Below are 57,671 nucleotides of genomic sequence, written 5' to 3'. Positions count from 1 at the left end.
TTATCAGGAAACGATCATTTCCACTCCATGCTTGCAATGCCATTCCTACCGCCGTCAACAACAGGTCATTAATTTCTGTACGGTAGGCACGATTGGCCTGCTTGAGCAGCTGCTCTGTCTCTGCATGTGTCCACAAAGCAGTAACCGACTCACTATCGCCAATCAATGGCTTTTCGTGCTCGTTATGCCCATAATCCTGCGGCAAAGAAGCCAGTTCCGCTTGTGCAAGTTTCCCCCAATACGCTCGCTCATGTTCCATAGCTGGACTGTTGGCATAAGCGTGCAGCTGCTCGGCCCATGTTTGGAACGAATCTGTTTTATGAGGCAGCTGAATCACCTGTTCACCCTTGGAGGCTTGATCATAAGCAGTCGCCAAATCCTCGAATAAAATGCGCCAGGATACCCCGTCTACAACCAAATGATGAATCACGACCAGCAGATGATCTCCATCTGGGCAACGGAACAGCCCCAGTCTCATCAGCGGACCTTCGCTTAGGGAAATACCAGATTGAATTTCATTACATTTCGCTTCAATTATCTTCGCCAAATCTTGCTTGTTTACATCGCTGTCATTATAGTCAAAGCATTCCAGATGGTACGGTTCGCCTTCCTCTACATTGCGGTTCCATGCTGTACATCCGTTCTCCGACAAACTAAAAACCATACGCAATGCATCATGGTGCGAAGTAATCTGATGGAGCGCCCGCCGTAGTGCCTGTTCGTCATAGCCTTCCTGACGATAGAGCATGACAGATTGGTTAAAATAGTGTGGTTCTTCCGTTGGCTGTTCAAAAAACCAGCGCTGAATCGGTGTAAGCACTACATTTCCTGTAACCTCGCCCTGCTCGGCTATTCGGTTAACAGGCTGAATATATGTGCTTAGTCCCGCAATTGTCGGGTATTTGAACAAGTCCTTCATTTCCAGCTTGTATCCGACCTGAAACAAGCGGGACGATACTTGGATGGCCTTGATGGAGTCACCACCCAAATGGAAAAAGTTATCCTGTATTCCGACTTTCGGGATACCAAGAATGGCTCCCCAAGCCGTAGCCAGTGCCTGTTGGACATCCGTCTCGGGTGCCACATAATCCATACCTGTATCGAGATTGTGCTCAGGTGCGGGCAGTGCCCTGCGGTCTACTTTGCCATTCAGCGTCAAAGGCAGTCTGGAGAGCTGCACAAAGTAGGACGGCACCATATAGCCAGGCAGATCCTGCGACAAAATGCTACGTAAGTCGCTGGCGCTCAATTCACTGTCTGTTGCAAAATAGGCACACAGCTGTTTTTGTCCGTGATCGTCCTGCCGCACGGTAACAACCGATTCCTTCACACCTGGAATCGTGGACAAACGGGTTTCAATTTCACCCAGTTCGATGCGGTAGCCGCGAATTTTGACCTGTTCATCCATTCTTCCCTTGTACTCCAGTACACCATCAGCACGCCAACGCACTAAGTCTCCTGTACGATAGCAATATTCTCCAGACCGGAATGGACTTTCAATAAATTTTTCCGCCGTAAGCTCGGGCCGATTCAGATATCCTCGCCCAACACCGTCGCCACCGACGATCAGCTCTCCCCAGGCCCCGATAGGTTGCAGCTTCAACGAACGATTGACCACATAAGCGGTCGAGTGATCAATTGGACGTCCAATGGGAATAGCCTGGGTTTGCGGTTCTGTAATGTCATAGATGGTGGAAAAGGTGGTGTTCTCCGTCGGACCATAAATATTGGCCAGGCGAAGCTGCGGGTACTCCTTCAACACACGATTGACGTGTGGTACAGACAACACATCACCACCCACGAGCAACTCCTTCAAGGACGCAAACACTCCGATTTCTTGCTGCGAATACTGATTGAATAAAGCCGTAGTCATGAACATCGTGTTAACACGATACTTGTCAATTGCCTGTTTGAGCTTGGAGGCATCCAGAATAGTGTCATGGCTTACCACATACAGTTGTCCCCCGTTCAGCAGCGTTCCCCAGATTTCATATGTGGAGGCATCGAACACAACTGCGCCCAATTGCAGCATACGTGTATTTTCATCAAGCATGGCATAGCTTTTGTTTTTCACTAGGCGCACGACATTACGGTGCTCAATCATCACGCCTTTCGGCTTGCCTGTCGTACCAGAGGTGTAGATCACGTACGCAAGATCGGAGGAAGATCCCCCTGTTGTAATCGCAATTGTTCCATCCGTCTGAGCGTCACATTCAGATTTGCTATTGCATCGCTGTACATCACTCAAATCGATGACCGGAATGCCGGGTTCAAAAGGAATCTGCTCACGTCGCTGTAACAGTAACAGCCCCGCACTGGAATCCTCCAGTAAATAACGGATACGCTCTTCAGGATAATCAGGATCAATGGGAACGTAAGCCCCTCCGACCTTCAAAATCGCCAGCATACCGACGACCATTTCAATGGAGCGTTCAGCCATAATCCCTACTCGCTGTGTCTCTGGCTCGGACCCGCGCTGTATCCCATGGGAAGCGAGTATGCGTGCCAGACGGTCGGCACGTTCATTCAGCTCGCGGTAGGTAAGCTGCATGTCCGCAAAGGTGATGGCCAGCCGATCTGGTGATTGCGCTACCTGTTCCTCGAACAGCACATGCAGTGCTTGATCTCGTGGATACGGATAGTCTGCTACCGTATCATTGAATCTCTGCACAAGCAGCTCTTTTTCTTGGGCCGAAACCATTTCTATAGCCGAAAGAGCGATATCCGGCTGTTTTATAACCGCATTGATAAGCTGCTGCAAATGTTCAGTCAGTCGTTCAATGGTTTCCCGTTTGTACAGCCGAGTTCCGTATTGAAGAGCGCAGGAAATTTGTTCTTCATCCTCCACTGCGAACAGACTCAAATCAAATTTGGCCGTCGTTTGCTCACTTGGATAAGATGCCAATTGCAGCCCCGCCAGCTGCTGCTCTTTTTGCTCTATGTTTTGTAGTGCAAACATGGTATCAAATAACGGATTACGGCTTAAATCTCGATCTACGCCCAGCTTCTCCACCAGCTCTTCAAACGGATAATCCTGATGTTCAAAAGCCTTTAACGCGTTTTCCTTGACCTCCAACACATAATCGCGGAACGTTTTCCCGCCTTCTGGATAATTACGGATTGCCAGTGTATTCACGAACATCCCGATCAGACTGCCAAGATCCGCATGAGGCCGCCCTGCAATTGGCGAACCGACAATAATATCCTCCTGCCCGCTATAGTGGCTAAGCAAAGCCGAATAGGCAGCCAACAGCACCATATATAATGTCGATTCCGTCTGCACCGCAATGCTTTTTAAGCCTTTGCTTTGTCGTTGGTCAAGCGTAAATTCCAGCACATCTCCTTCAAAGCTTCTCACCGCTGGGCGTGGATAATCAGTCGGTAGATCAAGCACAGGTAGCTCTCCTGCGAAGGTATTGAGCCAGTAGTTTTCCTGTTCCCGGTAGCGTTCACTTTGCTGCTGCTTCTGTTGCCAAGCGGCGTAGTCTTTATACTGAATGCGTAGCGATGGCAGCGTGTCGCCTGCATATAAATGAATAAAGTCCTGAATTAGTACATTTATAGAGGTGCCGTCCGAAATGATATGATGCATGTCCATCAGCAAAATATAATGCTCTGGGTCTGTTTCAATCAAACCAACTCGGAATAACGGGGCCTGCCCCAGATCGAATGGTTGGACAAAGTTACGTACCAGCTCATCCGTTTCCTTTGGGGCAGCTCCGTGAGCATAGGTCAATTCCATGCAAAAAGGAACCTCGTCATGTACTCGCTGGACAGGTTCACCGTTCATGGTCTCAAAACTTGTGCGCAATGTTTCATGGCGGTCAATAAGCTGACGGAACGCGTTATCCAGTGCCTTGTGATCAAGTGAACCGGTCAGAGTCAGGGCACCAGGTATGTTATAGCTAATTCCCGCTCCATCAAGCTGATTGAGGATATACATCCGTTTCTGGGCTGAAGAAACCGCATAAAATGGCTTATTCTCCGTAACAGGGATGGATTCATAGGTGGTTTGCTCCAGTGCTTCAATAACCTGCGCCAGCTGTTCAATTGTTGGATGCTGGAACAGATCCTTTAGCTGCACATTTTTATGCAATTCCTTATAGATGAGTGATATGACATGTGTCGCCCGCAGGGAATGTCCTCCTGCCTCAAAAAAGTTATCCTTAATCCCAATGCGCTCAAGCTCCAGCACATCTTTCCAGATGCTAGCCAGTTGTGCTTGTAATTGATTTTGAGGAGGTACATATTCTGCGCCTGAGCTTACACCTCCCTCTGGTTGTGGCAACGCTCGGCGATCCACCTTGCCATTGGGCGTCAGTGGCAATTGCTCCAGCTGCACAAAATACGACGGTACCATGTAGCCCGGTAGCTCCTGGCTCAAAGCACTACGCAGCTCACTTGTCGCTACTTCCGCATGGGTGACCACATATGCGCAGAGCAGCTTTTGCCCCTGCTCATCTTCATGTGCAATTACAACAGCTTCTCGGACTGCCTCCAGCTTCAACAGCTGTGCTTCCACCTCGCCCAGCTCAATCCGGTAACCTCGAATTTTCACCTGCGCGTCGATTCGTCCCTTATATTCCAGCGTCCCGTCCGCATTCCAACGCACCAGGTCCCCTGTTCGATAGCAGCGTTCGCCGCCACGGAACGGACTGTCAATGAACTTTTCGGTCGTCAGTTCTGGGCGGTTGCGGTATCCGCGAGCCACCCCGTCACCGCCGACAATCAGTTCTCCCCACGCTCCAACAGGCTGGAGCTGCATCGAACCGTCCACGACATATGCCGTCGAGTTATGGATCGGGCTACCAATGGGCACAGATGCCGATTGAACGCCGGTAATGGCATGTGTGGTGGAAAAGGTCGTATTTTCCGTCGGACCGTAGCCGTTAATGATATGTAGATTCGGATGGGCCTCCAATACCCGGTTAATATGCGGTACGGACAGCACATCACCACCAACCAATAGCTCCCGCATCCCCTCAAATAGTTCCAAATCCTGCTGGGATAGCTGATTAAAGAGTGGTGCGGTCAGCCACATCGTGGTAATGCCGTGATTGCGAACAACTTCCTTGAGCTTGGGCGCGTCCAAAATAACATCCTGACTCACCAGCACCAGCTGTCCACCGTTCAATAACGCACCCCAAATTTCGAAGGTGGACGCGTCAAAGACAACAGACCCGGTCTGCAAAATGCGCGTGTCGGCATTCAAGCGTGCATAATTTGTGTTTGTCACCAAACGCACGACATTACGGTGCTCCACCATAACCCCTTTGGGCTGGCCTGTAGTCCCTGAGGTGTACATAATATAGGCCAAGCGACCAGCTGCGCTCGCTTTCGGTTGTTCTTCAGCTGCATAAGCGTGCTGTATTTGTTTTGCTTGTTCTGATTGCGTAGCTTTGGGTTGCATGTTTTCTGGTTGTATGGTTGTCGTAGAAGCAAGTTCGGGACTGGCGGAAATGGAGTAGAACGGATCTAGGCAGTCCACGTATCCCGGATCAGTATTCGTTCCGTGATCATTCGGCAAAATGGGATCATAACGATCAGCATCATCCGTTCCATAAATTGCAGCATCGCTAAGGTCAAGCACCCTTCCCTTAAAATCAGTGGGCCGATGTTCCATTCGCTGCACGAGCAGTATGTCCGCACCGGAATCCTTCAGCAAATAGCGTACACGCTCATCCGGGTAATCAGAATCAATGGGTACATATGCTCCACCTGCTTTGAGAATTCCGAGCATACCGACAATCATCTCAATCGAGCGTTCAGCTACAATGCCGACCGTCTGCTCGGTGCGGATTCCCTGCTTACGTAAAGAATGAGCCAGTCGGTTGGCCTTTTCATTCAATTCTGCATAGGTTAGGCTATCTTGCCCACACACTACCGCCACCTGCTGTGGTGCCTGCTTCGCCTGTTTCTCGAACAATTCATGAATAGACGCATGACGTGGATAATCCACATTTGTATCGTTGAAGGTATGGACCAGCTGCTCTACTTCTTGCTCTGACAGCACTTGTGTTGTGGAAATTGCCAACTCTGGCTGCTGCAAAACAATAGTGTACAGCCGCAGAAGCTGCTCAACAAAGTGCTCAATCGTCGTCTCGCTATAACGGTTGCTATTATACTTTACGTTCAGGGAGACCGCTTCATGTTCCCATTGAAACTGGAGATCTAGTTCAGATTGTACGTGATTCAAAAAATCAGAAATATGAATATTTTGCAAGGATACTGTGGTGTGAATAAGAGGCTTTCCATCCTCATTACGTTGAATGTCAAGTAATTCAGAATAGTTCCAAAAAGGAATGTTTTGATGTTCAATAGCTTCGCCGACAGAGGTTTTGATTTGAGACAGCAAGGCTTTGAAGGTTGTGCTGGAATCCAGCGTATTTTTCAATAAAAGCAGATGGTTGATCGGCTTTGTAGCACCGTTGCTAGACTTGGCTACCGGAATGCCCAGCAGCACACGTTCCTCACATGTGTATTTATGCAATAAGCTCTCTACTCCAGCAAGCAGGACCATAAACACGGCCCATGGAGCGCCACCTGTTATAGATGATATTCTTTGGGAAATTTCAGATGGAAATGTGAGTGTGTACGTATGGGAATTTAAACTTGTTGCAGTTGTACTTCCGGACACCTGGTTGGTGTAGGGTAGGCAGATGATATGATCCTCAGATTCCAGTTTATGACTCCAGTAATTTTTTTCCTTCTCAAATAAGGCTTTCAATGACATCCCTCCTGCTTCTCGGGGCCTGTTCCCCCGGTTGGATGGTGCGTTGTTACGTACATGAGCGTTGTGTCAGAAAAAGAATACTTTGCAGGCAAGGGCAGTCGGACAAGCCGCCGCCCTCTGCACACGCAAAGTGAATTCATTGCATTTAGAAAACGGATTTAGAAAACAAAGTCGATGGAATCCGGCGAGAAGCCTTCCGGTTGCTCGTCCGAGTTCACCTGAATATCGCTTAATAGCAAATCTGGATTGATCCCAACCTGGGATAGGATCGCTATCAAATCTCTGGTTAATCTCTCAATAGCGTCGGCTCCAAACAGCTTCGTGCAATATTCAAAGGAACCCTTGATTTCCCCGTCTTCATCACTCATAGACAAGGTCAAATCGAATTTGGAGATGCTGTGCTCCTGAACATACGGACTGAAGGACAGCGTTTCTAGCTTCGCTTCCTGTGACTCCGTATTTTCCAGTACAAACATAGTGTCAAATAATGGGTTACGGCTTGCATCCCGTGCTACATCCAGCTTTTCCACCAACTCTTCCAGTGGATAATCCTGATGCTCGAAGGCTTGCAGCGTACGATCTCTGGCTTCTAGCAAGTAGTTGTGGAACGTTTGGTTGCCCTTCGGCTGATGCCGGATGGCTAGCGTATTCACGAACATTCCGATCAGTGGCTCCAGTTCAGGCAACAAGCGGCCTGCTACCGGTGTACCGATGATCAAATCGTCCTGACCGCTGTATTTGGACAGCAGAACGGTGTAGGCGCTTAATAGCACCATGTACAGCGTGCTTCCGGTCTGTGCCGCAATTCGGTGCAGTTGCTCGGATACATTCGCGTCCACTGTAAATTCATACAGCGCACCTTCGAAGCTGCGAACAGCAGGTCTAGGATAAGCAATTGGCAAATCCAGTACCGGCAATTCTCCGGCTAAATGCTCCAGCCAGAAGTGTTCCCGGCGTTGGTATGATTCACGTTGCATCTCCTGCTGCTGCCATATTGCATAGTCCTTGTACTGAATTTGCAGCGGCTTTAATTCCTGTCCCTCGTACAGTTGTACCAGCTCCTGCACGATATTGTTAGACGATACACCGTCTGAAATAATATGGTGCATGTCGTACATCAGGAGGTGGCGCTCTGGTTCAGTTTGAATGAGACGGACACGCAGCAGTGGTGCCTGGCGAAGATCAAAGCTGCGTACAAAGGACTCGATATAGGCTCCGGCTTCGGACTCCCTGGCCTGCAAGTGCTCTAATGCAAACTCCACTTGATCGTAAACCCGCTGAACGACCTCGCCTTCCACCATTTCAAAGGAAGTCCGCAGCGTTTCATGGCGGGCTATTAACTGACGGAACGCATCTTCCAGCCGATCGGCTTGAAGCGGTCCCTCCACGGTTAATACACCCGGCATATTGTAGCTGAGATCCCCACCTTCCAGATGACTCAAAATGTACATTCGTTTTTGAGCCGAGGAAACCGGGTAGTACGCCTGTTGCGCCGCCGCAGGAATCACCGTATAGGTGTCTGTCCCGTGCGTTGCGATGAGCTGGGCTTGCTGCTCAATCGTAAAGTGTTGGAACACCTCACGCAGCGTAATCCGACTGTCCAGTTCCTGATGGATTTTGGCCACCAGCGTCGTTGCCCGCAGGGAGTGCCCACCCACGTCAAAGAATGAGTCGGTGACTCCTACGCTGGACAGTTTCAAGACATCCTGCCAGATTTGGGCTAGCTTGGCTTCCAGCGGCGTCCGCGGTGCAACGTACTCCAGGCCTCCTTCGAGACGTGCTTCCGGTGCCGGCAACGCCTTGCGGTCGATTTTCCCGTTCGGTGTCAGCGGGAAATGATCCAGTTGTACCACATACGTCGGGATCATGTAATCCGGCAGCTTCGGCTGCAGCGCATTGCGCAGCTCCGGCAAACTCAGGGACTCTGAAGCTATGATGTAGGCACACAGGTCCTTGTGTCCGTCTTCGTTTTCCCATGCTGTGACCACGGCTTTCTGAATGCCATCCACGGTCAGCAGCTGTGCTTCCACCTCGCCCAGCTCGATCCGGTAACCCCGGATTTTCACCTGGTGGTCGATCCGGCCCAAATACTCAATGCTGCCATCTGGCAACCACCGTGCTAGGTCGCCCGTCCGGTACATCCGGTTTGCGTGAGTGCTGTCCGCTTGATCGGCTGCTGCCGCATCAGCGAACGGATTTGGGACGAACTTCTCTGCCGTCAGCTCCGGCAGGTTCAGGTATCCTCGTCCGACACCTGCACCCCCGATATAAAGCTCACCTGCGATACCGATCGGCACCAGCTGTTGCTGGCTGTTCAAGATGTACACAGACTGGTTCGCTATCGGCGTTCCGATGGATACCGTATGCTCCCCTTTTTCCAGCAGTGCGTTCAGGGACTCTACATCTTCAATCGTATAAGCAGTCGCATCTACCGTGGTTTCGGTCGGACCGTACACGTTGGTAATCACCGGACGATACCCGGACCACTTGTGCAGGAACACATTTACCAGCTGCACGGATAATGCTTCGCCACCGATCAGGTAATGCTTCACTTCCGGCGCTTCCGTCACATTGACGCTTTCGTTCAAAATATGCAGATGCGCAGGTGTGCCGTCCGACAGATCAATCCGGTGCGTGCGGTAGTAGGCGATCAAATGCTCTCCGCTCAGACTGACGTCACGGGACACCACGTGCAGGGTGTGGCCTAACAGCAAGCTGGCAAAGATTTGCTTCACTGAAGCGTCAAATACAAATGCCGACAGCCATGCGACATGAAGCGGCTGTTCATAACGGCTGTATACTCGCTCCAATAAAGCATCTACCAGATTGCTAACACTGCCCTGCTCGATCATGACCCCTTTCGGCTGGCCGGTGGTACCTGACGTGTAAATCATATAGGCCAGGTTATGCGGGCGGGCGACAGGGATTAAATTGCTCGCATCCTGTGCTCCCAGTTGAGCTTGAACGTCCTCGTCATCCAAGACTACAGCTCGAACTGTGGATGGCAAGCTGAGCGACAGGTTGGCAACTCTACTTGTAATCACGACCTTGGCCCCACTGTCTTGGAGCATGTAGTCGATGCGCTCCTGTGGATACATCGTATCCATCGGCACATACGCGCCTCCGGCCTTAAGTACCCCCAGAATGCTCACCAGAATATCCGCAGAACGTTCCAGCAATACGCCAACCGGTTGATCTGCTTCGACCCCTTCCACTCGTAACACACGAGCCAATTGGTTCGCACGCTCATTCAGCTCAGTGTAGGTCAGCGCGGTGGCCCCAGACACAACTGCTATCCGCTCAGGGTTGCACTTCGCTTGCTCTTCAAAGCGTTCGCTGAGCGAACGGCCTTGCACCTGTCTGTGTTCAGCACAATGCACACTATGTGCGTTCGGGTCATTAAATACCTCCAGAATCTGCACGGTTTCTTCCGCCGTAATCAGTTCCAGCTCACCCAGCTTCGCATCCGGGTTCGCCGCCACGGCTTCGGCCAAGCGAACAAAGTGACGCGTCATCCGTTCTACCGTTTCGCGCTCGTACAACGCAGTTGCATACTGTAATCCGAACTGGATACCTGCCTCTTCCTCTCTGGCTTCCAGCGTCAAATCAAACTTCGCTGGCGTTTGTTCCAAACCGTATGGACGGAAGCTCAGATCTGCCAGTTGCAGTTCGCCTTCCTCGGTGGTTTGCAGGGTAAACATCGTATCGAACAGCGGATGGCGGCTCATATCCCGCTTCACATTTAGCTTTTCCACCAGTTCCTCAAATGGGTAGTCCTGATGTTCATAGGCTTGCAGAGCACAAACTTTCACTTCTTCCACGTAGCTGCGGAAGGTATGTTCCGCTGTCGGATAGTTTCGCAATGCCAACGTACCGACGAACATCCCGAGGATCGGTTCCAAATCTGCATGCGGTCGTCCTGCAATCGGTGTGCCGACTACGATGTCCTCTTGCCCGCTGTATTGGCGTAAGAGCGCGGTGTACGCTGCCAGCAGCACCATATACAACGTCGAGCCTGTGTGCGCCGCCAGTTCTTTCAGACGTTCGCTGACTTCACGTTCCAGCCCGAACACCACCGTATCGCCTGCCGTACTTCGTACCGACGGACGGGCAAAGTCTGTCGGTAGATCCAGCACAGGCAGTTCACCCCGGAAGGTGTCGAGCCAGTACGCTTCCTGACGTTGCATCCACTCTTGATGGGCTTTGCTTTGCTGCCATACCGCATAATCCTTGTACTGTATTCGCAATGGCGAAAGCTCTTCACCGTCGTATAAGCGGACAAATTCATCGGTCAGTACTCCCATGGACACACCATCCGAGACGATATGGTGCATATCGAGCATGAGCAAATGCTGCGGTTCCTGCTCGGTTCCTTGTACACCCAAATCTACCAAGCCTACCCGCAGCAGCGGAGCGGCTTGCAGATCGAACGGACGTACAAACTGCTGCACCCGTTCTTGTGCTTCCTGGCTGACCATCGTATCCGCAGTCGCACCCTCTACCTGTACCTTCGTATACTCCACCTCAAACGGCACGGTGTCCTTAATCCATTGCACCGGCTCACTGTCCACCAGCTCAAAGCAGGTACGCAACGTTGCATGGCGGGCGATCAGTTGACGGAACACGTCCTCCACTCGCTTCACGTCCAACGGACCACTCACTTGCAGCACTGACGGCATGTTGTAGTTCACATCATTCGGGTCGAACTGATGCAGCACAAACAGTCGTTTTTGCGCCGAGGAAAGCGGGTAGAAGCTGCGTTCTTCCGTCACCGGAATGGACGCATACGCCACTTGATCCAAACCTTCCATGACCGCTGCCAGTTGTTCAATCGTTGGCGCTTCAAAAATACTGCGTAGTGGAAGCGGCTTGTTCAGCTCCTTGTGAATCTTCGAGGCCAGCGTCGTCGCCCGCAGCGAGTGTCCGCCAATCTCGAAGAAGTTTTCCTTCACACCGACCTGCGCCAGACCCAGCACATCCTGCCAAATTTGCGCCAGCTTCACTTCCACCCATGTCCGCGGTGCTACATAATCGGCTCCGCTTTGCAGGTTACCTTCCGGTGTTGGCAGTGCCTTGCGGTCGATTTTACCATTCGGTGTCAACGGCATCTGCTCCAGCTGCACCAAATACGAAGGCACCATGTAGTTTGGAAGCTCCTCGCCCAGTAAGCTGCGCAGCTCACCAGCGCTCACTTCCCGTTCAGCAACATAGTACGCCACCAGTTGGTTTTGCCCCTGTTCGTCCGCTTGTGCCAGTACGATGACCTCTTGTACGTCCTCCACCTTCAAAATTTGTGCCTCGACCTCGCCCAGCTCGATCCGATAGCCCCGGATTTTCACCTGATGGTCGATCCGGCCCAAATATTCGATGTTGCCGTCTGGCATCCATCTCGCCAAGTCACCCGTACGGTACATTCGTTCATAGCCGGCTTCGCCAGCCGCAAACGGGTTCGGTACAAATTTCTCAGCCGTCAGCTCTGGGCGATCCAGATAACCCCGGGCCAGACCCGGACCGGACACGCACAGCTCACCCGCTACGCCTACCGGAGCCAAATGTCCATGCACATCAACCATGTACACCCGATGATTCGGCATAGGGCGTCCGATGGAAATGAGTTGTCCGGCTCTCTCATCCTCGGATACCGGCCAGATGGACGTCGCCACCGAGTTTTCGGTTGGACCGTAGCCGTTGTAGTACGCCACCTGATCCTTCCACTTGTACACCAGCTCGGTTGAAGATGCTGAACCCGCCGTAAACAAAATACGCAGGTTTGGCATCCGTTCTGGCTCCAGATAGACCGCATAGGTCGGCGGCAAAGCTGCTACCGTGATTTGGTGATTCGCCATATATTGCTCAAACCGCTCGTAGTTCAAAATCGTTTCTGTCGTTGGCACATATAACGTGGCTCCACAGAACAGCGCCTGGAAGATTTCCCAGCAAGCCGCATCAAACGAATAGCTGGCGAACAGCAACGCATGATCCGACGTACGGATCTTGAGTGTCTGATCAAAATACGTTTTCAGATTGCACAGCCCGTGATGCTCCAGCATCACGCCCTTCGGCTGCCCCGTGGTCCCTGACGTATAAATCACATAGGCTAGATCGTTCGGACCGGACCACGGCTCCAGATTGGAACCATCCTCGTGGTACACCGTTTGCTCCCCATCCAGCACCAGCACATGACCGTCGATAGCGGCTTTGTCTACCAGATGGCTTTGCGTCAACAGCAGCTTCGCACCCGAGTCGTCCAGCATGTAGCGGATACGCTCCTCTGGATACGTCGGATCGATGGGGACATATGCACCTCCAGCTTTTAAAATCCCGAAGATACCCACGATCATGTCCACCGAACGCTCGGTCATCAGACCCACCAGACGATCCTTCGTCACGCCTTGACTACGCAAGGTACGAGCTAATCGATTGGCGCGTGCATTCAGTTCACGATAGGTCAGCGCTTCTCCTTCAAAGAACAATGCTGTCTGCTCCGGCGTCTGCGCAGTTTGCATTTCGAACAAGCCGTGAATCGTTTGCTTACTTGGATAGACTGCCGCTGTATTGCCCCAGACCTCAACGATCTGCTTACGCTCCTGCTCACTTACCATATCCAGCTCATACACTCGAATGTCCGGCTTCGCCACCACCTGCTCCAACAGCTGTACCAGATGGCCCTGAGTCCGTTCAACGGCTTCCCGATCATATAACTTCGCATTGTATTCAAATCGGATTTTCATCGCTTCCTGCGGCATGACAACCAGATTGAAATCATAGTTGGTTTGTTCAATCATGCCGGCATTGCGAATTTCAAAATCCGACTCTGCACCTTCGCCAAGTTGCTCGACCTGCTCCTCCACCGGATAGTTTTCAAACACGATAATGTGGTTGATCAGATCTTGCTTTTGCTCGCTCAAGGCTTGAATTTCATATAGCGGATACGTTTCATAATCTTGAGAAGTCAGCGCCTGCTGCTGATTCGTTCTGATCATGTCAGCAAAGGTATCCTCAGCCCCACTGCGGATACGTATTGGAATGGTGTTAATGAACAAGCCCACCATATTTTCGATCCCCGGAATATCAGCCGGACGACCAGACACTACACCGCCAAAAACAGCGTCGTCACTACCGTTGTACTTTTGGAGCAGCAATCCCCAGGCTGTTTGCAGCAATGTATTCGGGGTCACGTGGTGCTGCTTAGCCACCATTTCCATACGTCCGGTCAAATCCTTGCCCAGATCGCACAGGATATGCTCAAATTGTGCACCGTCCGCTTTCACGCCTACTTTTCCGGTCGGAATCGAAGTTTGCTGATCATAGCCGAGCAAATAATCCTTCCAGTAGGCAGCTGCTGCTTCTACATCCTGTGCTTCAAGCCACTCAATATACTGACTGTATGGAGTCACGGGGGCAAGCTTCGGCTGTCTATGCTCCACCGCTGCAAAATAAGCCTCAAACACCTCATCCGTGACTAACGCCACACACCAGCCATCCATCAAGATGTGATGAGAGCTCCACACAAAATAATAATCCTCGTCACCTGTTCGTAAAATCGCCACGCGCATCAACGCATCCCGGGACAAATCGAATCCGGCTGCCTTGTCTTTGCGAATAAATTCCTTCACATACGCGTCACGCTCCTGCTCATTCAGATGACGCAAATCTTCACATCTAAAACCAACATCCTTGCGGCGGAAAATGACCTGCACAGGCTCATCCTGCCAACCGCTGATGAAATTAGCTCTAAATATCTCATGCCGCTGCGCCAAATGATTCAAGCTATCTTGGAAAATATCCGCTTGGAAGCGTCCATGCAAATCAAAGGTCGTTTGTTCAAAATAAGCACCTGACGCTGCATCCATCAGACTATGGAACAACATGCCTTTTTGCATCGGCGTCAACGCATAGACATTTTCCAGTTCCCCCATGTCACGAGTCCGTTCTACCAACTGATCCAGCTCGGCCATGGTTACATGTTTCAGCATGACATCGCTTGGCGTCAGCTCTTGCTGTTTGCGGCCTGTGCAATGCGCAATGATTTCCTGCAAGCTGGTTCTGAACTGTTCGGCTAACTGCTCCATCGTTTCACGACGATATTCCTGCTTGCTGTAGCTGATCGTCAATTGCAGTTCGCCTTCCGAAATCAGTCCGTTCATATCCAGCGTGTGCGATCTGGCTGCATGGGCGCTAAGCTCTGCACCGCTAGCGTAAGGAGATACGCCAATGGATTGATTTTGCATATCTTGGTCAAATTGTCCCAAATAGTTAAAGCTGATTTCAGGTTCGGTTACAAAACGCTCTTGCTCACGTGCTGTGGACAGGTATCTCAACATACCGTAGCCAATGCCCTTTTGCGGAATGCGGCGTAGCCCTTCTTTCACATGTTTGATGCGCTGTGAAAGGTCTTGCCCCACGTTCGTATCCAGCACAACCGGGAATTGGGTCGTAAACCAACCCACGGTGCGCGTAATATCCAGTTCTGGCAGAATGGACTCCCGTCCATGACCTTCCAGGCTCACGAGCACTCGTTCCAGGCCCGCCCAGCGATGAATCGTCAGCCCCAATGCGGTAAGCAGCACATCATTCATCTCCGTGTTGTAGGCACGATGCGCTTGTTTTAACAGTTGCTCCGTTTCCTGAGCTGTCCACGTAACTGTAATGTTCTCGCTGTCCCTATTTAAGGAATGAGTAGGGGACTCGTCTTTTGGAATCGGCTGATATACGCCTTGTTCCATTTCCTGCCAGAATGCGAGTTCTGCTGCCATGGCCGGACTGTTCGCATATTGAGACTGCCCATCCGCCCAGGTGCGGAACGAATCCGTTTTGTGCGGAAGACGAGCTGCTTGTCCGTTCAATGCCTGCTCATAAGCGGTCGTAATATCCTCGAACAAAATGCGCCAAGATACGGTATCCACTACTAAGTGATGAATCGCTATCAGCAAATGATCTCCATCGGGGCAATGGAACAGCCCCAGCTTCACCAGCGGTCCTTCGCTTAAATGAATACCCGCCTGAATTTCATTCACTTTGGCCTCGATCGCCGCAGATACCTCAGACTCATTTCTGAAGTCGGCCCGATCCAGCGTATACAGCTCGCCCTCCCCAACCGCGCGGTTCCAAGCTTCATAACCGTGCTCTGTAGGACGGAAAATGATACGCAGTGCATCGTGATGGCTAACGATTTGATCCATCGCCGTGCGCAATGCCGGTTCATCAAAACCGTCCTTGCTATGCAGCATAATGGACTGGTTATGATGATGAGCATCCGTCAGGTTCTGCTCAAAGAACCATTGTTGAACGGGTGTCAGCTTCACAGCGCCCACCACTTCGCTCTGATCCGCCAATCGGGTCACCGATTGGACTTTCAGTGCCAAGGCAGACACGGTTGGATGACTGAACAGGTCTTTCATCTCCAGTCGATAACCTGCTTGCAGCAATCGGGAGGATACTTGCAAGGCTTTGATCGAATCGCCACCCAGCTCGAAGAAGTTATCCTGCGTGCCTACCGCTTCCACGCCGAGTACTCCGGCCCATATCGCAGCCAGTACTTGCTCCACCGTGGTACGCGGTGCCACATAAGCTGCACCCGTATGGATGCTTCCTTCCGGTTCCGGCAAGGCCTTGCGGTCGATTTTTCCGTTGCTGGTCAGGGGGATCGTCTCCAGTCGCATCAAACGTGCAGGCACCATGTGCGCTGGCAGCCCGGCTTCCAGTTCGGCCTGTACCTCCTCGATCCGCAGCTTGGCTTCTCCCGTGATGTATCCGCACAAATACTTGTGTCCACGCTCATCCGTCCGGTCGATGACTACCGCTTGACGCACGCCCGGCACCCGCTGGATCGCCGTTTCAATCTCGCCCAGCTCGATCCGGTAGCCGCGGATTTTCACTTGATAATCCATCCGCCCGATAAAGTCTACATTGCCGTCCGGCATCCACCGCGCCAAGTCACCTGTGCGGTACAGTCGTTCACCTGGCACGAACGGATTGGCCACGAATTTCTCGGCGGTCAGGTCCGCACGATTCAGGTAGCCTCGTGCTACCCCGGCACCGCCAATGCACAGCTCGCCCAGTACGCCGATCGGCACCGGATTTAGCTGGCTGTCCACAATGTAGAAGCGGGCGTTCAGCCACGCCTGGCCAATCGGCACATTGCCGCTGCTTGGCAGCTTCGACAATTCTTCGTCGTAGAAGCTGGAGTCAATCGCCGCTTCCGTGACACCATAGCTGTTCATAATGCGGATATCCGCGCCAAACCGTTCTTGCAGCACCCGGTAGTCTGTCACACTGCAGCTATCCGAGCTGGTGATCAGCAGTTCCAGACTGCTCATGTCCAGTCCCTGTTCATACACATGCTGCATAAACGGTACGATCAGGGCCGGGGTCGATTCGAACACCGTAATCTGATAGTCGCGAATCCAGCCATATAGACGGCTTGGGTCGATGCGATCATCTTTCGGACAGATAACCATCGTGCCACCGTTATAAAGCGTTCGCGCAATATCCCCGACGAACACGTCGAAGGAGAAGCTCGCCAGTTGCAGCAACCGTACCGGGAACTGGTTCAGACGGTAATCCCGGCGATAGGCCGCGGCTGTGTTTACCAAACTGCGATGCTCAATCATGACGCCCTTCGGACGTCCCGTTGTACCGGAGGTGTAAATCACATACGCCAGATCCTGCGGTTCGTTGATGTGATTGACGTCTGTGGTATCCCCGGTGTACAACGACTCATCGTCCACCGCCAGTACGGTATGCAGACGCATCCCCGTTGCCGGTTCGGATGTTGCTTCGCTGTCAGGTGGCGAATCTGCTGTTCCATTCAGGGTTCCATGGAGAGTACTTGATTCCATCGTCTCAGCGCCAGCCGCTGTTTCCAACTCGCCCTCAGTCTGCCCTCCGGCCAAGGCCTGTCGGCTTTCCTCCAGCCAGACTTGTGCACGCTCCTGCAAGTCCGTTTGCGTCAACAGTACCGTCACACCGCTATCCTCCAGCATGAAACGAATACGTTCGGACGGATAGTCTGCATCTAGGGGCACATACGCGCCTCCAGCTTTCCACACCGCCAATACGCCGACCAGCATGTCTACCGAACGTTCACTCAAAATGCCGACCATCGACTCGCGTCCAATGCCTTCATTTCGCAGTCTACGGGCCAATTGGTTCGCACGCTCGTTCAGTGTGCGGTACGTCAGTTGTTGTTCCTCGTACACCACCGCCACGTGATCTGGTACAAGCTGCGCCTGTTCTTCCACATAGGTATGGAACAAGGCTCCTGCTTCAACCGCAGCAACATCCGATACTCCCACATCTCCAAAACCGTAGATGATTTGTGCCTTCTCCTCGACGGTTACCATATCCAAAGCTGCCAGTGGCTGCTGCGGATGCAGGGTAATTGCACGTACGAGTTCGGTAAAATGCTGTGCCAATCGCGCGATGGTCTCAGGCTTGTACAGCGCCGTGCTGTATTCCAGACTGCACAGAATGCCTTCCGGCTGCTCCACTGCATCCAAGGTCAGATCAAATTTGGCCGTATGATTGTCCGTCGGATACGTTTTAAAGATCAGACCCTCCAGCTCGAATTCCTGTTGCTCAAATGTTTTTAACTCAAACATCGTGTCAAACAGCGCATTCCGGCTCGTATCCCGCGTTAAATTCAGCTTTTCAACCAGTTCTTCAAAAGGATATTCCTGATGTTCGTAAGCACTGAGCGCATGCTCTTTGACCTCTTGCAAGTAATCCAGGAACGTTTTGTCGCCAGACGGATAATTGCGGATCGCCAGCGTGTTGAGGAATACGCCTACCAAGCCCTCCAGTTCCGCATGCGGTCTTCCGGCAATCGGCGTACCGACGATAATATCCTCCTGCCCCGAATATTTATGCAAGAGCGTGCTATACGCTGCTAGCAACACCATGTATAAGGTGGAGCCGGTTTGCGCGGCCAGCTGTTTCAACTGCTCGCTGTCCTCCAAGCTGATCGCAAATTCCAATCGCGCTCCTTCCAGACGCTGTACGGCTGGTCTTGCAAAATCCGTTGGCATATCCAGTGCTGGAATGTCACCAGCCATCGTGTTCAGCCAGTAGCTTTCCTGCTCACGAAGACGTTCACTTTGCATATCGGCATGCTGCCAAACCGCATAGTCCTTATACTGGATGCGCAGGGGCGGCAGTTCCTTGCCTTCATACAATTGAGAGAACTCCTGCACGATAATTCCTTCAGTGACGCCATCCGAAATAATATGGTGCATGTCATAGAGCATAACGTGACGCTCCGGTCCGGTTTCCACCAACTGAACCCGCAGCAACGGTGCTTGTGCGAGATCAAATGCACGTACAAAGTCCTGTGCGTACTGCTGGGTCTCTTCTTCGCTTGCCTGCACATGCTCCACATTGAATGCGACGCCCGATTCAATCCGTTGAATCACCTCGCCATCCACCATGTCGAATCTAGTTCGCAGGGCTTCATGACGGGCAATCAGCTGGCGGAAGGCTTGCTCCAGTCGCGTTTTATCCAAGGAACCTTCAATGATCAAAGCGCCTGGCATATTGTAGCTAACCTCTCCGCCTTCCAGGTGACTCAGCACGTACATCCGTTTTTGCGCCGAGGAAACCGGATAATATGCACGTTCCTCCGCAACAGGGATGGATACATACGTTTGCTGTGTCTGAACTTCTCCCATCACCTGCACCAGTTGCTCAATCGTCGGATATTGGAAAATATCTCGCAGCGCCAGCTTGTAATTCAGCTCCTGATGGATTTTCGCCATCAGTGTTGTCGCGCGCAGAGAATGTCCTCCGACTTCAAAGAAGTTATCCTGGATGCCTATCCGCGGGTGATTCAAAACGCTTTGCCAAATACGTACCAGTTGCTCTTCCAGCAATGTCCGCGGCGCAACATACGCCGTGCCTCCTTCGAGGCGCGCTTCCGGCGTAGGCAACGCTTTGCGGTCAATTTTGCCGTTTGGTGTCAGCGGGAAATGATCCAGTTGTACGACATATGTCGGGATCATATAACCCGGCAGCTTGGGCTGCAGCAGGTTGCGCAGCTCGGGCAAATTCAGCGTTTCAGAGGCTACGACATACGCACACAAATCCTTGTCTCCGTCTTCGTTTTCCCAGGCGGTGACGATGGCTTTCTGAATGCCGTCCACGGTCAGCAGCTGTGCTTCCACCTCGCCCAGTTCAATCCGGAAGCCCCGGATTTTGACCTGATCATCCATCCGGCCGATAAAGTCCACATTGCCATCTGGCATCCACCGCGCCAAATCGCCTGTGCGGTACAATCGTTCACCCGGTACATATGGATTCGCTACGAATTTCTCGGCCGTCAGGTCTGCACGGTTCAGGTAGCCTCGTGCCACCCCGGCTCCGCCAATGCACAGTTCACCCAGTACACCAATCGGCACCGGATTCAGCTGGCTGTCCACGATGTAGAAGCGTGCGTTCAGCCACGCCTGGCCAATCGGCACATTGCCGCTGCTTGGCAGCTTCGACAGCTCTTCGTCATAGAAGCTGGAGTCAATCGCCGCTTCCGTGACGCCGTAACTGTTCATAATGCGGATATCTGCGCCAAACCGTTCTTGCAGCACCCGGTAATCCGTCACACTGCAGCTATCCGAGCTGGTGATCAGCAGTTCCAGACTGCTCATGTCTAACCCCTGTTCATGCACATGCTGCATAAACGGTACGATCAGGGCCGGGGTCGATTCGAACACCGTAATCTGGCAATCGCGAATCCAGCCATACAAACGGCTAAAATCAATCCGGTCGTCTTTCGGACAAATAACCATCGTGCCGCCGTTATAGAGCGTCCGCGCGATATCCCCGACGAAGACGTCGAAGGAGAAGCTCGCCAGTTGCAGCAGTCGTACCGGGAACTCGCTCAGACGGTAATCTCGGCGATACGCCGCAGCCGTATTCACCAAGCTGTGATGTTCGATCATGACCCCTTTCGGACGTCCTGTTGTCCCGGACGTGTAGATCACATACGCCAGATCCTGCGGTTCGTTAATCGGCTCGATATCGGTGGTGTCTCCGATGTACAGCGACTCATCGTCCAACACCAGCACGGTATGCAGACGCAGCACTGTTGCCGGTTCGGATGCTGCTTCGCTGTCAGACTTCGAATCTGATTTCAAGCTTACGCCTTCACTAAGGCGGTCTCTTTCCATCGTTTCAGCGCTAACCGCCGTCTCCAGCTCACTCTCATTCTTTCCTTCGCCCAGAGCCCATTGGCTTTCATTCAGCCAACCCAGTGCACGCTCCTGCAAGCCCGTTTGGGTCAACAGTACCCTCGCACCACTGTCCTCTAGCATGAAACGAATACGTTCTGACGGATAGTCTGCATCCAGCGGCACATAGGCGCCTCCAGCCTTCCACACCGCCAATACACCGACCAGCATATCCACCGAGCGTTCACTCAAGATGCCAACCATCGACTCACGTCCAACGCCTTCATTTCGTAATCTCCGCGCCAATTGGTTCGCACGCTCGTTCAGTTTCCGGTACGTAAGCTGCTGCTCCTCGTACACCACCGCCACATGATCCGGTACAAGCTGCGCCTGTTCTTCCACAAAGGTATGGAAGAAGGCTCCTGCTTCAGCAGCAACATCCGATACCCCCACATCTCCAAATCCATGAATGATTTGTGCTTTTTCCTCGGCAGGTACCATATCCAAAGCTGCCAGTGGCTGTTGTGGATGCAGTGTAATTGCACGTATGAGTTCGGTAAAATGCTGCGCCAATCGCGCGATGGTCTCAGGCTTGTACAGCGCCGTGCTGTATTCCAGACGGCACAGAATGCCTTCTGGCTGCTCTATTGCATCCAAGCTCAGATCAAATTTGGCCGTATGATTTTCCAGTGGATACGAATGTAAGGTCAGACCTTCCAGCTGCAACTCCTGCTGCTCCAATGTTTTCAACTCAAACATCGTGTCAAACAGCGCATTTCGGCTCGTATCCCGCGTCAAATTCAGCTTTTCAACCAACTCTTCAAAAGGATAGTCCTGATGCTCATAAGCACTGAGCGCATGCTCCTTCACCTCTTGCAGATAATCCAGAAACGATTGGTCACCAGACGGATAATTGCGGATTGCCAGCGTGTTGATGAAGACACCTACCAGACTCTCCAGTTCCGCATGCGGTCTTCCAGCACTCGGCGTGCCGACTACGATATCTTCTTGGCCTGTGTATTTATGCAAGAGCGTGGTGTACGCCGCCAGCAGCACCATATACAAGGTTGAACCTGTTTGCGAAGCCAGTTCTTTCAGGCGTTCGCTAACTTCACGCTCCAGTCCGAATTCGATCGTATCCCCTGCCGTACTCTGTACCGCCGGACGGGCAAAGTCGGTTGCCAGATCCAGCACAGGCACGCCGCCCCGGAAGGTACCCAGCCAGTACGCTTCCTGACGCTGCATCCACTCCTGATGGGCTTCGCTTTGCTGCCATACCGCATAATCTTTGTACTGAATCCGCAATGCCGGTAGCTCTTCACCGCCATACAAGCGGACAAATTCATCGGTCAGTACCTCCATCGACACACCATCCGAAACGATATGGTGCATATCGAGCATGAGCAGTTGCTGGGATTCCTGCTCCGCTCCTTGTGCACCCAGATCCACCAAGCCTACCCGCAGCAGCGGTGCAGCTTTCAGATCGAACGGACGCACAAACTGTCGTACCCGTTCTTGTGCTTCCTGGCTGACCGTCGTGTTTGTATCCGTAGTTGCACGCTCTGCTTGTACCTTCGTATATTCCACCTCGAACGGCACGGTGTCCTCAACCCATTGCATCGGCTCATTGTCCACCAGTTCAAAGAGGGTACGCAAGGTTGCATGGCGGGCGATCAGTTGACGGAACACGTCTTCTACTCGTTTCACATCCAGCGGACCACTCACTTGCAGTACCGACGGCATGTTGTAATTCACATCACTTGGATCAAACTGATGCAGTACATACAGTCGTTTTTGCGCCGAAGATAACGGGTAGAAGCTGCGTTCTTCCGTTACCGGAATGGACGCATAGGTTACTTGATCGAGACCTTCCAGTACGACTGCTAGTTGCTCAATCGTTGGTGCTTCAAAAATACTGCGCAGTGGAAGCGGCTTGTTCAGCTCCTTGTGAATCTTCGAGGCCAGTGTCGTCGCCCGCAGCGAATGTCCGCCAATCTCGAAGAAGTTTTCCTTCACGCCGACCTGCGTGAGACCCAGCACATCCTGCCAAATGTGAGCCAGCTTCACTTCCACCCATGTCCGCGGTGCGACATAATCCGCTCCGGTTTGCAGGCTGCCTTCCGGTGCTGGCAGGGCCTTGCGGTCAATTTTGCCGTTCGGACTCAGCGGCATCTGCTCCAGCTGTACAAAGTACGACGGCACCATGTAGCTTGGCAGCTCCCGGCCCAGCTCACTTCTCAGCTCGCTGGCACCCATTTCTTGCCCGGCGACATAGTACGCCACCATTTGTTTTTGTCCTGTTTCATCCGCACGAGCTGTGACTACGGCTTCGCGTACCGATTCCACTTGGAGCAGCTGCGATTCGATCTCGCCCAGCTCAATCCGGTACCCGCGGATTTTGACTTGATGGTCGATCCGGCCTAGATATTCAATGTTGCCGTCCGGCATCCATCTCGCCAAATCGCCTGTGCGGTACATCCGTTCATAGCCTGCTTCCCCGCCAGCAAACGGGTCGGCTACGAATTTCTCGGCCGTCAGCTCTGGACGGTTCAGGTAACCGCGGGCTACACCTATACCGCCGATGCACAGTTCTCCTGCAACCCCAATCGGCTGCAATTGCTCCGTGCCTTCCTTCACGATGTACAGACGAATATTCTGAATCGGTTTCCCGATCGGAATAACTCCATATTCCTCATCCGGCTCGCAATCGAAGTACGATACGTCCACCGTCGCTTCGGTTGGACCATACAGGTTGACCAGTTTCGCTCCGGACAGGCTCGACACCAGCCGTTGGAACCGGGCCACATGCTGTGGCGGCAACGCTTCGCCACTGGCAAAGACATGGCGCAGCGTGCCTAGTTTCGCTTGCATCACTTCTCGTGGCTGCTGCTCCACATACTCCAGGAACGCATGCAGCATGGCAGGTACAAAGTGCATTGTGCTCACGTCATCGCGGGCAATCGTGTCGACAATGTCTTCCGGGTTCTTTTCCCCGCCTACCGACAGCAGACTCACCTTCGAGCCGACCAGCGACCACCAGAACAGCTCCCACACTGACACGTCGAAGGTGAAGGCGGTCTTTTGCAGGATCGTATCTTCCACACTCAAGCCGTAACGATCATGCATCCACAAAATCCGGTTCAGCACGGAATGGTGCTCCACCATCACGCCCTTCGGTTTTCCCGTGGAGCCGGAGGTGTAGATGACATAGGCTACATGGTGCGGTCCCGCCAGTGGCTCCAGATTCGAACCGTCTTTGTGGTAAATGTCTTGGCCATCCTGCTCATGACGATCCAGCACCAACACCTGGCCGTCAAAACTCCGTGAGGCTTGCTCAGCCAAATGCGATTGCGTCAGCACCAGCTTCGCTCCCGAGTCCTCCAGCATAAAGCGGATGCGATCCGCCGGATATTCTGGATCGATGGGCACGTAGGCTCCGCCTGCTTTGAGGATCGCATAGATACCTACGATCATGTCCAGCGAGCGTTGGACCAGAATGCCTACCGGCTGATCCGGCTGAACACCTTCCGCACGCAGCGTCCGGGCCAAACGGTTCGCTCTCTCATTCAACTCCGCGTAGGTTAACGATTCCGCTCCGCACAGCACGGCCACTTGATCTGGTGTTTCCGCTACCTGCTGCTCGAACAGCGCACTTAGCGTTTGATCCTGCGGATAGGCTGCCGCCGTATCCCCCCAGACCTGAACGATCTGTGCCTGTTCTTCCGGTGTTACCAATTCCAGCTCATTCACACGGATATACGGATTATTCACGATTTGCTCGATGACATGCAGTACATGTCCCTGCATCCGCTCTATCGTAGACCGCTCGTATACATTGGCATTGTATCTGAACATGATGCGGAAGGTTTCATCGGGCATCACAATCAAGTCCAGATCATAATTCGTTTGCTCAACAACCTCTACATTCGTAATTTCAAAAGCGGACGGACGAACTTCACCCAACTGCTCAACTTGCTCCTCTACCGGATAATTCTCGAATACCATAATGTGGTTAATCAGGTTCTGCTTCTGCTCCGTCAGCGCCTGAATCTCATATAGCGGGAAGCTGTCATAGGCTCCCGAGGCCAGTGCCTGTTCCTGCGTTTTCCGCATCACTTCCACAAAAGTGGCATTCCGTTCACTTTGAATCCGAACCGGGATCGTATTAATGAACAAACCGATCATATGCTCTACGCCAGCAATATCCGTCGGACGTCCAGATACGACACTACCGAAAATAACATCCTCATTATTGTTATATTTCTGCAAAATAAGGCCCCATACGCTCTGCATCAGCGTATTAATCGTGACCTGCTGCTGCTTCGCAATCCGGTGTATGGCTTCGCTCCACGTTGGATCCAGATCTACCGTCATTTTTCCAGAAATATATTCGCTAGTCTCACTGGCAATAGTGGATGGAACATGTTCCTTTTCTTTTTCCTTGCTGTCCGGCGTTGGCTCCTTCCATAAAGCATCTGCACCCGGCAACAACGTCTGCTGTTCAAAGCCGGCCAAATAGCTGCTCCAATATTCTTTTGCTGCACGCTCATCCTGACGCCCCAGCCATTCGATATATTGGCCATATGGTGTGATAGGAGCAAGCTCCGGCTGCTTCTGCTCCAGCAGCGCAAAGTACGTACCAAACACTTCGCCTGTAACGAGCGATAAGCACCAGCCGTCCATGACAATGTGATGGAAGCTCCATACCAAATGATACGTTTCTTCATCTGTTTGCAATACCTGTACGCGCATGAGTGCATCCGTACCGAGATTAAAGCCCCTAGCTTGGTCCTCTAGCTTAAACGCCTGGATATACGCCTGTTGCTCCGCTTCCTGCATTTCCCGTATATCCTGGAAGGAAAGGTCGCTATCTTTGTGACGGAATACGATCTGCAATGGCTCCTGACTGTGTCCTGTCTCAAACATATGGAAATTCGTTCGCAGCGCTTCATGACGCTGTGTCAGTACATCCAGACTCTTGCGGAAAATTTCAACATCAAAGCTGCCTTTTTGATCAAACGACGCTTGCTGGAAGTAGGCGCCTGACTGCGGCTCCATTAGATTATGGAACAGCATCCCCTTCTGCATAGGCGAAAGAGCATACACATTTTCCAGCTCGCCCACAGAAGCTGTTTGCTCTGTCAATTGTTCCAGCTGCCTAAGCGTCAAGCCTTTGAACAATACATCACTTGGTGTTAGCTCACTCCGCTCTTTGGAGGCACAATGAGCGATCACTTCCTGCAAGCTTTCCTGCAGCAACTGCGCAAATTTTTCTACATTTTGCTGATGATATACCTTACTGTCATAGCGAATGTCCAGTGTCAGCGCGCCCGCTGTAATCATTCCGTTCACATTCAGCGGATGCTCCAGAACGGTATGGTCACTCATCGGCTCTCCACCTGGATGTGAAGACAGCGTGATATCCCCATTTTCCAAGTCCTGATCAAATTGTCCCAAATAGTTAAAGCTAATTTCAGGCTGCAAGGTCCAGGAAGGATGGGCATCATGCTGAGACATATATTTCAAAATGCCGTAGCCAATGCCCTTATGCGGTACATGGCGCAGGTCTTCCTTCACCCGCTTGATTCGCTGCCCGACTTCTGCCTTTCCGTCCACATCCAGCAGCACCGGATACTGACTCGTAAACCAGCCCACGGTACGGGTGATGTCGATATCTGGAACAATGGCTTCCCGGCCATGTCCCTCCAGATTGACCAGCACACGCTCCTGACCGCTCCAGTTATATACCGCTGTGCCGAGTGCGGTTAACAGCAGATCATTGACCTCGCTGTGGTACGCACGGTGTACTTCTTGAAGCAACATCCGTGTTTCCTGCTCGCTCCAAGCCACAGTCACAGTCTCACTGTCTCTGATCAGAAAATGCTGCCCTTCCGCTCTTTCTTGATCCTTAGGCAACGATGCAATTTCTATTTGGGCAAGACGCTGCCAATATTCGCGTTCATTTTCGATCGCCGGACTATTCGCATATTGAGACAACCGCTCTGCCCAAGCAGAGAAAGCGTCCGTTTTATAAGGCAGGCGAATCGCTTCTCCCCGCACGGCCTGCTCATATCCCGTGGCAAAATCCTCAAACACAATTCGCCACGAAATCCCGTCCACCACCAAATGGTGAATCGCAATCAGTAAATGATCCCCATCCATGCAGCGGAAAAGTCCCAGCTTCACCAGCGGTCCTTCGTCCAGACGAATGGAACTTTGGATGGCATTGGCTTTCATTTCAATGGCTGCTGCAACATCTGTAATGTTTTGCACATCCGTCAGATCAACAACGTCCAGACGATACAGCTCGCCTTCGTTTAAACCACGATTCCACGCTTCATAGCCCTGTTCGGTCTGACGGAAGATCATACGTAGCGCATCATGATGCTCCGTTACCTTGGCCACCGTTTGATGCAATGCGACTTCATCGAAGCCTTGTGCTCTATACAGCATCACCGACTGGTTGAAATAATGTGGCTCTGCTGAGGATTGTCCAAAGAACCATTGCTGAATCGGGGTCAATCTAACTGCCCCTGAAACCACCCGCTGATCGGCTGTACGGCTGACCTTGTGTACATGGCCACTCAGCAGCGAAATGGAAGGATATTGGAACAAATCCTTCATGTCCAGCTTGTAGCCCGCTTGCAGCAAACGAGAGGATACCTGGATCGCTTTGATCGAATCGCCGCCCAGATCAAAGAAATTATCCAGAATTCCGACTCTCTTCGCTCCTAATACAGCCTGCCAAATGGACACTAACGTCTGCTCCAGCGCTGTGCGCGGCTCTACATAATCCGCTTCGCTTTGCAGGCTGCCTTCTGGTGCCGGCAGGGCCTTGCGGTCGATTTTACCGTTCGGTGTCAGCGGCATCTGCTCCAGCTGGATGAAATACGAAGGCACCATGTAGTTTGGAAGCTCCTCGCCCAGTAAGCTGCGCAGCTCACCAGCGCTTACTTCCCGTTCAGCGACATAGTACGCCGCCAGTTGGTTTTGTCCCTGCTCGTCCGCCTGAGCCAGTACGATGACCTCTTGTACATCCTCCACTTTCAAAATTTGTGCCTCGACCTCACCCAGCTCGATCCGGTAGCCCCGGATTTTCACCTGATGGTCGATCCGGCCCAAATATTCGATGTTGCCGTCCGGCATCCATCTCGCCAAGTCACCCGTACGGTACATCCGTTCGTAGCCTGCTTCCCCAGCCGCAAACGGGTTCGATACAAATTTCTCAGCCGTCAGCTCTGGACGATCTAGATAACCCCGAGCCAGACCCGGACCGGACACGCACAGCTCACCCGCGACGCCTACCGGAGCCAAATGTCCATGCACATCCATCATGTATACCCGATGGTTCGGCACAGGGCGTCCGATGGAAATCAGTTGTCCAGCTCTCTCATCCTCGGATACCGGCCAGATGGACGTCGCCACTGAATTTTCGGTTGGACCGTAGCCGTTGTAGTACGCCACCTGATCCTTCCACTTGTACACCAGCTCGGTTGAAGATGCTGAACCCGCCGTAAACAAAATACGCAGGTTTGGCATCCGTTCTGGCTCCAGATAGACCGCATAGGTCGGCGGCAAAGCTGCTACCGTGATTTGGTGATTCGCCATATATTGCTCAAACCGCTCGTAGTTCAAAATCGTCTCTGACGTTGGTACATACAGTGTGGCTCCACAGAACAGTGCCTGGAAGATTTCCCAGCAAGCCGCATCAAACGAATAGCTGGCGAACAGCAACGCATGATCCGACGTACGGATCTTGAGCGTCTGATCAAAATATGTTTTCAGATTGCACAGCCCGTGATGCTCCAGCATCACGCCCTTCGGCTGCCCTGTGGTCCCTGACGTATAAATCACATAGGCTAGATCGTTCGGACCGGACCACGGCTCCAGATTGGAACCATCCTCGTGGTACACCGTTTGCTCCCCATCCAACACCAGCACGTGACCGTCGATAGCTGCTTTGTCCACCAGATGGCTTTGCGTCAACAGCAGCTTCGCACCCGAGTCGTCCAGCATGTAGCGGATACGCTCCTCTGGATAGGTCGGATCGATGGGGACATATGCACCCCCGGCTTTTAAAATCCCGAAGATACCTACGATCATGTCCACCGAACGCTCAGTCATCAGACCCACCAGACGATCTTTCGTCACGCCTTGACTACGCAAGGTACGAGCCAAACGATTGGCGCGTGCATTCAGCTCGCGATAGGTTAATTGCTCTCCTTCGAAGAACAATGCTGTCTGCTCCGGCGTCCGCGCGGTTTGCGCCTCGAACAAGCCGTGAATCGTTTGCTCGTTTGGATATGCTACCGCTGTATTTCCCCAAGCCTCAACGATTTGCTCACGCTCCTGCGCGGTTACCATATCCAGCTCATGCACCCGAATGTCTGGCTTCGCTACCACCTGCTCCAGCAGTTGCACCAGATGACCTCGAATTTGCTCTATACTTTCCCGTTCAAAGGCCAGCGCATTATACCCAAAGCTCATATGGATGGTGTTCCCCGGCAGTACCACCAGGTTAAAGTCATAGTTGGTCTGCTCGACAGACTCGGCTCCGGTGATGCTGAAGCTGGACTCATCACTGTTGCCTAATTGCTCCAATTGTTCCTCTACCGGATAGTTCTCAAAAATAAGAATATGATTGATCAAATCCTGCTTAAGCTCCGATAGCCCCTGAATTTCATACAACGGGTACGTATCATAGGTATGGGAAGCAATGGATTGCTCTTGGGTTTGCTTCATCACGTCTGAGAATAAGCTGTCCACTTGACTGCGGATGCGTACAGGAATGGTATTGATAAACAGACCAATGATGTGCTCCACATTCGGAATGTCTGCCGGACGTCCAGATACCACGCTGCCAAACACCACATCATCTGTACCATTATATTTTTGCAGCAACAGGCCCCAAACGGTCTGCATCAACGTATTGATCGTTACCTGATAACGCTTGGCTACGCGCTGAATGCCAGCCGTTAGATCCGCGCCCAAGTCAAAATCCAGACGCTCCGCCTGATATTCCGTTTTGCCTTGAATTTTAGCCTGCGGCAGGCGGGACTGTTCCTCATATCCTTCCAGAACCTTGCTCCAGTAACCTGATGCAGCCTGACGATCCTGCTGTTCCAGCCATTCGATATATTGACTGTACGGCGTTACAGGGGCCAGTTCAGGCTGCTTATGAGCCAGTATCGCAAAATAACTCGCAAACACTTCGCCTGTCACCAGCGACAAGCACCAGCCGTCCATCACGATATGATGGAAACTCCATACAAAACGGTACGCATCCTCACCTGTGCGCAAAACAGCCACACGCATCAAAGCATCTTGCGCCAGATCAAAGCCTCTTTGCTTGTCTTTACACGTATATTCGAGGATGTACTCGTTTTGCCGCTCTTGCTCCATATCCCGCAAATCCTCTACATACAGTTCGCTGCGCTTATTCCGGTACACAACCTGCAGCGGTTCATCTTTCCAGCCACTGTAAAAGTTCGTGCGCAGTACCGTATGCCGCTGCACCAATACATCCAAACTTGCCGCAAATGCAGCGATATTAAAATGTCCTCGCAGATCAAAGGAGGCCTGTTCAAAATATGCTCCCGATTGCGAATCCATCAGATTGTAAAAGAGCATGCCCTTTTGCATCGGCGTCAGCGCGTATACATTTTCCAGCTCACCGGTATGTGCCGCCTGTTCCGCAATTTGTTCCAGTTCTCTAGTCGTCAGACCTTTGAAGGACACATCACTCGGCGTCAGCTCTGGCTGTTCCTGAGCGACACAGTGCGTAATCACCTCTTGCAAAGCGGATTGCAGCAGGCTCGCCACACGTTCCAGCGTTTCTTGGCGATACTGCTTACGGCTGTAAGCGATCGTCAAGCGCAGCGTGCCTTCCGAGATCATCGCGTTCAAATCCAGCGTATATTGCAGCGGTGAATGGGCATCCTCTGTCTCCCCTGCGCTATAGGATGACCATGTGACTCCACTGTTTTGCACATCCTGATCGACCTGTCCCAAGTAGTTAAAGCTGATTTCCGGTTCTGCTCCAATCGCCTGCGCTTCACCTGATGCAGACGCAGGAGATAAGTAGCGCCATGTGCCATAGGTCAGCCCTTTATGTGGAATGCGGCGCAGACCTTCCTTCGTTTCTTTAATCCGCTGGGCCAGCGTCAGGTTGACATCTGTGTCCAGCAGCACCGGATACAAGCTCGTAAACCAGCCTACTGTACGTGTAATATCCACCTCTGGCAGGATTGCTTCCCGGCCATGTCCCTCCAGATTCACCAGCACCTGTCCGGCGCCTGTCCAGTTGTGCATCGCCAATCCTAACGCGGTCAATAGCAAATCATTGACCTCGGTGTTATAAGCGCGATGGGCCTGCTTTAGCAGTTGCTCCGTTTCAGCCTCGGTCCACTCCACCGTCAGCACTTCGCTGTCTGCATTCAAGGAACCCTCGTAGGCGAAATCCTTAGGCAGCGGTGCCGCTTTCGCTTTGGCCTGTTCCAGCTGCTGCCAGTAGGCTTCATCCGATGCAGCCTCTGGACGGTTGGCGTAAGACGACAACTCCTGTGCCCATGTTTGGAAGGAATCCGTTTTAAAGGGCAATCGTACAGGCTCGCCCTTGATCGACTGCTCGTAACCTGTCGAGAAATCTTCAAACAGAATTCGCCACGATACCCCGTCCACCACCAAATGGTGAATGGCTATGAGCAAATGATCGCCCTCGGCTGTGCGGAACAATCCCAGCTTGACCAGAGGCCCTTCGGACAGGTGGATGCTGCTTTGAATTTCATTTGCCTTCGCTTCCAGCGCTTCCGCATAGGTTTCCTGTTTACGGTAATCCATCGTTTCCAGCGTATACAACGCGCCTTCATCTACACCGCGTGTCCAAGCCATATAACCAGAGGAATCCTGATGGAAAACCGTACGAAGCGCATCATGATGCTTCACGATGTGATCCATCACCTGACGAACCGCTATCTCATTAAAGCCCTCGGCACGATAGAGCATGACCGCCTGATTAAAGTGCTGCGGACGTTCGCGCTCCTGCGCAAAAAACCAATGCTGGATCGGAAGCAAAGCGGTTTCCCCACTTACTTCTCCTTGATCTGCCATACGACTGACCTCATGCATATGCGGTGCCAGTGCTGCAACCGTTGGATACTGGAACAAATCCTTCATGTCCAGCTTATAGCCAGCCTGGAACGCACGGGATGCGATTTGGATCGCCTTGATCGAATCGCCGCCCAGATCGAAGAAATTGTCCAAAATACCGACAGTCTGCAGTCCCAGTACCGACTGCCAGACCGCTACTAGAGCGCGTTCTTGAGCAGTACGCGGCTCTGCATAATCCGTTCCGGTTTGTAGGCTGCCTTCCGGTGCTGGTAGGGCCTTGCGGTCAATTTTGCCATTAGGACTCAGTGGCATCTGCTCCAGCTGTACAAAGTACGATGGCACCATGTAGCTTGGCAGTTCTCGGCCTAGTTCACTTCTCAGCTCGCTGGCACCCATTTCTTGCCCGGCGACATAGTACGCCACCATTTGTTTTTGGCCCGTTTCGTCTGCACGAGCCACGACGACCGCTTCTCGTACCGATTCCACTTGGAGCAGCTGCGATTCGACCTCGCCCAGCTCAATCCGGTACCCCCGGATTTTCACTTGATGGTCGATCCGGCCCAAATATTCAATGTTCCCGTCCGGCATCCATCTCGCCAAATCGCCTGTGCGGTACATCCGTTCATAGCCTGCTTCCCCGCCAGCAAACGGATCGGTTACGAATTTCTCGGCCGTCAGCTCTGGACGGTTCAGATAGCCTCGGGCTACGCCGACACCGCTGATGCACAGTTCTCCTGCAACCCCGATCGGCTGCAATTGCTCCGTGCCTTCCTTCACGATGTACAGACGAATATTCTGAATCGGTTTTCCGATTGGAATAACTCCATATTCCTCATCCGGTTCACAATCAAAGTACGATACGTCCACCGTCGCTTCGGTTGGACCGTACAGGTTGATCAGCTTCGCTCCGGCCAGGCTCGACACAAGCCGCTGGAACCGGGCCACATGCTGTGGCGGCAACGCTTCGCCGCTGGCAAATACGTGGCGCAGCGTGCCCAGCTTCGCTTGCATCACTTCCCGTGGCTGCTGCTCCACGTACTCCAGGAACGCATGCAGCATGGCGGGAACAAAGTGCATCGTGCTCACGCCATCGCGGGCAATCGTGTCAACGATGTCTTCCGGGTTCTTTTCCCCGCCAACGGACAGCAGACTCACCTTCGAGCCAACCAGCGACCACCAGAACAGCTCCCACACCGATACGTCGAACGTGAATGCGGTCTTTTGCAGGATTGTGTCTTCTGCACTCAAGCCGTATCGATCATGCATCCACAAAATCCGGTTCAACACGGAATGGTGCTCCACCATCACGCCCTTCGGTTTTCCCGTGGAGCCGGAGGTATAGATGACATAGGCTACATGGTGCGGGCCAGCCAGTGGCTCCAGATTCGAACCGTCTTTGTGGTAAATGTCTTGGCCATCCTGCTCATGACGATCCAACACCAGCACCTGGCCGTTGAAACTCAGCGATGCTTGCTCGGCCAGATGCGACTGCGTCAGCACCAGCTTCGCTCCCGAGTCCTCCAGCATAAAGCGGATGCGATCCGCCGGATATTCTGGATCGATGGGTACGTAGGCTCCGCCTGCTTTGAGGATCGCATAAATGCCTACGATCATGTCCAGCGAACGCTGAACCAAAATGCCCACGGGCTGATCCGGTTGGACGCCTTCTGCACGCAAAGTACGTCCGAGACGGTTGGCACGCTCATTCAGCTCAGCGTAGGTCAACGATTCCGCTCCGCACAATACTGCCACCTGATCCGGTGTTTTCGCTGCCTGCTGCTCGAACAGTGCACTTAGCGTTTGATCCTGCGGATAGGCTGCCGCCGTATCCCCCCAGACCTGAACGAGCTGTGCCTGTTCTTCCGGTGTTACCAATTCCAGCTCATTCACTCGGATATTCGGATTGTCCACAATTTGTCCGATGACATGGTCGATATGGCCCTGGATACGCTGCATGGCAGACCGGCTATACACGAGAGCATTGTATTCAAGCAGGATAGAGATATCCTCATCAGGCACGACAATCAGGTTAAAATCGTAGTTGGTTTGCTCGGCAAGTGCCACATTGGCAATCGAGAAGCCTGTTTGTGCCTTTGTCTCGCCGGAACCGCCCATCTGCTTCATCTGTTGCCCGATCGGGTAGTTTTCAAAGACCATAATGTGATGAATCAGGTCTTGTTTTTGTTCAGTCAGTGCCTGAATATCGTACAACGGGAACGTGTCATACATACTGGAGGCCAAAGCCTGTTCCTGCGTACGCTGCAATATTTCAGCAAATGTAGCATTCCATTCACTTTGAATCCGCACCGGTATGGTATTGATAAACAGTCCGATCATGTTCTCCACACCCGGAAGGTCTGCCGGACGACCAGATACCACACCACCAAACACAACATCCTGATTATTATTGTATTGCTGTAAAATAACGCCCCACACACTTTGCAGCAATGTGTTAATCGTGACGTGCTGCTGCTTGGCCATTTGGTTTAATGCGGCACTCTGCTCCTTGCCCAACCTAAATGGCAGCTTTTCCAAAACATAGCCGGCATTTGAACTTTCACCACTTCTGTCCGGTTCTTTATCCCGTGCGACGACAGAAGCTTGCGCGTTCTCACCAGGCAACAAGGTTCGCTGCTCAAAGCCTGCCAAATAGTCACTCCAATAACGGGTCGCTTCCTGTGCATCCTGATGTTCCAACCATTCGATATAGTCACTATACGGCTTGACAGGTGCGAGGTCTGGCTGCTTGTGCTCCAGCAGGGCCAAATACGCCCCAAACACTTCGTCCGTCATCAGGGACAGGCACCATCCGTCCATCACAATATGATGGAAGCTCCATACAAAACGATATGAGCTATCCCCTGTGCGGAAGACGGATACTCGCATAAGCGCATCCTTGCTTAGATCAAAGCCTCGAGCTTTATCCTGGGCCACAAATTCAGCTACAGCGTGTTCACGCCCTCTGACATCCTCATAACGGAAGCTCGGATTTTTATGACGATAGACGATCTGCAACGGTTGACCATACCAGCCGCTGTAGAAATTCGTCCGTAATATAGCATGCCGGCTAACCAGCAGCTTCAAGCTTTCCTCGAATAGGGATGGCTCAAAGTACCCCTCCAGATCAAAGGTCGCCTGTTCAAAATACACGCCTGTTTCTGCATTCATCAAACTATGGAACAGCATCCCCTTTTGCATAGGGGTCAAGGGGTACACATTTTCCAATTCCCCAACCGTCTTGGTCTGCTCCTTAATCGTATCTAATTGCTCCATTGTCAGACCTTTTAGCAATACATCACTTGGAGTCAATTCGGTCCGCTCCCGTGTGACACAATGCTCGATCATTTCAAGCAGATTGGATTTCAGCAGATTGGCTAGCATTTGGACGGTGTCCTTACGGAAGGCTTTGCCGTTATACCGAATGTCCAGTTCCAGGATGCCGTTCGTTACGATTCCGCTCACATCGAGCGCATATTTCATCTTCGTCCGGTCACTAGCGATCGATCCAATTGAGTAAGGAGACCTACGCATAGCGCTGTTGTGCAAGTCCTGATCCAGCTGTCCGAGATAGTTAAAGCTTACTTGTGGCTCGGCAAAAGCTTGATATTGACCTAGGCTCAGCACACCTGTTTGCTGACCAACGGCTTGACCGGTTTCACTCAAATATCTCCAGATTCCGTAGCCCATTCCTTTATTCGGAATAAGGCGCAGGCTCTCTTTGACCTGTTTGATGCGTTCTGACAAAGCGGGATCACAACCAACGTCCAGCAATACCGGATATGGACTCGTAAACCAGCCTACCGTACGAGAAAGGTCCGTATCCGGCAAAATGTTTTCACGTCCGTGTTCCTCTAAACTAATCAGGCTGCGTTCATGACCCGTCCACGTGTACAGCATCATGCCCAGTGCCGTCAGAAGCAGATCGTTCACTTCCGTGTTATATGCGCGGTGTGCTTGCTTCAATAATTTTGATGTCTCTTCCTCCGTAAGCTGGACGACCACTGTATCGGTGTCAGCCAAGGTAAAGGGCTCAGCCTGCGCTTGATCCTCAGGTAAACGTACTTGGTCAGACAAAGCGGCTGCGTTCCATTGCTCCCAATAGGCGTGTTCACTGTCCATAGCTGTGCTATTCGCATAGGTGGAAAGTTTTTGTGACCAGGAACGGAAGGAATCCGTTTTGTCCGGCAGCTGAAGCACTTCCTGATGAACGGCCTGTTCATAGGCAGTAGCCAAATCCTCAAACAAGATACGCCAGGATACCCCGTCCACGACCAAATGGTGAATCGCCATCAGGAGATGGTCCCCATCTGCACAGTGGAACAAACCCGCCTTTAACAGCGGTCCTTCTTGCAGTTGGATACTGCTTTGAATTTTATTGGCTTTCGCTTCAATTGCCGCGCTGAGTATGGCTTTATCCGTCAAATCCCTAAAGTCCAGCACGTCCAGATGATACAGCTCGCCTTCCTGTATTCCGCGGTTCCATGCTTTATAGCCTTGCTCGGTTTTGCTGAACACCATCCGCAGTGCATCATGGTGCTCTGCTAGTTTGCCAAGTGCCTGACGCAGCGCAGCTTCGTCAAAGCCCTGCTCCCGGTGCAGCATAACGGCCTGATTAAAGTGATGCGCATCCACTTGCCCCTGCGCAAAGAACTCATGCTGGATCGGAAGCAACGCCGTTTCTCCGCTCACTTCTCCCTGATCTGCCATACGACTGACCTCGTGCATATGCGGTGCCAGGGTTGCGACGATGGGATAGCGGAACAAATCCTTCATGTCCAGCTTGTAGCCTGCCTGGAACGCACGCGACACGATTTGAATCGCCTTGATCGAATCGCCGCCCAGGTCAAAGAAATTGTCTAAAATACCAACGGTTGGCACGCCCAGGACGGACTGCCAGATCGCTACGAGTGCTCGTTCTGTTACAGTACGTGGCGCTGCATAATCCGCTCCGCTTTGCAAACCGCCTTCCGGTGCTGGCAGGGACTTGCGGTCGATTTTACCGTTCGGTGTCAGCGGCATTTGCTCCAACTGAATGAAATACGACGGCATCATATAGCTTGGCAGCTCTTGTCCCAGCTCCTGTCTCAGCTCACCCGCTCCAAGCTCTTGACTCGCCACGTAGTACGCCACGAGCTGTGTTTGGCTCGTTTCGTCCGTGCGTGCCATGATGACCGCTTCTTGTACCGACTTCACCTGCAGCAGATGCGATTCGATCTCGCCCAGTTCGATCCGGTAACCCCGGATTTTCACCTGATGGTCCATCCGACCCAAATATTCAATGTTGCCGTCCGGCATCCATCTTGCCAAATCGCCTGTACGATACATCCGTTCATGGTCTGACCTGTCATCAGCAAACGGATTACTCACAAATTTCTCGGCCGTCAGTTCTTCACGTTTCCAATACCCACGGGCCAATCCTTCCCCTGCAATACATAACTCACCCGGTACGCCGACGGGCTGCAATTCCCCATTCGCATTCATGATATAGATTTGGGTATTCGCAATAGGACGTCCAATATTAATGTGCTCCGCATGGGTCAGTTCCTGCACGGTCGACCACACCGTCGTTTCTGTAGGTCCGTACATGTTATAAATGCGAGGACCGTTTATTTCTTGCAGTGCTGCGAGCAGCTTGGACGGGAGGGCTTCGCCCCCGACCATAATGGCCTTCACGCTTTGCAGTGTGCGGGAACCTGCTTCATGACCTAGCAGCATTTGTAACCGGGATGGGGTCATTTGCAACATCTCAATCGAATGTTGAGTAATCAATTCACCCAGCGCCTGCGGATTCACCTGATGCTGGCTGTCGCCAAGCACCACCGTCATTCCACCCAACAGGGGCAAGATGGTTTCCAAGACGAAAATATCGAATGAAATAGTCGTCAGTGACAAAATGGTTTGGCTCGCTTCAAAGTCAATGACTTCGCGCATTCCGGTAATAAAGTTGAGGACCGAGCGATGCTGGAGCATAACTCCTTTCGGATTCCCAGTCGAACCCGACGTATAGATGACATAAGCCAAATGCTCTGGGCGGGCAATCGTCTCCAGGTTGCCACTCTCTCCCTGATACAAGGCTACATCCTCAAGAAATAGGGTATTGGCATGGCAATGATGCTCTTCTGCTAGCTCACGACGGGTTAGAAGCACTGCGGCCTCGCTGTCTTCCAGCATGTATGCAATACGAGAGGACGGAAATTCGGGATCAATCGGCACATAAGCACCACCTGCTTTGAGAACGGCTAGAAGGCCTACGATCATTTCCACTGAGCGCTGTACCATCAGACCGACCAGCTTGTCAGGTCCTACTCCTTGTGCTTGAAGCATTCGGGCCAATGAATTCGCCCGTTCATTCAGTTCCCGATAAGTCAGACGCTGATGTCCAAACACCAATGCCACCTGATCCGGCGTATATTCTACCTGCTCCTCAAACCGCTGATGGATCGTCTGATGAGACGGAAAAGCACAAGCGGTGTCATTAAATGCCGCTGTAATCTGCTGCTTTTCCGCCGCTGTGAGTAGTTCCAGCTCTTCAACACGAACATGCGGATTGAGCGAAATTTGCTCCAGTAGGCGTGCAAAATGCCCATACAGACGCTCAATACCTGCTTGATCAAAGCTGAGCGTGTTATACATAAAACGAATCTTGATGCCTTCACCTGGCATCACGACGACGTTCAGATCATAGTTGGTTTCCTCTGTAGACACCACGTTCGAAATCGTAAATTTATCCTGTCCATCACTGCCCAACTGCTCTACCTGCTGCTCCACCGGATAATTTTCAAATATCATAATATGGTTAATTAAATCCTGTTTCTGCTCGGTCAGTGCTTGAATTTCATACAGCGGGAACGCATCGTAGGCATTGGAAGCCAGCGCCTGCCGTTGTGTTCGTTTCATCAGCTCAACAAAGGTTTCAGCTTGTTCAGACTGCACGCGCACTGGAATCGTGTTAATGAATAGCCCAATCATGTGCTCCACACCTGGAATATCCCCTGGGCGACCGGACACAACGCTGCCGAACACAACATCCGAACTATTATTATATTTTTGCAACAAGACGCCCCATACCGTCTGAATCAGCGTATTGATCGTCACCTGATTTTGCTTCGCCACCCGTTCGATCTGGGCAACCAGCTCTGGCTGGAATTCGCAATCCAGATCTTCAGCAACATATTCCCCGGTGTGCATCGATTTAGGCTGTATTTTTTGCTGCGGGAGCGTAATTTGCTGCTCATAATCTTTCAGATATCTGCTCCAGTACTGCAGGGCCGCCTCACGGTCCTGACGTTCCAGCCATTCAATAAATCGACTGAACGGCGTAACAGGCTCCAGTACTGGCTTATGACCCGCGCGCAGTGCCAGATAGCTGCCGAATACCTCCTGTGTCATAAAGGACAAGCACCAGCCATCCATCAAAATATGATGGAAGCTCCAGATAAAGTGATATGTTTCATCCCCGGTTTGCAGGATCGAAATACGAATGAGTGCATCCTCTGCGAGATTGAATCCTTTCGCTTTATCGGCAAGGGTAAAAGCCTCAACACGCGCTGCTCGTTCTTCTTTTTCCAGTCCGCGCAGGTCTTCATAGTACAACTCTCCGCTGCGATTGCGGAAAACGACCTGTACAGGCTCATCCTTCCAGGAGTTGATAAAGTTCGTCCGCAATGCCTCATGACGCTGTACGAGCAGATCAAAGCTTTTGCTGAAAGTAACCACATCAAACCGTCCATTCAATTCAAAGGTGGCCTGCTCAAAATAAGCTGCCGAACTCTCATCCATTAGACTGAAGAAGAGCATACCTTTTTGCATCGGCGTCAAAGCATACACATTTTCTAGTTCACCCATATCTTGTGTATCTTTCACCAATTGCTCCAGCTCGTCCAGCGTTACATGTTTTAATAAGACATCACTTGGGGTCAACACCATTCTCTTTTGGGCTACACAATGATGAATGACTTCACGCAAGCCGGATGCTAGCAGCTCTCCCAGCCGTGCAATCGTTTCATGACGGAACTGCGTTGTGCCGTAGCGAATCGTGAAAATCAGCTCCCCATCCTCGATTAATCCATTGATATCTAGTGCAAAATCCATAGCCGCGTTCGTGCTAACAGGCACACCAATGGAATAGGGGGAAGGCTGTAGATCATTGCCTTTATAGTCCTGATCGAATTGGCCCAGATAGTTAAAACTGATCTCAGGCTGCGCCTTTAACTGTACGCCTACTTTCTCCAGCACATTCATATCCGACAGGTAGCGTAAAATACCATAACCGATGCCTTTTTGTGGAATATGACGCAGCCCTTCCTTAATCCGTTTGATCAGACGAGCCGTATTTCCCCCTTGTCCCAGACTTCCATCCAGTACAACCGGGAATTGGCTCGTAAACCAGCCGACCGTGCGCGTAATATCCACGTCGGGTACAACGGCTTCCCGTCCGTGGCCTTCCAGGTTAACCAGCACCCGTTCGGAACCGGACCATTCATACACGGCTTTGCCGAGCGCAGCCAGCAACAGGTCATTCATTTCCGTGTTGTATGCGCGATGAGCTTGTTTGAGCAACTGCTCAGTTTCCTGCTTCGTCCAGCGCACAGTCACAACCTCACTGTCTCCGAGCCGTGCATTGTCATTGGCAAAATCCTTCGGCAAAGGCTTCGCGAGGCTGGCTTCTGCTTGTTCGATATGCTGCCAGTAAGCAAGCTCACGCTCCATCGTCGCACGATTCGCATAGGCTGACAGCTGTTTGGCCCATACCTGGAAAGAATCTGTTTTATGCGGCAGTCGAATAGCTGTGCCTGTTTGACCTGCAACAGCCTGCTCATAACCGGATGCCAAATCCTCCAGCAAAATACGCCACGAAACACCGTCCACAACCAAATGATGAATGACGATTAGCAAATGGTCGCCCTCAGCGCAATGGAACAGACCAAGCTTCACAATCGGACCCTCGCTCAAATGAATGCCGGCTTGAATTTCACTCGCCTTGGCTTCTACAGCGGCAGATTCGTCCTCAATTCCTCTAAAATCTACAATGTCCAGCGTGTATAGCTCGCCTTCCTCCACACTGCGGTTCCAAGCGACATAATCCTGCTCCGTCTCACGGAATACCGTGCGCAATGCGTCATGATGCTGGACAATACGTTCCATCGTACGGCGCAACGCGTCGACGTCAAAGCGCCCAGCTCGATACAGCATCATCGCCTGGTTGCTGTGGTGCAGGTCAGCCGGCTGCTGCTCGAAGAACCACCGCTGAATGGGTGTCAGTTCCACCTGGCCTACGACTTCTTCCTGACTGGCCATCTTGCCATCTGTACGAAGTAAAGGACTGAGTAACGCTACCGTCGGATTGCTGAACAAATCCTTCATGTCCAGTCGATAACCTGCTTGCAGCAATCGGGAGGATACTTGCAGCGCTTTGATCGAATCGCCACCCAGTTCAAAGAAGTTATCCTGCGTGCCTACCGCTTCCACGCCGAGTACTCCGGCCCATACCGCAGCCAGTACCTGCTCCACCGTGGTACGTGGTGCCACATAGGCTGCACCGGTATGGATGCTTCCTTCCGGTTCCGGCAAGGCCTTGCGGTCGATTTTGCCGTTGCTCGTCAGTGGCATGGTCTCCAGACGCATCAAGCGTGCAGGTACCATATGTGCTGGCAGTCCTGCTTCCAGCTCGGCCTGTACTTCCTCAATCCGCAGCTCGGCTTCTCCCGTGATATATCCGCACAAGTACTTGTGTCCACGCTCATCCGTCCGGTCGATGACTACCGCTTGACGCACACCCGGCGCCCGCTGGATCGCCGTTTCAATCTCGCCTAGCTCGATCCGGTAGCCCCGGATTTTCACTTGATAGTCCATCCGGCCGATAAAGTCCACATTGCCGTCCGGCATCCACCGCGCCAAGTCACCTGTGCGGTACAATCGTTCACCCGGTACGTACGGGTTTGCCACGAACTTCTCGGCCGTCAGGTCCGCACGATTCAGGTAGCCTCGTGCCACCCCGGCACCGCCAATGCACAGCTCGCCCAGCACGCCGATCGGCACCGGATTCAACTGGCTGTCCAAGATGTAAAACCGTGCGTTCAGCCACGCCTGACCAATCGGTACATTGCCGCTACTTGGCAGCTTCGACAGTTCTTCGTCGTAGAAGCTGGAGTCGATCGCCGCTTCCGTGACGCCGTAGCTGTTCATAATACGAACATCCGCGCCAAACCGTTCTTGCAGCACCCGATAATCCGTCACGCTGCAGCTGTCCGAGCTGGTGATCAGCAGTTCCAGACTGCTCATGTCCAGTCCGTGTTCATGCACATGCTGCATGAACGGTACGATTAAAGCCGGTGTGGATTCGAACACCGTAATCTGATAGTCGTGAATCCAGCCGTACAGACGGCTTGGGTCAATCCGGTCGTCTTTCGGGCAGATGACCATCGTGCCACCGTTATAGAACGCCCGCGCAATATCCCCGACGAATACGTCGAAGGAGAAACTTGCCAGCTGCAACAGCCGTACCGGGAACTGGTTCAGACGGTAATCCCGGCGGTAGGCCGCGGCTGTGTTTACCAAACTGTGATGCTCGATCATGACCCCTTTCGGGCGTCCCGTTGTACCGGACGTATAGATCACATACGCCAGATCCTGCGGCTCATTGATAGGTTCCACATCCGTGGCATCCCCGATGTACAGCGACTCATCGTCCAGCGCCAGTACGGTGTGCAGACGCAAGTTCGCTGCGGGTTCGGATGCTGCTTCGCTATCAGATGACGAATCTGATTTCAAGCTTAATCCCTCATTAAGGCTGTCTCTTTCCATCGTTTCAATGCTAACCGCCGTTTCCAGCTCGCCCTCAGCCTTTCCTTCGGCCAAAGCCCATCGGCTTTCCTCCAGCCATGCTTGGGCACGCTCCTGCAAACCTGTTTGCGTCAGCAGCACTGTCGCGCCGCTGTCCTCCAGCATAAAGCGGATACGTTCGGACGGATAATCCGCATCTAACGGTACATATGCCCCGCCGGCTTTCCATACTGCCAATACGCCGACCAGCATGTCCACCGAGCGCTCGCTCAAAATACCAACAATGGATTCGCGCCCAATGCCTTCATTCCGCAATCTACGAGCAAGTTGGTTCCCACGCTCGTTCAGCTCGCGGTATGTAAGCTGCCGCTCCTCGTATACAACTGCCACGTGATCCGGCGCAAGCTGCGCTTGTTCTTCTACATAGGCGTGGAACAACCCTTCTGATTGCTTTTCATCACTCCATGCAGATACGCCTACTGATCCAAAACCGTCGATGATTTTCGCTTTTTCCGAAACAGTCACTAGCTCCAGCTCATCTACCAGCGCATCTGGTCTGTTAATCGCTTCTTCAATCATATGCAGCAAATGCTCGCGGATTTGCTCTACAGCTGTACGTTCCAATACTCGCGCGTTGTACTCCAAATGGACATGAATTTCATCCCCCGGCACAACCGTAATGTTGAAATCATAGTTCGTTTGCTCTGACATTGAAGCATTGGCAATCGTAAAACCATTCGTACCACGGCTACCCATGTGCTCCATGCGCTGTTCCACTGGGTAGTTTTCAAACACCATAATATGGTTCACCAGGTCTTGTTTTTGCTCTGTCAGGGCCTGAATTTCATATAACGGATAGGTTTCATAGGCACGGGAAGCCAGTGCCTGCTCCTGTATCTGCTTCATTAACGCAGCAAACGTCATATCTTTCTCACTGTGAATCCGTACAGGAACCGTGTTAATGAACAAACCAATCATTTTATCGATGCCCGGAATATCCGCTGATCTGCCGGATACGACACTGCCAAATACAACATCCCGACTGTTGTTATACCGTTGCAGCACAACGCCCCACGCTGCTTGCAGAAGTGTATTGACCGTCACTTGCTTTTGCTTAACCAGCTTGTTCATCCGTTCCGTCACTTCGCAGTCCAGTGTAAACGAAAGCTTGTCCGCTTCATATTCTTTAGCGTGACCGTCCAGCTGTTTTACCTGCGGCAATACCGTCTGCTGCTCAAAGCCAGCAAAATAATCACTCCAGAACCGTTCAGCCTCCGCGTTGTCCTGCCGCTCCAGCCATTCAATATATTCGCTGTATGGCGTTACCGGGACAAGCTCCGGCTTGCGGTCTTCGAGGATGGCAAAGTACGTATTAAATGCTTCCCCCACAACTAGGAACAAGCACCAGCCGTCCATCAAAATATGGTGGAAGCTCCACACAAAACGGTACGACTCCTCGCCTGTACGCAAAACAGACACCCGCATCAGCTCGCCAGAGCTGAAATTAAAGCCCTCGGCTTTGTCACGCTCAGCAAAATCAGCAATGTATGCGTCCTGCTCTCCTTGTCCCATTGAGCGCACATCTTCAAAACGGAACCCGGCATGTTTATGACGGTACACCACCTGTAAAGGCTGCTCATTCCAGCCGCTATAAAAATTCGTTCTGAATATTTGATGGCGATCCACCAGTTGATTTAAGCTTTCGGCAAAAGCCTCCACTTGAAAGCTGCCTTGCAGATCAAATGTCGCCTGCTCAAAGTACGCCCCGGATTTCGGCTCCATTAAACCGTGGAACAGGATGCCTTTTTGCATGGGTGTGAGCGAATAAATATTTTGTAGTTCTCCCGCAGTAGCCGTCTGCTCTGCAATATGATCCAGCTCTCCAGCCGTCAGTCCTTGGAAGGACAAGTCGCTTGGCGTCAGCTCTGGCAACTCTTTTTCCACACAGTGAGCCAATACCTCACGCAAGCTCTCCTGAAGCAGATCAGCCAGCTTTTTGATTGACTTTTTCATGAACGTTTTGTTGCTGTAGCTGATCGTCAGTTCCAGTGCACCGTCCGTGATCATGCCGTTGATATCCAGAGCATACCGCTTGGTTAACGTGTCACTAATGGAAGCTCCGATGGAATAAGGAGACATGCGAAAGGCATTATGTTTCAAATCCTGATCGAATTGTCCGAGATAGTTAAAGCTGATTTCCGGCTCGGCGACAAAAGCGGCTTCCCCTTCCCCGTCAGCAAGATATCTCAAAATCCCGTATCCAATTCCTTTATGCGGCAAACGGCGCAGTCCTTCCTTGACGTTCTTGACACGCCGTCCCACATTCTGTTCCTCGCCCATATCGAGTACAACCGGGAATTGGCTGGTAAACCAACCGACCGTACGCGTAATATCCATATCCGGCAAAATGGCTTCCCGTCCGTGACCCTCCAGATTTACAAGCACCTGACGGATGCCTGCCCACTCCTGAATTGCGGTGCCCAGAGCTGTCAGCAATAGGTCGTTCGCTTCCGTATTGTAGGCACGATGGGCTTGTTTCAAGAATTGTTCCGTTTCTTCTACCGTCCACGCTACTGTCAGTGTCCTATCATCGCGAAGCTGTGGCTTGGCCTGAGATTTACGAGTGTAATCTTTAGGCAAGGATGCCTGACTCTTCCCTGCTTGCTCAATCTGCTGCCAATACGCACGCTCACTCTTCAACGCTGTGTTGTTCGCATAAGCGGACAGCTGGTCAGCCCAAAGGCGGAAGGAATCTGTCTTATTAGGCAAACGGACAGACTCGCCCCGTAAAGCCTGCTCATAACCGGATGCCAAATCCTCCAGCAAAATACGCCAAGACACGCCGTCGACTACAAAATGGTGGATCGCTACCAACAAATGGTCTCCATCCGGGCAACGGAACAGACCCAGTTTCACCAAAGGGCCTTCATCTAGACGGATACTGCTTTGAATTTCGCTGGCTTTGCTCTCCAGCAAATGAGCAAAGTCAGACTCATTTGTAAAATCAACCACTTCCAGGCTGTACAGTTCTCCTTCTTGCACGCCACGGTTCCATGCTTCATACCCACCGTCCGCATTTTGGCGGAATACGATGCGCAAAGCATCATGGTGCTCTACAATGCGTTGCAGTGCCTGATGAAGCGCCGTTTCGTCCAAACGATCCTCACGGTGCAGCATCAGAGCCTGATTATAGTGCTCAGGCTTTGATGGCTGCTGCTCAATGAACCAGTGTTGAATCGGTGTCAATACCACGTTTCCACTGACTTCTCCTTGATCGGAAACGCGGGTCACCCGCTGCACCCGTCCATTCAGCTCAGCAATCGTCGGATACTGGAACAGCTCTCTCATTTCCAGCTTGTAACCATTTTGCAGCAGTCTTGAAGACACCTGGATGGCCTTAATCGAGTCGCCCCCCAGATGGAAAAAGTTATCCAGCACACCAATATGCTCGATACCAAGTACAGATTGCCACACGGACACTAGCGTCCGTTCTACCTCATTCCGTGCCGCTACGTAATCCTCACCGGAATCCACGCTTCCCTCCGGTTGCGGCAACGCCCGACGATCCACTTTGCCATTTGGTGTCAACGGCAATTGCTCCAGCTGCACAAAATATGACGGTACCATGTAACCGGGCAATTCTTGGCTCAAGGCGCTTCGCAGCTCACTAGCCGCGATATCCGCAAGGGTGACTACATATGCACAGAGCTGCTTTTGCCCCTGCTCATCCTCACGTGCAATGACGACGGCTTCTTGCACCGCTTCCAGCTTCAACAGCTGCGCTTCCACCTCACCCAGCTCGATCCGGTAGCCCCGAATTTTCACCTGTGCGTCAATCCGTCCCTTGTATTCCAGCGTCCCGTCCTCATTCCAGCGCACCAAATCGCCTGTGCGGTAGCAGCGCTCTCCGCTGCGGAACGGACTATCTACGAACTTTTCAGCCGTCAAATCCGGACGGTTCCGGTAGCCACGTGCCACCCCGTCGCCGCCGACGATCAACTCCCCCCATGCCCCAACAGGCTGAAGCTGCATGGAACGATCTACGACATACGCTGTGGAGTTGTGGATCGGACGCCCAATCGGCACCGCTTCCAATTGCACGCTGGCAATCGCATGAGTTGTAGAAAAAGTTGTATTTTCTGTCGGCCCATAGCCGTTAATGATCCGCAGGGACGGATGAGCCTCCAGCACCCGGTTAATGTGCGGTACGGACAGCACATCACCACCGACCAGCAGTTCTTGTACCCCCTCGAACAGCTCCAAGTCCTGCTGAGATAGCTGGTTAAAGAGCGGTGCAGTCAGCCACATTGTCGTGATACCATGGTTGCGCACGGCTTCCTTGAGCTTTGGAGCGTCCAAAATGACATCCTGACTTACCAGCACGAGCTGTCCACCATTTAGTAGCGCACCCCAAATTTCGAAGGTGGACGCGTCAAAGACAACAGCGCCAGTTTGCAAAATGCGTGTATCAGCATCTAATTGCGCATAGTTTGTACTTTTCACCAAACGCACAACATTGCGATGTTCTACCATAACCCCTTTGGGCTGTCCGGTTGTGCCCGAAGTGTACATCAAATAAGCTAGTCGGTTTCCAAAATTACGTTCTTGTTCTCCAGCAGTGCTGTCTACGACAGACGAGGATGATTCCTTTAAAATCACATTTTTCAGATTTATATAATCGGTATAATCCGCATGATAAGCCTCGTTTTGCTCCCAATGTACGGTATTCAAGCCTTGGTCATCCTCTGCCCCGTACACCTTAGCATCGCTCAGATCCAGTACGATTCCGGTGTATTCCTCCGGTTGCTGTTCTGCACGCTGCACCAGCAGCAACTTCGCCCCCGAATCTTCCAACAGGTAACGTACACGTTCAGCCGGATAATCAGGATCAATCGGTACATATGCGCCGCCCGCTTTGAGAATCGCCAACATGCCGACGATCATATCCGTGGAACGCTCAGCAACGATACCTACAGTTTGCTCGGCGGTAATACCGTGTCCGCGCAACGTGTGAGCCAGTCGATTTGCTTTTACATTCAGTTCGCCATAAGTTAAACGGGCATTTCCGAACACAACTGCTGTCTGATTCGGTGTACGTTCAGCCTGTTCCTCAAACAACTCATGAATGCCTGCTTCGTGTGGATATTCCACCGCTGTAGCATTGAATACGTCGACGATTTGCGCCCGTTCTTCCTCACTGATCAGCGACAATTCCTGTATCCGCTTGTGTGGGCCCTGCACCATATGCTCGGCCACACTCAAAAATTGTCGAATAATTCGAGCAATTTCCTGTTCACTAAACAGTTCGGTACGATAATCTAGGTACAGCACGAGTCTATCATCATCCAGCATTTCAACCATGTGAATATCGAAGTCGTTCACCGTATCTCCGCAGAAATCGTTATCTACCTGCTGAATGGCTTCATCAAACCGGGAGAAACTCAAGGTACGGTACTGAATGGAAGCACCAAACAGACGCTGAATGTCCAGGCTGCTTTGCTGTTCACGTAAATCCTGAATAATTTTGTTGTACGGGTAACGCTGATGCCGCAAAATGGATGCCTGCTCCTTCCCTACACCTTGCAGGAAGGTCAACAGTTCGGATTCTGGTTCGACTAACAGACGCGTAGCCACAGTGCTGACGAACATACCGATGGTATCTTTTTCCTTCTTAGACGTACGGTTGGCATAAAGTGTCCCCACGGTTAAGTCCTGCTCCCCCGTCACTTTATGCAAATAAATATACAGAGCCGCCAGGAAGAACGTGAAAATACTAATTTTATGTTCCTCGCAAAAAGCCGTAACACCACGATACAACTCATGTTCCAGTATAAAGCTCTCCCGGCGTGCAGCTGTGCTCAGTGTCAGCGGGTTATATGATTTCAAACCTGTAGTCTCTGGCAAATCAGCAAACTTTTCCGTCCAGTACGTTTTGTCCTTTTGATAACGGTCTGATTGCTCATAGCTTTGCTCTACCTGGATAAAATCCAGATAGGGATTGCCCTTGGTCGGCGTATCTTGACCTGTACCATGCACAATATCCATATAATGTCCGGTGATTTCATTAATGGCCTGATTCATGGACACGCCGTCTGAGATAATATGATGCATTTTAAAATTAAACCAGGTTTCTTCTGCTCCGAGCTGCAAGATAACAAATCGATACAGCTGCGAATCCAACAATGAGAACGGCTGTGGATTATGGCGCTTTAACCATTCCTTTGCTTCTTCCGGGGTAACTTGGAGCGTTTCTATACTTTCCGCCGTAAACGGCTCTACATATTGATACGGAATCCCATCCTGAGCAGTAATTTTGATACGAAAAGAATCATTTTGGGCAATTACCCGGTTCATTGCTTGTTGCAAGGCATCTATACGAACAGTTCCCCTGATTTTTACTGTTGCAATAATTGTTGATGTGTTCCGATTAGGATACAGAAGCTCCGTATACCAAATCCGTTGCTGTGGCTGGCTTAGCGAAAACAATTGAACATTTTGCTGTGTCATCCGTCTCTCTCCTCGCAAATTAGATATTGGTAAAAAGGAAATTCGCATATTTATGCGGTTTGTTCCTCGGGATGCTTTCGAAATTGAAGCTCATACAGCTCTGCATAATGACCGCCCTCGGCAAGGAGCTGATCATGGGTACCCTGCTCTTTCAGTTCACCATCGGCAAGGACACAGATCGTATCCGCCCGTTCAATCGTAGACAATCGATGGGCAATAACTAATGTCGTACGATCCTTCATCAGCTCATTTAAGCCCTGCTGGACTTCATATTCCGATTCTGCATCCAAAGCCGAGGTTGCTTCATCCAACAGCAAAATCGGTGCATTTTTGAGCAAAGCACGAGCAATTGCGATCCGCTGTCTTTGACCGCCAGACAAATTGGCTCCGCGTTCACCGACAATCGTGTCGTACCCCTCTGGCAGCTCGGCTATGAAGCCGCTGGCATAGGCTGTTTTGGCCGCAGCCTCTACTTCCTCATCCGTGGCAGTCGGTGAGCCAAAACGGATATTATCCGCTACTGTACCGTGGAACAGCGTAGCCTCCTGTGGTACATAGGCCATCAAATCCCTGACCTCATCCAACGTAAATTCTTCTGCCAAGCGACCACGAACCCGCAGCACACCTTCGTCCGGTGGGTAAAATCCCAACAACAGCTTCATGACTGTGCTTTTGCCGCCACCACTCGGGCCAACAAGCGCGGTTACCTGTCCTTCTGGCACGACCAAGTTTAACCTTTGCAGCGTTGGATAGTTAGGCTGATAGCCAAAGGTGATGTCGTGCAGCTCCAGCGCAGCCGGAGTCTGTTCAATGGCATGGTCTGAACGCAAGGTCTCAACATCGCCATAGAATTCCCCAGATTCACGGGCTGATAAAGCTGACGTCTCGGGATCGATAAGCCTAGTCAGCAGTCCCTTCTTTTTAGCCGCGGGGAACTGCTCTTCTTCCTTCGACTCATCCAGAATTTCGCGGATACGCGCCAAGCCTGCCAAGGAGTTTTGTAACAGTGTTACAGCCGCCCCTAGCTCCAAAAACACCGTTGAAATACCGGTTTGCAGCTGCACAATCTGTCCCAATACTCCCAGTTCCATTTGCTTCTGCGATACCAGAATCAATCCGGCGACAAGCACACCGCCCAGCGTAATGAACTCTATGACAAAATTGCACATATCCTGCAAGCCCATATGACGTCCCTGCCGGATGCTGATACGGTTTATGTCCTCGCTTGCATCGTTACATAGTCCACCTACCTTTGTCCTCAACCCAAACAACTTCACCGTCTGCAAACCGGAAAGCAAATCACTCAATCGTTCCGTGAACCTGCTCATCCGTCCCTGTAACTCTTCACTCGTCTTTCGCATTTTCTTCGCGAAATGAGCATTGATCCAGGCTGAAGCCAGCCCAAGTAAAACCGCCATAATCCCAAATCGCCAATCAAGCGTCATCAAAATGACCAACGAGCCCAAGAAAAGCGAAATTTCCAGTATAATCGAGCGGATATGAACGGTGTAAGCCTGCTCCAGCGCCTGTACATCATTCGTCATACGGGATACAAGATCACCCGAATGGTGTTTTTCGGCTTTATCGTACGATAGCTTAACAATGTGGCCAAATAGTTTCATTCGTACTTCGGCAATCGCCAGCTTTACACACCGTTTATACATATAGCTGCACAGGGGGGAAATAAGACTTAATGCCAAAAATGTACCACTAACCAAATAGACCGCTCGGTATAGCTCCTGTACATCGCCATTAACCGCGAAATTCAGCAAATAATGCACCACAAAAGAAAGTAAAATCGTGATGCTCGCATTGGTCAGACTATTGCCAACCAGCCCGGTAAAATACCATTTTCGTTGCGGCTTCATCAGGGACATCAACTGCTTAAATTCATAAAACCCCTGCTTGAAGGTCACGACACTCACCCCTTTCCTCAGGCAACGAAAACCCGTTTTCCGCCGTATGCTGTTCTTCTTCAAAATTTTTCAAATACAGCTTTCGGTACACACCATCACGACTTAGTAATTCCTCATGAGAACCCGATTCCACAATGCTCCCCTGATCGAGTACAATAATGCGGTTCGCCTGACGTACGGTTGACAGTCGATGAGCAATGACCAGTACCGTCCGGTTTTGCATTACCGCATTCATCGCATTCTGCACCTGAGCCTCCGACTGACTATCGAGTGCTGAAGTCGGCTCGTCCAATAGAAGCAGTGGAGCATTTTTCAGTAATGCTCTTGCTATGGAAATACGCTGTTTTTGACCGCCAGACAATCCGCCTCCCCGCTCGCTCAACAGGGTTTCATAGCCCTCGGGAAGTTGAACAATAAAATCATGCGCATGTGCCGCTTTCGCCGCTTCGACAATTTCTTCCCGAGTCGCCGCCAAACGTCCATATCCGATATTTTCTGCAATGGTGGCCGGAAAAAGCGACGACTCCTGAGATACCATCGAAATATGACTGCGCAGGCTGGTTAAATTCCAATCTGTCAAACTCTTTCCAAATAGTTGAATGGTTCCAGCATGCTCTCCAGGTTCATTAAATCCGCAAAGCAGCTTGAAAATCGTGCTCTTACCTCCACCGCTGGCACCGACAATCGCCACCATATCCCCTTGCCCTGCCTGGAAGCTGATATCCTTCAGCACTGTGTTCCCTTCATCGTAGCCAAAGGTCAAATGCTCAAAGCTGACTACAGCAACACTATCAACGTCATCATCACTTTCTGCTCCGCCTTCACTCATTCGGTTGGCTTCCCCATTTGCTTCGTCTTTCAAATGAGGCGCCTCATTCTCTCGCTTCTGATCTACCAAGGTCATTTCGCCATCCTGACGTTCATTCTGCCAATCCAGTACCTCAAACAAATGCTTTGCGGCTCCACCCGCTTCCTTCATTTGCGAAATGATCGTCGGCAGCATGGCAATCGGCTGCAATATGAACGAAATCAGGTATAAAAAAAGTACAATGCCTCCAGCATTCAGCTCTCCATGTTGTATCAGGTATCCTCCGTATACAATGACTAAAATAATCGGTGTTGCTAGCATCATCACACCTACCGGAGTAATGGCTGCATAGCGCTTTTCTAGCCGTAGGCCGCGCTTGACGACCTCCTCCATAATCACCATATACTTCTTCAACAGCACAGCTTGCATATTGAATGCCTTGACGATAGGGATTCCTCCGATTGCATCTTGCCCCACAGCGTTCAAATGAGCAATTTTCTCCTGAAGATCCGCGGAATATTTTTCAATCGGCTTGCTCATTAGTGATGTTATGATCATTCCTATTGGCATGAGCGCAAGACTTGCCAATATCAGTTTCCAGCTTGTCAGTAAAAGCAATATGAGTGATGCCGTAAACACAAGCGGTAAATAAAACAGATTGGCAAACTGCTGGATAAAAAAGTTCTGTAATACTGCCGTATTATTGGTTAGACGGGATACCAAATCTCCGGTAAATTTCCTTTCCACGCTGGAAACCGGTAAATCGCAAAACTTATGTACGAGATCGCCTCTCAAGTCGCGCAGAGCACTAACACTAAATCGCGCTGAAGCGTACCTCATCACAAACTTACATGGCATTCCAATTAGCGTCATACCAACAACCAGATAGATCATGTTCTGGGTAGAGGAGAATGTCCCCTGTGCCATTTGCTCAATGGCCTTACCCAAAACAATGTCAATAGCTGCCAAACACAAGGAGGCGATCACCGTTATGAAAACCCATAGATTATACGGCCTTACATAACGTGCGAGTCTCCGAAAAGCAGAATTTAATCGAAACAAGGGCATCCCTCTTTTCGTTGCCCACACTTTTATCAGTGCGAACTTTTTATATTGGCTGTGGACGTCGTTGAGATAAACTCTGGGTTTGGATGCATGAGTATCCGTGCAGAATAAAATGCGATTTTGAACTATGTTGGAATTTACATCTTGATGTGGGTTGGTTGTTGATTGAGATGGTGATAACGAAGTGTATCGTGATGTGTGGGACATTCAACTCTGTCTGAATCGTGGTTGTAGGGTGCTTGTGTTGTAAGCTGTGTGAGCTGCCGCCGCGTGGGCCATCGGCGAGGATGTAGAAAGAATGTTCTCGACTGCGCTCATAACCTCTTGTTCTTGTTCATGGATGAAAAAGTGATTACCTTCGAACATCCGAACATCCATAGGTGATGTCGTATGTTGTTGCCAGGCATGGAGTGAATCTGTGCTAACCTCAAAATCCTTCATTCCGCCTAAAACGGTCATCGGGCATACCAGTGGATTTCCCGGCTGATAAACATAAGTTTCACATACCTTAAAATCTGCACGCAGACGAGGCATAATAATTTGCATCAATTCTGCATTTTGCAGCACCTCTTCAGGGGTTCCCTGCATTAAACGAAGCTCTTCCGTGAAAGAATCGTCTGCCAAATCATGGAGTTGTTTTTTGGAGTATGGAAGATGTGGTGCGGATTTACCAGATATGATAATATGCACAGGTAGCTTTCCAGTTTTGCTGTACAACTGTCGTGCTGTTTCAAATGCAATCAGTGCCCCCATACTGTGCCCAAAAAAAGCGAACGGCTTATGCATGTATGGAGCCATTGCGGGAACCAACGATTGAACGATGTCTTGAAGAGTATCCATTGGAGCTTCTGTTGAACGGCTTTCACGTCCTGGAAGTTGTATAGGCAACACGGTAATGTCAGGCGCAAACCTAGACTTCCAAGAGTTAAATATGTAAGCACCACCACCGGCGTAGGGGAAGCAAAATAGTTGGAGCTTCGCAGTCGGTTGGACCTCTGTTTTCGCGAACCAAGATTGCGATCGAGTCGTCATATGAATTCCTCCATCCTCTATGCAGTTCATAATTTTACAGTAAATCCTTATATCTCTTTTTTTCTTCCAACACTTTCTAACTATTTTTAAATATACAAACTTTAAAACCACTTGGCATGGGACAAATGGTCTAAATTGATAGAGCTTATAAAAATAAAACAAAATCCATATTATGTTATTTGTTTCCAAACTTCAAAAGCAACAATTTCACTTTTTGTATTAGTTATCTGTCAATCATGATCTGTTAATTTAGTTTAAAACGAAATTTTAGGTTTTCACGAATTTTGTAAAACTAAACTCATTATGATTTACATTGAAGCCCCAACCCCTTATCCTACTACAATTTTATCTTTACATGCCATTAACATAAATGTAACAAATTCAACCTGATATCATCCGACAAATTCCGCCTTTTTCCGCAACTCTCTTTAACCTCCTAAATAATGGATTGAATTTGTGTCAACCTCACATAAGCCAAAATTAATAACTCTTTAATTTTGTAATAAATATTGTTATTTCATAGTCCTAAAGGACCATATTTTGCAAATTTTTTTTCTGACTCTTCGTTTAAAAATTCAGTTCGGATTGAGTTTTTCTCTCCCAAAGCTATGAATTTTCTTTTCAAACTCTAATAGAAACGTTTCTATCTCGTTTCAAAAGTTACCTGTTCTCTAGAAATTTATAGCCTTACTTTTAATCTTTCACCCCCTCAAAAAGCAATAACGGCAAACAGCAAGGCTCCCTGTTGTTGGAGCTTGCTGCTTTATAAATTTCATTATGTTTGACTTCACTATCGGTCGATATGCAGAGCGTTGTAAGCTTTATTGTAGTTATCCCCCAATCTTATTAATTTAGTGGAATGGAGTATATGTATGGGTTTCTTGTATATTTTCCAAAACGCGAAAGCCTTATGGTATACAAAAAGAGCACAGCCCATTAAGGCTGTGCTCTTTTATCTTGCTTGGCGACGTCCTACTCTCCCAGGACCCTGCGGTCCAAGTACCATCGGCGCTGGAGGGCTTAACGGTCGTGTTCGGGATGGGTACGTGTGGAACCCCTCCGCTATCGCCACCAAACATGAATTTGCTGTGCAAATTCTTCCGTATGGTTATTCGGTTCATCACTTATCGTGTGAATGAATAGCCATGCGCTTGTATGTATTTCTACATACCTTCAAGGTTACACCCTGAAAACTGGATCCGAAACTTATTTGCGTTTTATTCTTAGGATAAGCCCTCGACCGATTAGTATTGGTCAGCTCCATGCATTACTGCACTTCCACCCCCAACCTATCTACCTCGTCGTCTTCAAGGGGTCTTACTAATTGGGAAATCTCATCTTGAGGGGGGCTTCACGCTTAGATGCTTTCAGCGCTTATCCCTTCCGTACATAGCTACCCAGCGGTGCTCCTGGCGGAACAACTGGTACACCAGCGGTACGTCCATCCCGGTCCTCTCGTACTAAGGACAGCTCCTCTCAAATTTCCTACGCCCACGACAGATAGGGACCGAACTGTCTCACGACGTTCTGAACCCAGCTCGCGTACCGCTTTAATGGGCGAACAGCCCAACCCTTGGGACCTACTTCAGCCCCAGGATGCGATGAGCCGACATCGAGGTGCCAAACCTCCCCGTCGATGTGGACTCTTGGGGGAGATAAGCCTGTTATCCCCAGGGTAGCTTTTATCCGTTGAGCGATGGCCCTTCCATGCGGTACCACCGGATCACTAAGCCCGACTTTCGTCCCTGCTCGACTTGTAGGTCTCGCAGTCAAGCTCCCTTCTGCCTTTGCACTCTTCGAATGATTTCCAACCATTCTGAGGGAACCTTGGGGCGCCTCCGTTACTCTTTAGGAGGCGACCGCCCCAGTCAAACTGCCCACCTGACACTGTCCTCGCACCGGTTTACGGTACCAAGTTAGAACCTAGATACGATCAGGGTGGTATCCCAAGGATGCCTCCTCTCAAGCTGGCGCTCAAGATTCTACGGCTCCCACCTATCCTGTACAGATCGTACCCAAATTCAATATCAAGCTGCAGTAAAGCTCCATGGGGTCTTTCCGTCTTGTCGCGGGTAACCTGCATCTTCACAGGTATTAAAATTTCACCGGATCTCTCGTTGAGACAGCGCCCAAGTCGTTACGCCATTCGTGCGGGTCAGAATTTACCTGACAAGGAATTTCGCTACCTTAGGACCGTTATAGTTACGGCCGCCGTTTACTGGGGCTTCGGTTCATAGCTTCGCCCGAAGGCTTACCACTCCCCTTAACCTTCCAGCACCGGGCAGGCGTCAGCCCGTATACTTCGCCTTGCGGCTTCGCACAGACCTGTGTTTTTGCTAAACAGTCGCTTGGGCCTTTTCACTGCGGCCCCCTCGGGCTATTCACCCTACCGAGGCACCCCTTCTCCCGAAGTTACGGGGTCATTTTGCCGAGTTCCTTAACGAGAGTTCTTCCGCGCGCCTTAGAATCCTCTTCTCGCCTACCTGTGTCGGTTTGCGGTACGGGCACCTTCTCCTGGCTAGAGGCTTTTCTTGGCAGTCTGAGATCATGACCTTCGCTACTACAATTTTCGCTCCCCATCACAGCCCAGCCTTAACGATGTGCGGATTTGCCTACACACCAGCCTCACTGCTTAGACGGACATCCATCAGTCCGCGTCACTACCCTACTGCGTCACCCCATCGCTCATAACGGATTACGGTGGTACAGGAATTTCGACCTGTTGTCCTTCGACTACGCCTATCGGCCTCGCCTTAGGTCCCGACTTACCCTGAGCGGACGAACCTTCCTCAGGAACCCTTAGGCTTTCGGCGGATCTGATTCTCACAGATCTTTTCGTTACTCATACCGGCATTCTCACTTGAATGCAGTCCAGCGCTCCTTACGGTACACCTTCAACCCGCATTCAACGCTCCCCTACCCCTGATGCAAAGCATCAAGCCATAGCTTCGGTGGTGTGTTTAGCCCCGTTACATTTTCGGCGCAGAGTCACTCGACCAGTGAGCTATTACGCACTCTTTCAATGGTGGCTGCTTCTAAGCCAACATCCTGGTTGTCTGTGCAACTCCACATCCTTTCCCACTTAACACACACTTGGGGACCTTAGCTGATGGTCTGGGCTGTTTCCCTTTCGACAATGGATCTTAGCACTCACTGTCTGACTCCCGGAACTAAATCGATGGCATTCGGAGTTTGACTGAGCTTGGTAACCCTTGCGGGCCCCGCACCCAATCAGTGCTCTACCTCCACGATTCTATTTCCGAGGCTAGCCCTAAAGCTATTTCGGGGAGAACCAGCTATCTCCGGGTTCGATTGGAATTTCTCCGCTACCCCCACCTCATCCCCGCATTTTTCAACATGCGTGGGTTCGGGCCTCCAGTGCGTGTTACCGCACCTTCACCCTGGACAGGGGTAGATCACCCGGTTTCGGGTCTACGTCCACGTACTCATTCGCCCTATTCAGACTCGCTTTCGCTGCGGCTTCAGCTCTTCACCTTAACCTTGCACGGGAACGTAACTCGCCGGTTCATTCTACAAAAGGCACGCCATCACCCATAGAT

General features: G+C 51.3%; 5 protein-coding genes and 2 rRNA genes (2 of these 7 only partly in view). All 7 read right to left on the bottom strand.

The window, feature by feature from the left end:
- Positions 1 to 6,727 carry the 5' portion of an amino acid adenylation domain-containing protein gene (locus ACWGXJ_RS11605; protein ID WP_452566776.1) on the bottom strand. 4,487 nt of this gene lie to the left of the window's left edge, so only the first 6,727 of its 11,214 coding nucleotides appear in the window; its start codon is at positions 6,725 to 6,727; the stop codon falls past the left edge of the window.
- Between the two features lie 164 nt (positions 6,728 to 6,891).
- A complete protein-coding gene (locus tag ACWGXJ_RS11600; RefSeq protein ID WP_452566775.1) occupies positions 6,892 to 49,290 on the bottom strand; it encodes a non-ribosomal peptide synthase/polyketide synthase in 42,399 nt (14,132 codons plus the stop codon).
- 50 nt (positions 49,291 to 49,340) lie between these two features.
- A complete protein-coding gene (locus ACWGXJ_RS11595; protein WP_452566774.1) occupies positions 49,341 to 51,206 on the bottom strand; it encodes an ABC transporter ATP-binding protein in 1,866 nt (621 codons plus the stop codon).
- Complete coding sequence (locus ACWGXJ_RS11590; protein WP_452566773.1) at positions 51,181 to 53,076, bottom strand: ABC transporter ATP-binding protein; 1,896 nt, start codon at positions 53,074 to 53,076, stop codon at positions 51,181 to 51,183. The genes ACWGXJ_RS11595 and ACWGXJ_RS11590 overlap by 26 nt, the downstream gene beginning before the upstream one ends.
- Before the next feature lie 210 nt (positions 53,077 to 53,286).
- Positions 53,287 to 54,111: a thioesterase II family protein gene (locus tag ACWGXJ_RS11585; RefSeq protein WP_452566772.1), complete on the bottom strand. Its 825-nt coding sequence runs from the start codon at positions 54,109 to 54,111 to the stop codon at positions 53,287 to 53,289.
- A 959-nt stretch (positions 54,112 to 55,070) separates the two neighbouring features.
- Positions 55,071 to 55,187, bottom strand: a 5S ribosomal RNA gene (gene rrf, locus ACWGXJ_RS11580).
- Positions 55,188 to 55,335: 148 nt separating this feature from the next.
- A 23S ribosomal RNA gene (locus ACWGXJ_RS11575) occupies positions 55,336 to 57,671 on the bottom strand (it continues 590 nt past the right edge of the window).

Source organism: Paenibacillus sp. S33, from assembly GCF_053615415.1.
This window is presented reverse-complemented; position numbering and strand designations above follow the sequence as displayed.

Bases quoted from the DNA above. Each gene is read 5' to 3' on its own strand.
- ACWGXJ_RS11600 (WP_452566775.1), bottom strand. From the start codon at position 49,290: ATGACACAGCAAAATGTTCAATTGTTTTCGCTAAGCCAGCCACAGCAA.
- ACWGXJ_RS11585 (WP_452566772.1), bottom strand. From the start codon at position 54,111: ATGACGACTCGATCGCAATCTTGGTTCGCGAAAACAGAGGTCCAACCG.